Annotated in this window: 62 protein-coding genes and 1 riboswitch (2 of these 63 cut by a window edge); of the genes, 18 read left to right on the top strand and 44 right to left on the bottom strand. The window is 33.4% G+C overall.

Annotated elements, in window-relative coordinates; all coding sequences use genetic code 11:
- The 4 genes in view from QSV08_RS04925 to QSV08_RS04910 are tightly spaced (at most 12 nt apart) and all read left to right on the top strand, a layout consistent with a single transcriptional unit that may run on beyond the window.
- Positions 1–271, top strand: the 3' portion of a protein-coding gene (locus QSV08_RS04925; protein WP_324027103.1) for a nucleoside 2-deoxyribosyltransferase domain-containing protein. It extends 167 nt beyond the left edge of the window; 271 of the gene's 438 nt are visible here — the last part of the coding sequence; the start codon falls outside the window, past its left edge; the stop codon is at positions 269–271.
- 10 nt (positions 272–281) lie between these two features.
- Positions 282–1,736, top strand: coding sequence for a nicotinate phosphoribosyltransferase (locus tag QSV08_RS04920; protein WP_324027101.1), 1,455 nt, complete (start codon positions 282–284; stop codon positions 1,734–1,736).
- A 12-nt stretch (positions 1,737–1,748) separates the two neighbouring features.
- On the top strand, positions 1,749–2,747 hold the full coding sequence (locus QSV08_RS04915) for a hypothetical protein (RefSeq protein WP_324027099.1): 999 nt from the start codon (positions 1,749–1,751) through the stop codon (positions 2,745–2,747).
- Positions 2,748–2,750: 3 nt separating this feature from the next.
- Positions 2,751–3,515 (top strand): phosphoribosyltransferase family protein, encoded by a 765-nt coding sequence (locus tag QSV08_RS04910; protein WP_324027097.1) that lies wholly within the window; start codon positions 2,751–2,753, stop codon positions 3,513–3,515.
- Between the two features lie 419 nt (positions 3,516–3,934).
- Here the strand turns inward: QSV08_RS04910 and QSV08_RS04905 are convergent, their stop codons facing one another.
- On the bottom strand, positions 3,935–4,966 hold the full coding sequence (locus QSV08_RS04905; protein ID WP_324027095.1) for an AI-2E family transporter: 1,032 nt from the start codon (positions 4,964–4,966) through the stop codon (positions 3,935–3,937).
- Positions 4,967–5,365: 399 nt separating this feature from the next.
- A complete protein-coding gene (locus tag QSV08_RS04900) occupies positions 5,366–6,217 on the bottom strand; it encodes a formate/nitrite transporter family protein (protein ID WP_324027093.1) in 852 nt (283 codons plus the stop codon).
- Between the two features lie 786 nt (positions 6,218–7,003).
- Here QSV08_RS04900 and QSV08_RS04895 point away from each other — a divergent pair.
- Entirely contained in the window at positions 7,004–9,592 is a 2,589-nt protein-coding gene (locus tag QSV08_RS04895) for a hypothetical protein (RefSeq protein WP_324027091.1), read from the top strand.
- Positions 9,585–12,236, top strand: coding sequence for a hypothetical protein (locus tag QSV08_RS04890; RefSeq protein ID WP_324027089.1), 2,652 nt, complete (start codon positions 9,585–9,587; stop codon positions 12,234–12,236). The genes QSV08_RS04895 and QSV08_RS04890 overlap by 8 nt, the downstream gene beginning before the upstream one ends.
- Positions 12,237–12,396: 160 nt before the next feature.
- On the opposite strand, the gene QSV08_RS04885 is transcribed toward QSV08_RS04890, so the two are convergent.
- Genes QSV08_RS04885 through QSV08_RS04855 form a run of 7 tightly spaced genes read right to left on the bottom strand, consistent with a single transcriptional unit; the run spans position 12,397 to position 17,989 of the window.
- Entirely contained in the window at positions 12,397–13,203 is an 807-nt protein-coding gene (locus tag QSV08_RS04885) for a hypothetical protein (RefSeq protein WP_324027087.1), read from the bottom strand.
- Positions 13,203–13,811: a hypothetical protein gene (locus QSV08_RS04880; RefSeq protein ID WP_324027086.1), complete on the bottom strand. Its 609-nt coding sequence runs from the start codon at positions 13,809–13,811 to the stop codon at positions 13,203–13,205. The genes QSV08_RS04885 and QSV08_RS04880 overlap by 1 nt, the downstream gene beginning before the upstream one ends.
- Positions 13,808–14,911, bottom strand: coding sequence for a glycosyltransferase family 4 protein (locus tag QSV08_RS04875; protein WP_324027084.1), 1,104 nt, complete (start codon positions 14,909–14,911; stop codon positions 13,808–13,810). Before QSV08_RS04875 ends, QSV08_RS04880 begins: the two co-directional genes overlap by 4 nt.
- Positions 14,911–15,318, bottom strand: coding sequence for a hypothetical protein (locus QSV08_RS04870; RefSeq protein WP_324027082.1), 408 nt, complete (start codon positions 15,316–15,318; stop codon positions 14,911–14,913). Before QSV08_RS04870 ends, QSV08_RS04875 begins: the two co-directional genes overlap by 1 nt.
- A gap of 4 nt (positions 15,319–15,322) precedes the next feature.
- On the bottom strand, positions 15,323–16,276 hold the full coding sequence (locus tag QSV08_RS04865; RefSeq protein ID WP_324027080.1) for a hypothetical protein: 954 nt from the start codon (positions 16,274–16,276) through the stop codon (positions 15,323–15,325).
- A 1-nt stretch (position 16,277) separates the two neighbouring features.
- On the bottom strand, positions 16,278–17,429 hold the full coding sequence (locus tag QSV08_RS04860; protein ID WP_324027078.1) for a glycosyltransferase family 4 protein: 1,152 nt from the start codon (positions 17,427–17,429) through the stop codon (positions 16,278–16,280).
- A 5-nt stretch (positions 17,430–17,434) separates the two neighbouring features.
- Complete coding sequence (locus tag QSV08_RS04855; RefSeq protein ID WP_324027076.1) at positions 17,435–17,989, bottom strand: LemA family protein; 555 nt, start codon at positions 17,987–17,989, stop codon at positions 17,435–17,437.
- Between the two features lie 408 nt (positions 17,990–18,397).
- On the opposite strand from QSV08_RS04855, the gene QSV08_RS04850 reads away from it, so the two are divergent.
- Complete coding sequence (locus QSV08_RS04850) at positions 18,398–19,603, top strand: MalY/PatB family protein (RefSeq protein ID WP_324027074.1); 1,206 nt, start codon at positions 18,398–18,400, stop codon at positions 19,601–19,603.
- Positions 19,604–19,659: 56 nt separating this feature from the next.
- On the opposite strand, the gene QSV08_RS04845 is transcribed toward QSV08_RS04850, so the two are convergent.
- From QSV08_RS04845 to thiS, 3 genes are all read right to left on the bottom strand, one after another.
- On the bottom strand, positions 19,660–20,592 hold the full coding sequence (locus tag QSV08_RS04845) for a pyridoxamine 5'-phosphate oxidase family protein (RefSeq protein ID WP_324027072.1): 933 nt from the start codon (positions 20,590–20,592) through the stop codon (positions 19,660–19,662).
- Positions 20,593–20,749: 157 nt separating this feature from the next.
- The gene (locus QSV08_RS04840) at positions 20,750–21,388 is read right to left on the bottom strand and encodes a thiamine phosphate synthase (protein WP_324027070.1); all 639 of its coding nucleotides are present in this window, start codon (positions 21,386–21,388) and stop codon (positions 20,750–20,752) included.
- 73 nt (positions 21,389–21,461) lie between these two features.
- Positions 21,462–21,665 (bottom strand): sulfur carrier protein ThiS, encoded by a 204-nt coding sequence (thiS, locus tag QSV08_RS04835; protein WP_324027068.1) that lies wholly within the window; start codon positions 21,663–21,665, stop codon positions 21,462–21,464.
- A gap of 91 nt (positions 21,666–21,756) precedes the next feature.
- A riboswitch (TPP riboswitch) is annotated at positions 21,757–21,850 on the bottom strand.
- A 366-nt stretch (positions 21,851–22,216) separates the two neighbouring features.
- Here thiS and QSV08_RS04830 point away from each other — a divergent pair.
- The 3 genes from QSV08_RS04830 (at position 22,217) to QSV08_RS04820 (ending at position 24,465) form a co-directional block, all read left to right on the top strand.
- Positions 22,217–22,894: an alpha/beta hydrolase gene (locus QSV08_RS04830; protein WP_324027066.1), complete on the top strand. Its 678-nt coding sequence runs from the start codon at positions 22,217–22,219 to the stop codon at positions 22,892–22,894.
- Positions 22,895–22,912: 18 nt separating this feature from the next.
- Complete coding sequence (locus QSV08_RS04825) at positions 22,913–23,710, top strand: hypothetical protein (protein WP_324027064.1); 798 nt, start codon at positions 22,913–22,915, stop codon at positions 23,708–23,710.
- A 155-nt stretch (positions 23,711–23,865) separates the two neighbouring features.
- Positions 23,866–24,465, top strand: coding sequence for a DUF6642 family protein (locus tag QSV08_RS04820; RefSeq protein ID WP_324027061.1), 600 nt, complete (start codon positions 23,866–23,868; stop codon positions 24,463–24,465).
- A gap of 18 nt (positions 24,466–24,483) precedes the next feature.
- Here QSV08_RS04820 and QSV08_RS04815 read toward each other — a convergent pair whose 3' ends face one another.
- On the bottom strand, positions 24,484–25,782 hold the full coding sequence (locus QSV08_RS04815; protein ID WP_324027059.1) for a Kelch repeat-containing protein: 1,299 nt from the start codon (positions 25,780–25,782) through the stop codon (positions 24,484–24,486).
- 204 nt (positions 25,783–25,986) lie between these two features.
- Between QSV08_RS04815 and QSV08_RS04810 the strand changes: the two genes are divergently transcribed.
- Together QSV08_RS04810 and QSV08_RS04805 are read left to right on the top strand one after the other, a co-directional pair.
- A complete protein-coding gene (locus QSV08_RS04810) occupies positions 25,987–26,214 on the top strand; it encodes a CDGSH iron-sulfur domain-containing protein (protein WP_073244533.1) in 228 nt (75 codons plus the stop codon).
- 496 nt (positions 26,215–26,710) lie between these two features.
- Entirely contained in the window at positions 26,711–28,135 is a 1,425-nt protein-coding gene (locus QSV08_RS04805; RefSeq protein WP_324027057.1) for a hypothetical protein, read from the top strand.
- 169 nt (positions 28,136–28,304) lie between these two features.
- Here the strand turns inward: QSV08_RS04805 and QSV08_RS04800 are convergent, their stop codons facing one another.
- The 10 genes from QSV08_RS04800 to QSV08_RS04755 form a co-directional block, all read right to left on the bottom strand.
- Positions 28,305–28,487, bottom strand: a complete 183-nt coding sequence (locus QSV08_RS04800; protein ID WP_324027055.1) for a helix-turn-helix domain-containing protein — start codon at positions 28,485–28,487, stop codon at positions 28,305–28,307.
- Between the two features lie 366 nt (positions 28,488–28,853).
- The gene (locus tag QSV08_RS04795; protein ID WP_324027053.1) at positions 28,854–29,255 is read right to left on the bottom strand and encodes a DoxX family protein; all 402 of its coding nucleotides are present in this window, start codon (positions 29,253–29,255) and stop codon (positions 28,854–28,856) included.
- Between the two features lie 31 nt (positions 29,256–29,286).
- A complete protein-coding gene (locus QSV08_RS04790; RefSeq protein WP_324027051.1) occupies positions 29,287–29,739 on the bottom strand; it encodes a nuclear transport factor 2 family protein in 453 nt (150 codons plus the stop codon).
- 75 nt (positions 29,740–29,814) lie between these two features.
- A complete protein-coding gene (locus QSV08_RS04785) occupies positions 29,815–30,903 on the bottom strand; it encodes an L-dopachrome tautomerase-related protein (RefSeq protein ID WP_324027049.1) in 1,089 nt (362 codons plus the stop codon).
- A 50-nt stretch (positions 30,904–30,953) separates the two neighbouring features.
- Complete coding sequence (locus QSV08_RS04780; protein WP_324027047.1) at positions 30,954–31,433, bottom strand: YybH family protein; 480 nt, start codon at positions 31,431–31,433, stop codon at positions 30,954–30,956.
- Positions 31,434–31,472: 39 nt separating this feature from the next.
- Entirely contained in the window at positions 31,473–32,573 is a 1,101-nt protein-coding gene (locus QSV08_RS04775; protein ID WP_324027045.1) for an alkene reductase, read from the bottom strand.
- 44 nt (positions 32,574–32,617) lie between these two features.
- Positions 32,618–33,694, bottom strand: coding sequence for an alkene reductase (locus QSV08_RS04770; RefSeq protein WP_324027043.1), 1,077 nt, complete (start codon positions 33,692–33,694; stop codon positions 32,618–32,620).
- An 85-nt stretch (positions 33,695–33,779) separates the two neighbouring features.
- Complete coding sequence (locus QSV08_RS04765) at positions 33,780–34,649, bottom strand: YybH family protein (RefSeq protein ID WP_324027041.1); 870 nt, start codon at positions 34,647–34,649, stop codon at positions 33,780–33,782.
- 130 nt (positions 34,650–34,779) lie between these two features.
- Positions 34,780–35,724, bottom strand: a complete 945-nt coding sequence (locus QSV08_RS04760) for a YybH family protein (protein ID WP_324027039.1) — start codon at positions 35,722–35,724, stop codon at positions 34,780–34,782.
- 112 nt (positions 35,725–35,836) lie between these two features.
- A complete protein-coding gene (locus tag QSV08_RS04755) occupies positions 35,837–36,418 on the bottom strand; it encodes a TetR/AcrR family transcriptional regulator (RefSeq protein WP_324027037.1) in 582 nt (193 codons plus the stop codon).
- A 484-nt stretch (positions 36,419–36,902) separates the two neighbouring features.
- On the opposite strand from QSV08_RS04755, the gene QSV08_RS04750 reads away from it, so the two are divergent.
- From QSV08_RS04750 to QSV08_RS04740, 3 genes are all read left to right on the top strand, one after another.
- Positions 36,903–38,065 (top strand): IS3 family transposase gene (locus QSV08_RS04750; protein WP_324027035.1). Its coding sequence is split into 2 segments (ribosomal slippage): positions 36,903–37,140 and positions 37,140–38,065, totalling 1,164 coding nucleotides; the frame shifts between segments, so codons are not numbered across the junction.
- A 4-nt stretch (positions 38,066–38,069) separates the two neighbouring features.
- Complete coding sequence (locus tag QSV08_RS04745; RefSeq protein WP_324028351.1) at positions 38,070–38,462, top strand: pyridoxamine 5'-phosphate oxidase family protein; 393 nt, start codon at positions 38,070–38,072, stop codon at positions 38,460–38,462.
- A 4-nt stretch (positions 38,463–38,466) separates the two neighbouring features.
- Entirely contained in the window at positions 38,467–39,510 is a 1,044-nt protein-coding gene (locus QSV08_RS04740) for a 2Fe-2S iron-sulfur cluster-binding protein (protein ID WP_324027033.1), read from the top strand.
- A gap of 1,059 nt (positions 39,511–40,569) precedes the next feature.
- Here QSV08_RS04740 and QSV08_RS04735 read toward each other — a convergent pair.
- The 4 genes from QSV08_RS04735 to QSV08_RS04720 form a co-directional block, all read right to left on the bottom strand.
- Positions 40,570–41,745 (bottom strand): hypothetical protein, encoded by a 1,176-nt coding sequence (locus QSV08_RS04735; protein WP_324027031.1) that lies wholly within the window; start codon positions 41,743–41,745, stop codon positions 40,570–40,572.
- Between the two features lie 188 nt (positions 41,746–41,933).
- Positions 41,934–42,230, bottom strand: coding sequence for a hypothetical protein (locus QSV08_RS04730; RefSeq protein WP_324027029.1), 297 nt, complete (start codon positions 42,228–42,230; stop codon positions 41,934–41,936).
- A 181-nt stretch (positions 42,231–42,411) separates the two neighbouring features.
- The gene (locus tag QSV08_RS04725) at positions 42,412–42,849 is read right to left on the bottom strand and encodes a hypothetical protein (protein ID WP_324027027.1); all 438 of its coding nucleotides are present in this window, start codon (positions 42,847–42,849) and stop codon (positions 42,412–42,414) included.
- Positions 42,850–43,031: 182 nt separating this feature from the next.
- Entirely contained in the window at positions 43,032–43,226 is a 195-nt protein-coding gene (locus tag QSV08_RS04720; protein WP_282075299.1) for a cold-shock protein, read from the bottom strand.
- 598 nt (positions 43,227–43,824) lie between these two features.
- Between QSV08_RS04720 and QSV08_RS04715 the strand changes: the two genes are divergently transcribed.
- Complete coding sequence (locus QSV08_RS04715) at positions 43,825–44,295, top strand: FKBP-type peptidyl-prolyl cis-trans isomerase (protein WP_324027025.1); 471 nt, start codon at positions 43,825–43,827, stop codon at positions 44,293–44,295.
- Here QSV08_RS04715 and QSV08_RS04710 read toward each other — a convergent pair.
- The 6 genes from QSV08_RS04710 to QSV08_RS04685 form a co-directional block, all read right to left on the bottom strand.
- A complete protein-coding gene (locus QSV08_RS04710; protein WP_324027024.1) occupies positions 44,288–45,529 on the bottom strand; it encodes a hypothetical protein in 1,242 nt (413 codons plus the stop codon). The two genes, QSV08_RS04715 and QSV08_RS04710, sit on opposite strands and share 8 nt — an antisense overlap.
- Positions 45,529–46,035 (bottom strand): TlpA family protein disulfide reductase, encoded by a 507-nt coding sequence (locus tag QSV08_RS04705; RefSeq protein ID WP_324027022.1) that lies wholly within the window; start codon positions 46,033–46,035, stop codon positions 45,529–45,531. The genes QSV08_RS04710 and QSV08_RS04705 overlap by 1 nt, the downstream gene beginning before the upstream one ends.
- A gap of 93 nt (positions 46,036–46,128) precedes the next feature.
- Entirely contained in the window at positions 46,129–46,557 is a 429-nt protein-coding gene (locus tag QSV08_RS04700; protein WP_324027020.1) for an FKBP-type peptidyl-prolyl cis-trans isomerase, read from the bottom strand.
- 150 nt (positions 46,558–46,707) lie between these two features.
- Positions 46,708–47,250, bottom strand: a complete 543-nt coding sequence (locus QSV08_RS04695; RefSeq protein WP_324027018.1) for a DUF4251 domain-containing protein — start codon at positions 47,248–47,250, stop codon at positions 46,708–46,710.
- 55 nt (positions 47,251–47,305) lie between these two features.
- The gene (locus tag QSV08_RS04690; protein ID WP_324027016.1) at positions 47,306–47,620 is read right to left on the bottom strand and encodes a hypothetical protein; all 315 of its coding nucleotides are present in this window, start codon (positions 47,618–47,620) and stop codon (positions 47,306–47,308) included.
- A 129-nt stretch (positions 47,621–47,749) separates the two neighbouring features.
- Positions 47,750–48,064 (bottom strand): hypothetical protein, encoded by a 315-nt coding sequence (locus QSV08_RS04685; RefSeq protein WP_324027014.1) that lies wholly within the window; start codon positions 48,062–48,064, stop codon positions 47,750–47,752.
- A gap of 232 nt (positions 48,065–48,296) precedes the next feature.
- On the opposite strand from QSV08_RS04685, the gene hpf reads away from it, so the two are divergent.
- Complete coding sequence (hpf, locus tag QSV08_RS04680; protein ID WP_073244581.1) at positions 48,297–48,599, top strand: ribosome hibernation-promoting factor, HPF/YfiA family; 303 nt, start codon at positions 48,297–48,299, stop codon at positions 48,597–48,599.
- 12 nt (positions 48,600–48,611) lie between these two features.
- Here the strand turns inward: hpf and QSV08_RS04675 are convergent, their stop codons facing one another.
- Positions 48,612–48,953: a hypothetical protein gene (locus tag QSV08_RS04675; RefSeq protein ID WP_324027011.1), complete on the bottom strand. Its 342-nt coding sequence runs from the start codon at positions 48,951–48,953 to the stop codon at positions 48,612–48,614.
- A gap of 424 nt (positions 48,954–49,377) precedes the next feature.
- Here QSV08_RS04675 and QSV08_RS04670 point away from each other — a divergent pair, with 424 nt between their 5' ends.
- Positions 49,378–50,316, top strand: a complete 939-nt coding sequence (locus QSV08_RS04670; RefSeq protein ID WP_324027010.1) for a TerC family protein — start codon at positions 49,378–49,380, stop codon at positions 50,314–50,316.
- Between the two features lie 24 nt (positions 50,317–50,340).
- On the opposite strand, the gene QSV08_RS04665 is transcribed toward QSV08_RS04670, so the two are convergent.
- The 10 genes from QSV08_RS04665 to QSV08_RS04620 form a co-directional block, all read right to left on the bottom strand.
- Positions 50,341–50,595 carry an acyl carrier protein gene (locus tag QSV08_RS04665; protein ID WP_324028350.1) on the bottom strand — a complete coding sequence of 85 codons (255 nt, stop codon included), beginning with the start codon at positions 50,593–50,595 and terminating at the stop codon, positions 50,341–50,343.
- Between the two features lie 45 nt (positions 50,596–50,640).
- Entirely contained in the window at positions 50,641–51,918 is a 1,278-nt protein-coding gene (locus QSV08_RS04660) for a beta-ketoacyl-[acyl-carrier-protein] synthase family protein (RefSeq protein WP_324027009.1), read from the bottom strand.
- The gene (locus QSV08_RS04655) at positions 51,911–52,363 is read right to left on the bottom strand and encodes a FabA/FabZ family ACP-dehydratase (protein WP_324027007.1); all 453 of its coding nucleotides are present in this window, start codon (positions 52,361–52,363) and stop codon (positions 51,911–51,913) included. The genes QSV08_RS04660 and QSV08_RS04655 overlap by 8 nt, the downstream gene beginning before the upstream one ends.
- Before the next feature lie 8 nt (positions 52,364–52,371).
- Positions 52,372–53,154, bottom strand: coding sequence for an enoyl-ACP reductase FabI (locus QSV08_RS04650; protein WP_324027005.1), 783 nt, complete (start codon positions 53,152–53,154; stop codon positions 52,372–52,374).
- Positions 53,155–53,172: 18 nt separating this feature from the next.
- Entirely contained in the window at positions 53,173–54,228 is a 1,056-nt protein-coding gene (locus QSV08_RS04645; protein ID WP_324027003.1) for a type III polyketide synthase, read from the bottom strand.
- A gap of 24 nt (positions 54,229–54,252) precedes the next feature.
- Positions 54,253–54,960 (bottom strand): methyltransferase domain-containing protein, encoded by a 708-nt coding sequence (locus QSV08_RS04640; protein WP_324027001.1) that lies wholly within the window; start codon positions 54,958–54,960, stop codon positions 54,253–54,255.
- Positions 54,960–56,081 (bottom strand): NAD(P)/FAD-dependent oxidoreductase, encoded by a 1,122-nt coding sequence (locus QSV08_RS04635; protein WP_324027000.1) that lies wholly within the window; start codon positions 56,079–56,081, stop codon positions 54,960–54,962. Before QSV08_RS04635 ends, QSV08_RS04640 begins: the two co-directional genes overlap by 1 nt.
- Before the next feature lie 81 nt (positions 56,082–56,162).
- The gene (locus QSV08_RS04630; protein WP_324026999.1) at positions 56,163–56,855 is read right to left on the bottom strand and encodes an OmpA family protein; all 693 of its coding nucleotides are present in this window, start codon (positions 56,853–56,855) and stop codon (positions 56,163–56,165) included.
- 26 nt (positions 56,856–56,881) lie between these two features.
- Positions 56,882–57,361: a hypothetical protein gene (locus tag QSV08_RS04625; RefSeq protein ID WP_324026997.1), complete on the bottom strand. Its 480-nt coding sequence runs from the start codon at positions 57,359–57,361 to the stop codon at positions 56,882–56,884.
- A 147-nt stretch (positions 57,362–57,508) separates the two neighbouring features.
- Positions 57,509–57,671 carry the final stretch of an alpha-ketoacid dehydrogenase subunit alpha/beta gene (locus QSV08_RS04620; RefSeq protein WP_324026995.1) on the bottom strand. 1,814 nt of this gene lie beyond the right edge of the window, so the window shows 163 of its 1,977 coding nt (coding positions 1,815–1,977); its start codon lies beyond the right edge, outside the window — the gene reads right to left on this strand; it ends in the stop codon at positions 57,509–57,511.

The following is a 57,671-nucleotide window of genomic DNA, read 5'->3' as shown; positions in this document are numbered from 1 at the left end:
CCTTAATACGGAAGAAATGAAGCGTCATATCGAGTGGGAATTAGATGCGTTACAATTATCAGATATGATTTTGCTTAATTTTCTACCCAATGCACTTTCTCCAATTTCTTTAGTAGAATTAGGATTATATGTGAACTCAAAAAAGCTCATCGTAATTTGTCCGAAAGAATTTTACAAAAGCAGTTATGTACATACGTTATGCGAAAAGTATAACACACCTATTTTTAACAACATCAAAGAAGCTAAAACACTGTTGAAAAACAGCCTTTAAATATAACATTATGAACGGATTATTTCTAACAGACGGATACAAAACAGGACACCACCAACAATACCCTAAAGGAACAGAAGAGGTATATTCTAACTGGACCCCAAGAAGCAATAAATATGCTCCGAAAGGGTGCGATAAAGTGGTATCATTTGGGCAACAATATGTTTTTCAATGGTTGCATGATTATTTTCAAGACAACTTCTTTTCTAAGCCAAAAGCTCAGGTTTGTAATGAATTGAAAGAAGAGTTATCCCTGTATTTAGGTACCGATTATGATGTAACACATTACGAAGAATTACATGATCTGCAGTATTTACCTATTAAAGTTAAATCGATTGTAGAAGGGGTAGAGGTTCCTATTAGAGTGCCTATGGTTACTGTAGTTAATACAGATAAAAAATTCTACTGGATTACAAATTTTCTAGAAACCATACTATCTACCATGCTATGGCAACCGATGACTTCGGCTTCTATCGCTTTATGTTACAAACGTATTTTCAAAAAATGGACAATAGAAACCGATAAAGACAATATGGCTTTCATCGATTTTCAAGGTCACGATTTCTCTATGAGAGGTATGGGCGGTTTGCAAAGTGCAATCTCTTCGGGTATGGGTCATGCATCTGTATTCTTAGGGTCAGATACCTTACCGGTAATCAGCAGTTTGCGTCACTATTATAAAGCTAAAGGTTTTGTGATCGGTTCTGTAAATGCTACCGAACATTCCGTAATGTGCGCTGGTACTAAAGATGATGAAATAGGTACGTTTAGAGCTTTGATGGATACATATCCTTCGGGAATTTTATCTGTAGTTAGTGATACGTGGGATCTATGGAAAGTACTTACCGATTATCTTCCAAAGCTTAAAGAGGAGGTTCTTTCTAGAGATGGTAAATTAGTAATTAGACCAGATAGCGGTGATCCTGTTGATATTATCTGTGGCGAAACGCAAACTCTTGGTAGTAACACACCGAAAGATAAAGGGGTTGTAGAGCTTCTTTGGGATATTTTTGGCGGAACTGTCAACGACCAAGGTTTTAAAGTCTTAGATAGCCACATTGGTGCTATTTATGGTGATAGTATTACTACGGAAAGAGCTGAAGCTATTTGTCAACGTTTAAGCGATAAAGGCTTTGCAACGACCAACGTAGTGTTGGGTATTGGTTCTTTCACCTACCAATTTAATACTAGAGATACCTTTGGTTTTGCCATGAAAGCTACTTCTGTAGTGGTGAATGGTGAACGTAGAGAAATCTTCAAAGATCCTATTACCGATGACGGAATTAAAAAATCTGCAAAGGGATTGGTAAAAGTAGCATTACAAGACGGCGAATATGTATTGGTAGATCAGGTAACGCCTGAACAAGAAAATACGGGCGAGCTAAAAGTGATCTATGAAGACGGACAGTTTGTAAACCAAACGAACATACAAGAAATAAGAGATCGTATTAATACCAATCTTTAATAATAACTAAATATGTGGTTTAAAGAATTGACAGGATTTGATGAAGTATCACCCGAAAATGTGCGTGATCATATCACTATTGATGGCCAGCATTTGATTTCTAAAATCAATAACAAATCCTATCAATTTGGATCCCTAGAAGTTGTTTCCTTAGAGCAATTAAGAGGTCAGCAAACTCATAATGACAGCTCTAGTAAAATAAAGGTTTCTGAAGTGGTTGCCGATATTCAAGACTTACATGCCGACCATAAAAATGAGAACGCGCTATTTCAAGCTGCATCGCAGTTTAATTTACTGGAAATGGTTGGTCCTGAGGTTTCTCCTAGTGCGGGAGTTGGTATTTATGAAAATGACTTCACCCAAGGTCCCGCTTGTGCTATAGCTTGCGGTGCAGGTACTATTTACAGAAACTATTTTGCTCCGGTTCATGATCAAATTGGGCAAACAGGTTCATATCAGATCGATTGTTTAGATGGGATTGGTAAAGAGCTTAATAATGAGGAGCTCCAATTATGGAAAATGACTAATGGCTATGCTGTTTTAAGTCAAGAAGGCTTGCTCAGTATTAATAAGCAATTAGGAAGCTTTACAGATGCCCAAAGAGCGTTTCTAAAGGGTAAACTAAAAGTTGGTACGCAATGGAATACAGAAGTTACCCTAACGGATAAAAAACAAATTGTATCTCAAATATATTGTTCTGCTTTGCCTGTAGCATATTCTTATATTGAATCTTTTTATTGGGAGAATTTCGCCCGAATAATTTTAGAAGCAACCTATGAAGCTACGTTATACACGGCACTAATAAATCTTAAAAATAACAAGTCAAATAAAGTATTTTTGACCTTAGTTGGGGGTGGGGCATTTGGTAATGATTTAGACTGGATATTAGAATCACTATTCAAGGCACTAGAGAAATTTAAGCTTACGCCTTTAGAGGTGAACATTGTAAGTTATGGTAACTCAAATCATATATTGAAACAAGAAATAGAGAATTTCAACAATAAGAATTAGGATATGAAATACGAAATAAAAAAATTCCATGACGGACAGGTTACTGCTAAAATCGCTGAAACCGGAGATATTCATATAAAAATTAGAGGAAACAGTTATGAAGATTTATTTAGAGCTGCTGCCATAAAAGACGCCTGGGATGCTGAAAATGCGACCAACAAAACAGCGATAGCTAAACTGACCATATTTTGCCTAATTGGGCAACGTTCAGATAGGCGTTTTAATAAAGGGGAGTCGTTCGATTTAAAAGTCATTTGTAAGTTCATCAATGATATGAAGTTTGACTCCGTTGCAATATTACACCCGCATAGTCCTATATCATTGGCGTTAATTGATAATGCAGAGAAAATTTCTCATTTCGATTTTGTTGAAAAAGCATTTAATAAAATCGGAAATCCGGTATTGGTGAGTCCAGATGCTGGTGCGTATAAAACCACCCATGAAATTGCCGAAAAGCTAAATGCAGATTTGGTACCCTCTAATAAAGTGAGAATAGATGGTGCTCCTGTAATTAGTATTCAAGGTGATGTAAAAGGCAAAGAATGCTTAATTGTAGACGATTTAGCCGATGGTGGTAGAACATTCAAGTTTTTGGCGGAAGCTTTAAAACAACAAGGTGCCTCTAAAGTATACTTGTATGTTACCCATGCACAGTTTAATTATGGTTTTGATGAACTAAAAGAAACCATTGACCATATCTACTGCACCAATAGTTATAAAGATATTGATGATGATTTCGTTACCCAGTATAAGTTAGCGGGATTGTAAAATTCTAAATATTAGTAAAATGAAAAATAGCGCTTTTTGGCGCTATTTCTGAAGTTGATATGAGTGCCATATCTCTACTGATGTATATATTGTTCTCCGTTAGTAACTTAGCCAGAAGCCTAATATATAACCAACAGATTATTAAGGCAGATTAAAATTAATATACTTTAAGGCATAGTCACTACTCCCTCTGGATAAATGGGTATTCTATTTGGTTTTTAATGTAGTTACCAATTTGTTATTTGCCAGACCCTCTTCTCGTATTAAAAACACACTATTTCATCAACAGAACATATAGGAGGGTTAACAAATTATATACATTCTAGAGCTCGCTTATATTGCTTTTATACTTATGTGTAATGAAGGTGTAAGTACATTAGAGCAATCTATTGCTTTATAATATAAAGATGTACCCTATTTTATAGGTCTACTTCATTCTTAGAAGACATACTACCATATTCCTTTGTATATACCCTAACCATCATAAAAAATAGGCTAATTAGCAACGGACCGAAAATTAAACCTATAAAACCAAATATGGGTACTCCGATAATTACTCCTATTAACGTAATCAAAGGGTGTACATCATCTAACTTGTTTAAAACGTAAACACGTATTACATTGTCTGTGGTACCTACAATGATAATACCATACAGTAAAATACCCCAAGCTTGAAAATTGTTGTCATTTGACAATGCAATTAAAAAAACAGGAATAATACCGATAATAGCTCCTATTACGGGCACCATAGATCCAACAGTTACTATTACCGCCCAAAAGAAAGGTTGTTCAATACCAAAGATTAAAAAGCCAATTAAAGCAACTATTCCCTGGGCAATCGCCACTACTGGTATCCCTATCGCATTAGAGCTTACTTTTTGCCGTATTTCATCAGATATTAATCCACTATACTTCTTTTTAAAGGGAGAATACGTAGCAAAAGCTGTATTTAAGGCCTCATTTTTCGTCAACATAAAATATAGCAAAAAGTACATCATTGCAATAGCAATGATCATATTGACCGAGCCACCCAATACACTCTGCAGTCCTTCAGATAATGAAGACGACATTTTCGAGGTGTCCATACTAGATGTTAAATCGATACCGAAGTGTTCTTCCCAAACAGCTATTTTTTGTTTGATCAAGTCTATATATTGTTCAAAATTATTAAGTCCCTTTCCCACCTTTTTACCTAGCATTAAACCCACACCGGCAAAAGGGAGTAAAATGCAAAAAAAAGATATGACCAATAAAAATAATGCTGCTAAACCAGGGCGCCATTTCCTAAGAATTAATTTCTTCATAGGTTTCAATAGCAAGATGTATAAAGTCAACGCTCCAAGAAAACCAGAGAGATAAGGAAGCAATGATTTAAATAATACTCCCCCCATTAAAACAATGAACAATATCATAAATAATTGGCGGATAATATCTGCAGGTATATTTTTCATATGAATAGCATTTTTAAACAGTAATAAGGTGTAGTTAATAAACCTTACAACCATGAAATTAAGTTCGGTAAACATATGGATTCCCAACCATATTTATTATTATATTTTACGTATTACAAGTACTATTTCTTTCAGCCACTTTTCATAGACTAAGCACATACCATCTGATGATTTTGTTTCCCAGTATAAGTTAGCGGGATTGTAAAATTTCAAATAATAGTAAAATGAAAAATAGCGCTTTTTAGCGCTATTTTTTATATCTAAGTTTTAATTGAAAGTCACTTATACAAGTTGATTTTAGTAGCCATTACCAAGAGAAAGTTATTACGAATTTAAATTAATATTTTCTACTACAAATAATTATAATCTACTAATTTATTGTGATTTATATTAAAATAGCTAAACCTCTTCTTTATAGTTCGATTCAAAAATTCGGTATTTAAAAAGACCCACAACTACAGCACCACCAATACTATTACCTAATAAAGCCAGTAACAGAAACCAAAGGTAATCTAGAAAGCTAATTTCACTAGAATGTAAAAAGGCGCCGAATACCTCTATATTACCCACTATACTATGGTGAAACCCTCCAAAGCCAATAACACCCGTTATCATAATTATAAGTACAACACGAGTTAGCGAATTCATGGTACTGTTCAATAACCACGTTAATAGTCCCATTAACCACCCGGCAACAATAGCACTCCCTAACAATACCCAAGAAGCCTCTTTTACGACATGAGCACCAATTTCTATCATGGTCTCTTCCGTAAAAAGATGAAGATGCGGAGCCAGTAGCCCTATAAAAACAGCAAAAATATTACCTCCTATAATATTCCCTAATATAACTACGCCCCATACCCTAAATAATTCCCATATGCTGCGCTGCCCATTTAACATGGGCAAAGCCAATACAGAGGTTTGCTCAGTAAATAGGGCAGATTTTCCAAGGATAACAAGTATAAACCCTACTGGGTATACTACGGCAAAAAGTTTAAAAATAATAGCAGTATCTACAGTACCGTTCAATAGATAATAAAGCGCACAAATCATAAAATAACTAAACCCAATTTCTAAGCCGGCAATTACCGCACTTAAAAACATGGCTTTGTTTTTTATCTTGAAAATTTCTTCTCCTTCATGAATAACCCTACTAAGAATAACACTGTATTCATTGCCATCTTTAATTTCTGCAGATTTCTTTTCCAGTTCTTTCTGATGGTCTTCCTGTTCTATTTCTTTATTTTCCATAAGATAGTGGTTGGTTTTATAAAGGGCAGGCAGTGATGAATAAATCTTTATACCTCTTTAAGATATTAATAAATAGCTAATTATAAGAATCTACTAAAACTATGATGCTACTTAAAATTTAGTCCTGGCAATTTTTCAAAAATACAGAGCGGACCTAAGTATGGTAACTCTGAATACATTTTTAGATAGCTGTAAAGAAATTGATGTTGATTTTGTTGGGCTGTAAAGGTTAGCGGGATTGTAAAATTCTAAAAATTTTTTATTGAATACGGAAACCCGTAATAAAGAACCATTATAACTCTCTATTTTTAGTACTTAGATTTTAAAATTAGTCATATGATTAAAGTTAAAACAAAGAAACCTAAGACGAAATCTAAAAATAAATTAGATAATAAAAGAAGATGTTTAAAACCTAATAATTTTGAAGCTTATACAACTAAAAGAATTATTAATTTATAGCATCCTCTTTTAAACAAATAATTAATGTTTTAGGCAGAAAACATTTGCCATAAGAGCTTTGTTTATATCACGAATCTATGTACTCGAAATACTTATAATTATTTATTAAATTTAAACTCAACTTATACTCGATATTTAAACCCAAAATTTATAAAAGTATCATTTGACATTTATAAGTAAAAAAAATAGAATACTTGAATGAGGTTGGGTGAAATATTTATTAAATCAATAATTATACAATTTCTAGCTTGTTAATTAGCAAAGAAACACACAATAATGATTTTTAATAAAATTTAAAAGATTAGGAATAAATAAGCAAATTAAATTATGGCATTAGAAATTAATATAGGAGAAGAGTATAAAATTAAAATTGAAAAAGAAAAAGAATTTGCTGACTCCATTTTTATTGATATATATACCCAAGCTGCAAAAAATATAGATAAAATTATATATCAAGCTAGTTTAATAAATAAAGAGAATCAAAGTACTGTAAATAATGATTATAATAATGTAATAGCATTTACAGGAGAAAGGGGAACAGGTAAAAGTTCTTCTATGATATCTTTAGCCGATGCATTAAAAAACAAAAGTATAGATGATACTTTTTGGGATAATACAAAAAACCTTAAAAACTCTAAAATAGTTTCTATTGATACAATAGATCCTTCTTTGTTTAGAAATGATGACAAGCTTTTTGAAATTATTATTTCTAAAATGTTTTCTAAGTTTCAATTAAAATTGAAAAAAAAAGAAAATAGAATAAATGATGGAAATAAAAGAAGCTTAATAAAAAAATTTCAAGAAGTTTTTAATAATCTTAAAGTTGTACATAATGGTAAATCTGATGTTTATGATAAAGAGGCAATAGAAGCTTTAAGTGATTTAGCTTTTGGGACCAACTTAAAAAGTAATTTCAAAGAACTCGTAGATGAATTTTTATCCTGTATATATAATATAGATAATTCTAACGATAAAGGGTTTCTTTTAATAACAATAGATGATTTTGACTTGAATATTTCTGGAGCTTATGAAATGTTAGAAGATATTCGTCAGTTTCTTATTCAAAGTAATGTGATTATCTTAATTGCTTTTAAAATGCAACAACTTCAAGATTCTATTAATAATGAAATTATTAAAGAATACGAAATGATTTTTAAACATGGAGAAAAAGCTAAAGTTTATTTATCCGAAAACATTTCAAATAAGTCAAATAAGTATTTAGATAAATTATTTCCTTTGGAAAGACGTTTTAATACACCACGCCTCATAGAAAATAATATTTCTTCTAAAAAAATGAATCTGTATGATGCTGATTATGAACTTAAAAACAAATCCATAAATGGCACTAAAATATACTTTATAAAAAATCAAACTATTGAAGACACTTTTCTGGGTTTGGTTTATAGAAAAACAGATTTATTAATCCCCAAAAATAGATTTGAGAAAAATGTGATTATTCCTAATACTCTTAGAGATTTAGCAAATACTATAACTTTAATTTATCGAAATTCAGATATTAATTCTTTCAAGACGTATCTAAATAAAGAAATAACTAGTAATTTAATTGAAAATGAAGTTTCCTTTTTCAACGAATTAGATGAAACCTCTAATGCTACTCTAAATCAATTTATATTAAATTGGATTGGTGAAAATAAAGGAGATATACTTCCGAATGAGAAGAGAATTGAAGTTATTGAAAGTAGGACTAGAAAGGGTAGGCTGGAAAGAGTAGAATTTGAATCTGAAACATCTATTTTAACAAAAATAAAAAGATATTACAATTCCTCGTTTGGTGATGTCTTATCTGTGTTTAGAGAATTAAAAACCAACGTATTAGTTACTGATATAAAAAATTTGCAATTCATAAGCTATTTGAATATTTATTATTCAATTAGATACACCGAGTTCTTCAAAGAAGATAATAATTTTGAAAACTTACAAATTTTAACCAATGATAGATTAACAAATCATTCAATAAAATACTTACCTACAATAAGAGATAGGCCTTCAGGTTTCGACCGAAGAGATTATTTTGAAATTACAAAAAAGCCTTTAGAAATACATGACTATATAAAAAACAGTTTAAAAAAAGATAAACTTCAAAAATCATATACTATTGAAATGTATTTTTGGGTAATTCATTTTTTTAACTTTATTGGTAAAGGAAGTTTACAAAACAAAAATTATATAAATATAACTGACGATATAAAAAACCGTAGTGGAAATAAATATGAAACAGTAACTTTTAACGCAATTTCTTTTCTTAGTAATATAAATAATTCGGAAAAAATAATAGGACAATATGCTAATTCCAATTTAGTAGAGGAAATAGTGGATTCTAAATTATATAAAGAATTAAAAAAATGGAATATTACATTATCAAAAAATTACTATTTGATATATAATATTAATCTTTTTGATGAAATACTTAACAAGCTATATGACTACGCAAGTAACAAAGATAGTTTAGGCGATAATTATGGAAAGAGATTACATACCTATTTGTACGATGGCTTAAACGATATCTGCAGTAGATTATCAGAGAAGTACACTATCGATTTATCCGAAATAACGAATAATCCGTTTTTAAATTATTGGAATAATAATGAAATGATGTTAAATGAAATTTTACATCTATTATTTGATAGTTCTTCAAATAACAATTTTGAATATAATTATATACTGGACAAAGAGAACTTTAATTTGATAAATAGATTTATATCCAACTCTTTACCTAGTTTAACAAAAATGAAATTATCAATTTTTATAAATAAACTGACAAATTCTAATAATCCACCAAATCAAAATATTATAGATAGTTTATGGAAAATACGTCAAAATATTAATTTAAATAATATTCAAAATAAGAAAATAGAGTTACGAGATTTATTAAATAAACTAAAATCAAATGGATAATTTAAGAAAATCCATTGAAGCTATATTTAATCTATCATGTCCAGATTATATTATAAATAGTATTTACGATGTTAGTTTGAAATCGAATACTTCTTCTAAAGATTCTTTTATAGAACATGGATTAGCTCTTTTTAAAAATTACAGTTTTGATGAAATTCAGAACCTTTATTTAAAGTTAGATTCTGATTGGTTATTAGATGTTTACCAAAATAAAAAAAGTACCAAGACAATCTTCAACCTACTTATTCATTTCAATAAGCAAGTATTAAAAGAACGTAATAAGGAACCATTTGTAAGTTATGAGCATTTATTGAGATGGAGAGACTTATCTTTCTGTTTGGGAGAAGATCTATTTACTTGCTCATATTTTGCTTATATGGATAATCGCTCTAAACGAAATAGGGACTTTTTCTCTTGGCGTACAGTAGCTTTTTCAACTAATAATAGATTAAAAAAAATATTAGACAAAGGTGTGGCTGAAAATCATTTTCACTTAAAGGGGTCTGCACCAATTTTTGATTTGTCTTGGTTATCTCTAATGAATAATATTAATGGTCATCATAAAAAATTAAAAAAATTAAAAGAAGGATTAAAATTAAATGGAACAGTATCATATTCATTTAATGACCAACATAAAGAAATTGACATACTTGTTTTCAAAGCATCAAAAATTAGAATCATATTATTTGAATATTTATTTGAGAATATTGAGATTGATTTGATAAAGATAAAATCATTACTATCACCGAAATCAAATCATGATGATTCTTTTGAAATAGTAATGGAATTAACTGGAATTCAAAATGAAATAAATGAAAAGAAAGAATTTCACGGTTATGAGTTTTATCATAAAGGAAAACCTGCAGTAGCAGACTATGCTATACCTAAACATATGCACTCTGATAATTTCAAAGGGTCGTTTATACATTACGGAGAACGCATGTTACTTTATAAAGCATTAAAGGTTATATATTCCCAACAAGATTCATGGAATAAAGTAGAGCAATTACTACATTGTTATATTTCTATTAAAAATCAATTTCGTTCTGAGTTAATACAAGTAAATAAAAGGGTTGGTTTTGCTAACTTCTCTACCTATCAAGATAGAAAAGAATACTTTATTCCAGATGGCAGTATTTATGAAACTGCTTTATTGCAAATGGCAATAAATGATAGTAATAAGTTCCAAAATATTAAATCTTTTGAAACAAGAATAGCACCAAAAAATTCTGGATTAGCTTTAAATAATAGTCTTAAGAAATATCAAGTCAATAGTGATATAAATGCCTTAAACCAATCAAGCTATTTCATTCCTATTAAAAAAGCTTTAGGTAAATATAAAGCGAGAAAAGAAAAACACTTTTACACTGTTCATTTTATTAAGCTTGAAGAAAAAAACACAAATTATAATTTAGCTCAGGAGATTCTGCCTAGGCATCATCAATTAAGAAAGAGTGTAAAAAAGCAGGCAAGAGCTATAGTTCAATTACGAGAGTCTTATTCTAAAAAAGCTAAATTAATTCAAGGTATAGATGCTGCCTCATCAGAGTTTAATGCTAGACCAGAAGTTTTTGCACAAGGGTTTAGATATTTAAAAGACCATAAGTTAAATGGTAAATACAACCATTTAAAGAAAAAAATCATAGAAAATAAACTGTATGCAACTTACCATGCAGGGGAAGATTTTTACGATATAGTAGATGGGTTAAGATGCATTGATGAGACTATTAAATTCTTAAAATTCTGCCAAGGAGATAGAATTGGTCATGCATTAGCATTAGGTATTAATGTTAAAGAGTATTTTGATTTTAAAGGACTAAAACTTTTAATACCAAAAGAAATGCTGTTAGATAATATAGCATGGTTATTGGCTAAGGTTCGAAAATATAATATTAATGATTTTGGTAGTGAAGTTTATAAATTAGAAAAACTTTTTGATTCATTATTTAGAGAGATTTATCATAGTTCATTTGATGAGAAATCAGAGTTTTATAATGCTAATTTTAAACACGAATTATATTTTGACGCATGGAAACTACGTGGAGATGACCCTTATTTGTATTTAGAAGATGTGAGTTGCACAATTGAAGATATTCCAAACATTACCTATTGGGAACGTTGCAGGATCAATCACTTTTATCCAAAAAGAGGAAGTATACGTAAAGACGAAAAAACTAAGTTTTTATACCAGCAATATCATTTCAATTCTGAAGTAAAAAAGAAAGGAAAAGATATAAAGCAATTTGAAATTACGGAGGGCTATATAAAATTGGTTACTCTTGTTCAAAAGGAGTATCAAAAACACATACAGCAATTAAACATTGGGATAGAATGTAACCCAACATCTAATTATTTAATTGGAACAATAGATAAATATAGTAAACATCCTATTAAGAATTTTTTCAATTTACACTTAGAAACAGATTTTGAAAAAATAAAAGATTGCCCACAATTATTTGTTTCCATAAATACAGATGATCAAGGTGTTTTTGGAACTTCATTAGAAAACGAATATGCTTTATTAGCAATAGCAATGGAAAAAGAATTGGATGATAATGGAAAACCAAAATACAACCAAAAAATGATTTATGATTGGTTAAATGAAATTAGAAAAATGGGTTTAGAACAAAGTTTCAAGGTTTAATTTATTTTATATCAAGTAGTTATCTATAATTTGCTCTTATGATTATAACAAACTATCAATTCATCAATAAACAATTGCATTCATATATAATTTTTACACTTTTATCTAAGAGAAGTTTTAGCAGTATTTTATCACAACCTTATTTTTAAACCCAACCATTTTAAAGCAACCGCTTTCTTAAAAACTGATCATCATACTTCCTTTTAAATGGCAATACATGCTGCTTTTCTCTATATTTTTGAGTCTCTAGTATGCTATTGAATCCGCAGCCTGTAAAAATTTTAGAGGCGTTTTCTAATACGTGGTCTTCAATGCTACTTCCATGAATACTTCTAGTATTTTCAGGGATTAGCTGCTTTGGAACTTCAGAAAATGAATAAATATAAATGTGTTCATCGGTGCGGTACAATAGCGCTTGTTTGTACAATAGCAAAACCTCATCTAAAGGGGAGGAGTGCATCACCAAAAAATAAGGTTTTTTGAGTATTACTTCTTGTGAATGCTCTCGCGATTTTATTTGCAAGGTAAACGGCATCACTTTTTTGTATTGATAATTGGCTAGTGCAATTCCGTCTTCAAGTGTGTAGATAACATCATAAACCGGACTCCCATATTTTTCAAAGTAGTCTTTGTTTAATATGCGAGCCAGTAATATGGTCTGTATGGTAGTAAGTTTTGTGATGCTTTTTTCGAGTTCGCCGTAAAACCCGGCAGGGAAAACATCAACAATCAAAGTATCAATTTGATACTCCGTCATGCAATTTTGAATAAAGAGGTCAAAACCATCTTTATCCTTAAAGAATGCATCTTCTTTATGCAGTGTTTTTATATCTTTTGGTACTCGGCCATGATAAATAGAATTCGTTAACAACACACAATTCGTCAACGGAATATTTTGTGTGTGTATAAAATTTAGAATCCTATTTATATGCCCAAAACCAGCACCATAGACATAAAATAAATACACTATATCTTATTTAATAATTCTGCGATAATGAACATTTTATGCTCATTAGGTATCTCATCTATTGCCAAAATAGCATACACATAACTTTCTTGGTTTGAAGAAAGCGTAAAAGCTTCGGTATCGTTAACCTTTACAATGTTACCTTCTAGATTTACCCTATATAATTCTTCTTCATTACGTTTCACCTTAATTTTATCATCATACGGGCGTACTTCAAAAGCATTTTCATTCTCTTCATTATCAGAGATTTTTACTTTGTCTGGGTATATCTTCACTTTCCATAACAGATCAGAATCTTCATCACGTAATTTGAAACTTCCTTCTTTGAATTTTACCTCATACTTCATTTTTCCGTTGGCATAGAACTTATGCTTCTCTGGCTTACTTTTAAAAGTATAGGTCGTATTGTTCGCAACAATTTTTATAGGCGATAGATCAAAACCACCAATTAATGCTCCGTCAGCATTTGCTATGGTAACATCGAGGCTATTTGTAGTTGCACTAGCTTCTGTAGTGGTTTCTGTAGGGCTAGAAGAATTCTTGTTTTCTGTTTTACAGCTTCCTAAAAGAAGCAATGATAGTACAAAAAGTAGGTGTAATTTTCTCATGGTTTTAAAATATTTAGGTAATTTGATATTTCTATTTCTTCGGTATAATTCGTTTTAATTTTCTGATACAATGCCTCACCCATAGCTTCCTTTTCTACTGGTGTCATTTTATGTATTTGTAGCAGAATATCTAACAGTTCATTCGCTTGTAAGGGGTGGTATAAAAATCCATCCGCTTTATCATTAATTACATCTTTTATTCCGCCCACATTCGCGCCGATTACTATGTTTTTAGTTGCTGCTGCCTCTAACAGTACATTCGGCATACCGTCATAAAAAGAAGGTATGGCAACGATACTAATCGCATTATAGAACGAAACAAGTTCATTCTGGTTCGCAAAATCAAAAAACTGAACATTGATATCTAAATTTAGAATGTATGTTTTTGTTTCTTCGGCTACGTCACCTATTAAACACAAAACAAAATCGTTCTTATGCGAAAATTTTGCAAAGGTTTCTACAAAGTTTACAACCCCTTTTTTGGCTTTTAATTGCCCTACAAAGGCAATCGGTATTTTAGAATTGAACGACTTTTGTAAAGCATCTATACTTCTAAGATGACTTTTAGCCGGTTTCCATAACGCTGTATTAATTCCGTTTTGGGTAAAATGAGTATTGTTATGTGTTACTAGTCTTTCTATTTTTTCTCTTTTCTCACTCGTAACGGTAAATACATAGCTAGAGTTCTCTAATGCATATAATAATTGATGTCGCTTCTTTGAAAAGATACCTTCGTCAAAATCATTTCCTCTTATAAAGGTAATAAGCGGTTTCTGTATCCATTTAGCTAAAATAGGTCCGATATTAAGCGGCAGGTTGCCACCAAACACACCAACATGGGTCAATGTATCTAAATAGGGGAGTTGCTGTATAAATTCTGACGCTAGCGATAATGTGAACTCTTCTGATGTCTCAATAGGCACTGCAGAGTAGGTTCCTTTTACAACGGTATCTGTTTTGAACTTTTTCTTTCTATTCGTAAAATGAATGATATGTACCGTTATACCATTTCTCTTAAAATTACGCACCAAGCGATCACAAGATACTGCCATACCACCTTTATTAGGTGGGTAATTTTGAGTGATTAATAGTATGTTCATTAACTATCAAAATAAGATCCATCATCAGAATCGTCATGCATAAAAATAGTAGAACTGCTATCGAATAAACTACCATAGTCATCTGCCATAAATACCATGTACGGGTATTCTGCATGGAATCTATTGATCATTTTTCTTCTCCAAACTGATCTATCTTTAGAATAGAGTTCAATATCATTGGTCAATCTTGCATCGAATTCTACAAAGCAACTAATACACAATATGGCGTTCTTTTTTCTATAAACCTCAGGACCACTATTTTGACTTATAATTTTGTTGGCTTTAAACGCATGTATATTACACACATTTTTCTTGCATTTCTCGCAAACTACGGTCGGGTCATTTTCGCAATTGCGAATTACAAACAATCCTGTAAATTCTTCGCAACGTATTTTATTTTCTTCCATAAGATTAAGCGCTAGGTGTTACACAACTGTAGCAAGTGTTGATCAGGTTAATAACTTCTAAAGAGAAATAATCTACAGCAAATGAAGAAATGCTACTTTCTTCATACGGACTGTATTGATCCGGATTTTCTTTTTTGACATCGAATTTTCGATATACCTTAAATACGTAATACTCATCATCTTCAGCAAAGCTTATTTGAGAAGTATCTATCGTTGGGTTTAACTGGTATTTGTGTTTCGGTATTTTCATTTTAATGGTAAAAGGGTATGCAGCCCTATACTTATGTTTTGTTTTTCTTTTACCAGAGCTACCTCTTTTTTCGATGATACGTTTTCTGGTTCTTTCGCTAAACTGAAAGAAGATTAAAGATTCATCATTAAAGAAACAAGACCCCTTACTAATGACCCGCTCATAGTTTTTTTCTACGCCAGATATAAATCCGCTAGATTCACTAGTAAACGATTCATTTTTAATTAGATTTTCATCTGTAATCGTATCTTTTACATTCGCCTCTAATGCTATTTTAGAATCTAACTGCAAGTCTTCTTCTATCAAGGTAAACAAGGCAGAAAAGTAATCTGCAAAAAAGTCAAAACCGTCTGTAAAATTCTTTTTAAACTTCTTGTTCGTTAAATAGGTCATGATACCCGCAACGATCAACCCAGGACAAGTGAGCATACCTATTACTGTAAAAATTGCCCCTAAAGTCTCGGATATAAAGTTCAACGGAATTGCTATAAAATTACATAAGAAAACGCCTAGAAGAATAAACCAAATTTGCTTTATTCTTTTACTCTTTTGTTCTCGGGCTATTTCTCGTTGCAATACACAGGCCCTGAAAAAACGAATCCATTTTACAGGTGTCTTTTTAGAACTAAAACCACGGTGTAAGTGGGCTCTTTCTATAGGGGCTCCTATATATTGTTCTTTATTTAATACATTGCCTTGTTTATCCATATTAGAGCGTTAAATCTTGATATATGTTCTTTAGTTTCTCTTTTTGATCCTCCCATAGAAAAGTACTTTTCACCTTTTCAAAAGCATTTGAGATATAGGTTTTCTTTAGTTCTGGTTCATCTAATACAAACCGAATACAGCGTGCTAGGTCTTGTTCTCTATCGGGTTCAAAAAGTAAAGCTTCTTGTTCGGTAACTAACTCGGTAACCACTGGTAATTCAGATGCGACTACCATAGTCTCACAAGCCATGCTCTCTAATATCTTAAGCGGACAGCACCCTTGTGTAATATTTCTGTCGCATGCCTTTAAAGGGGCTATAGAAGCTTCTGCGTAATGTATGTAGTTGTATAAATCTTTCTTAGATAATCTCGACTTTAGAATAATACGATCTTCTAAGCCTAATTTCTCTACTAGTTTTTTATACGGTTTAAAAGCTTTTTCTTTTACCGCTAAACAAATGACCAGTTTTAGATCTTCAAAATCTTCTAAATACGTCATTGCTTTAAGCAACATATCTACACCTTGCCACGGTTGTATGGCACCAAAATAGATAATGTACTGTTCAGGTGAATCAATGGGTCTTTCGTAAGATTCTGGTATATGTGCCCCGTTCGGTATCACTTTTATCTTCGCTGTATCAATAGCATAATTGGTCTCTAAATATGCTTTGGTTACTTCGGACGGAGTAATAATTACGGTCGCTTTTTGTAAACATTGCGACTCAATTTCTCTTAGTTTATCTAGAAAAGAAGGTGTTAAATTGGGATATCTATATGGTAGTTCTATCGATGTTAGGGCATTTACCTCAAAGATGGTTTTTATACTAGGTTCGGCAGTTAAGCCCATGCCGCTCCAAACATCTCTAAAATGACCTATTTGAATAGATTCTTTATTTTTTTGGATATCGACAAATAGTTGTTGAGAGAAAAGAGATGCTTTTTCTAAATAATTCATCTCTTCTTCGTTGTAATAACGCTTTATAACAATATTACCTTCCGTTTGTACGGCAGGGTAGGTGCTATTACCTCGTAAGCAGAATAATTGTAATTCATCGCACTGCTGCGACGATACGTTAATCATCTCTCTAATATGCGTAGAAGCACCCTTTGCGCTTGGGAACACATCATATGTAGCGTAAACATTTCTTTTCATCGAAATTAGAAAGAGAATTTAACCGGTTCTTTCTCTTGCGCATTTTGAATTTCAAAAAACTCTCCTTTATTGAAATTGAACATATTGGCAAAAATATTAGAAGGAAAGCTTTCAATAGCGATATTGTTCTCTTTTACGGTAGCGTTGTAATACCTACGTGTCATTTCAATATCATCTTCTAATGAAGAAAGCTCATTTTGCAACTCACTAAAATTACGATTCGCTTTTAAATCGGGATAATTCTCGGCAACGGCAAAAAGGTTGACCATAGAATTTTTCAAAGCACTCTCTGCTTTTCCTTGTTCATCAACAGATGAAGCGTTTTGCGCTAAATTTCTTGCTTTAGTTATATTTTCAAAAGTTTCTTTTTCGTGCGTCGCATAGCCTTTTACGGTTTCTATTAAACCAGGAATTAAATCGTATCGCTTTTTCAAGAAGACATCAATACTGCTCCACCCTTCTGCCATTTCTGTTTTCTTTCTAACCAAGCCGTTGTACACTGAAATAGCATAGAAAAACAGAATAAGGACAATAGTAATTAATACAATAGATATAAGCATAGGGATAGTTTTATGCTAAAATAACAGAATTAGTCGAGTATTATTATATAATCGTAATGATATTACAAAGTAAACTCCTACACTGAAAATAGATGTAATTGATAAGTAGGAAGAGAAAGGTATGTAAAGAATTTAACAACTTCGGTATCACCTGTTAATCGGTAAGGTGAATACTTTTCGATAATATGTCTTTATAAATTCAATACCTGTTTATTCAAAAAGACCAATAAGAGGCATACCTTAAAGTTCAACTCCTGTACAAGCCTCAAAAATAGTTGACGAAATTCTAAGCAATGATCTTATAAAATCGATTTTAGATCTTTAAGTTTGTTATTTAGATGATGCTTTTACCAAAGCATGGTTCTAAGTCTTTCAAATCAATTGTTACCTATCTAATTTAAAATACCAATGGCTACTACAACTTACTCATTTGATGAAATCATAAACAGAGATGGTACCAACGCAATGTCTCTTACTGGCTATAGAGGCTACCTCTTTGATCCAAATGAAGATTTAAGCGGCAAGTATGCCGAAGAAGATTTTATACCTATGTGGGTGGCAGATATGGAATTTGCCATAGCTCCGGTGATTATCGATGCCTTAAAAGCGCGACTAGAACACCCATTATTGGGCTATTCTATGGTTGCAGATCCTGCCTATCATTTGGCTTTTCAAAAATGGTGTCAAGATCGGTATGATTGGACCTTTAATGAACAGCACCTCGTGCACGCAAAAGGTGTAATACCTGCATTGTACAGTCTTATTGGTCAAATTTGCAAACCAGATGAGCAGGTACTTATTGTTACCCCATCATATGCCTTTTTTAAACATGCTGCCGATTATAATGGTATTGAATTGGTATGTTCTGAATTGAAAGAGGAGCAAGGCAAATTCGTTATGGATATGGACGATATTAGAACAAAAGCCGCCAATGAGAAATGCGTATTGGGTATCTTCTGTAACCCACATAACCCAACGGGTCGGGTTTGGTCTAGCAATGAGTTACAAGAACTGGGCGAGATTTGCTTAGCGAACGGACTAACGATTATATCTGATGAAATTCATTGCGATTTGGTTAGAGACGACCAGTCGTTTACGCCTATGGCAAAATTGTTTCCAGATACTGACCGTATTATTACCTGTATGGCGCCCAGCAAAACATTTAATCTAGCCGGTAATCTATTTGCCAATATCATTATACCGAATGATGCTATTCGAGAGCAATATAAAGAAACCTATTTGCCCGTAGAAAACCCCTTGAGTATTGTTGCCGCAGAAACAGCCTATACAAAAGGTCATGTCTGGTTGGCAGATTTAACCACTTACCTAGATGCTAATTTTCAGTATCTAAAAGAACAGCTAGACCTGCACTTGCCAGAAACAGATTTTATAATACCCGAAGCTACCTATTTGGCTTGGGTAAATGTGGGTCATTATTTTAAATCTGATGAAAATCTAACTCTATTCTTTGCGCGTAATGCTGGTGTGTTATTGGAAGGCGGAAATATGTTCGTTGCCAATGCCGACGGATATATACGCTTAAACCTTGCTTGCCCCAGAGCACGATTAGAAGAAGGTCTCCGTCGTGTAATCGTTGCTATACGAGAACAATAGGCTAGGGCACCGTTATGATCAAATGAAGCACTTTAGATATTTTCAGGAAGCGTTATTTATTTTTTACTCAAGATATTAAAAGGGGAGAAGTCAATAAATTCGGTATTGACTTTATGGTGGTTTACCGTTCTTACCCATTGCTTGGTTTCAAAAGTCCAGAATCTACCGGTTTCGCCAGATTTGTAGAAATCATCGGCAGAATTTTGATCAAATTGTAATGCCGCAGTACCAGAAAGTTGCAAGGTTTCTCCCTTCTCATAATTTACGAAAAGCAACGCTGCTTTTGGGTTTTCATAGATGTTGCCTAAAGTGCTGAACATACTATTGCCCAAGTAATCGGGTACGCGTAACTGACCATTTTCTAGAATCTCTATAAACCCAGGATCACCACCTCGGTGCGATGCTTCTATATCTCCTTTTTTAGTCTGTGTACTTATAAAAAATGTATGTGTCGTGCTGATCCATTTCTTTTCAGATGCGCCTAAGCTACTGCCTTTTTCAAAGGTTGTATTTAATGTATCTTTAATTTTGGCAGGTACTTCAATTTCTTCTCGTTGTATGTGTTTTGGACAACTGGGGTAACCCATTTTTATAGCAACACTAATTTCATTGTCCGTTTTTGTAGCTTCTCCCCAGGCTCTATAACGTGCCCTTCTCGCTGCTTCATGAAATAGCAGCCCAACCGTTGGTTTTGTTACAATATTGGTAAAGAAAATATCATCTGTAGTACTGGTAACCTTGGTAAGGTCGAATTTTATTTCTTCTACGGATGGGATAACAATAAAACCACGTTCACCCACCAATAACGATAACCAAATAGCTTCATTGGCATCTTCACTACCGGCAAACGCCAATACCTGATGTTCTATAAAAGCGATAGATCTTGGATGAAGCGATGCTGCAAGCATTGGTATTCTTTGTATGGCAATGTCTTCTTCTCCGGCTTTTTTTTGTACCGCTAATTGCCCATCATGGAAAATAGAATTCATAGGTTTCGTCTAATTAAGGTTGTGATAATTACCTGGGGTTTAGACGTGCTTTGGGTTGTAAACTTTCTTGTAATCAGTCTTAATATCTAATTTAATTATAAAGAGGTTGCTTTAGGCGGGTCTACATTTATGGGACTGTAATAATTCTTTTAAAAAATCAGTTATTCATGCTATTTCTACTAGCTGTTTTCTTCTCTTCAATCCATGCTGCTTCATAGTGCTTTTTTAAGGCTACAAAGCTTTCAACAGGGTTTTCCATATTCCAGACTCCGCCTAAAACGCTAATTCCCTTAAAACCGAGTTTTAATGTTTGTTGGACTGTTTTATCGGTGATACCGCCCATGCCCACAATCAACTTTTCACTTTGGTTGACGTCGAAACCTTTGCCTTCGTAGCCTTGTTTAGAGATAGAAGAAAACACGGGACTCAGTAAATGATAATCAAATTCAAATTCACAATCTTCTAATACCTCTGGATCGTGAAAAGAAGAACTTATAGTCTTACCGTACATATCTAAGCTTTTAAAATACTGCCCAGGATTGTCAATATGGTCTATTCTTTTTTGCTCTTGAAAATGAATCCCTTTTAAGTCATATTCATTGACCAATTCATGAAAAAAATGTACTACAATTCTATTATGATACTTGGTATCGATCGCATTTAAATAATCGCAATGTTCTTGATAGTCCTTCAAAGGTTTTCTTAAATGGTAATAGGCTAAACCTTCTTGAAACAACTGATGTAGCAATTCAATTTCATTCGGGATATCTTTTTCTGGAGCTATTAATATGATCATTTTTGTAATTTAAGTATTGTAATGGAAATTCTCTTGCTTTATGTGGGCAACATAGAAATGGAAAGCGTGATTTTCAACCCCCTTGGGTAGCTCTAATGACCAATACTTCATCGTTCTCGTTGAGTGTTTTGGTATGCCACTCTGTTTTGGTAATAATGTTCTCATTTACCGCCACGGCTATTCCTTTAACAGAAATATTCAAACCTTTAATGATTTCATCTAGTGTAACGTTCGGCTTGCATAGGTGAGTGGTGTTGTTTACTTTAATATCTATCATCTGTTTCACTAGTTGACTGAAGCGTATTCGCTACTATATTTTTTAGTGTAAACAGTAAGAATAGAAAATGATAAAAGGAAAGTACAGGTTGTTGATCCTGATAACTTTTCCCTACGTTGATATTAATCAAATCAGGTTCTAAGGATATTTCTCAAACTATGAAATAGCTACTCCTAAAGTTTACATGTCTAATTTAAGGATTTGAAGACGAACATGTGCTTTTAAACATCAGAATGTTGATTAATTTATAGCTACAAGCTTTTTATGAAAAGATCGGCAACTATACTATACCTAGCATATAAGTCTAATCATTAGCCCTAGCACTTTCATTGATAATTTTATACTAAAACGCTAAAAAGAATAAATGAGTTACAGCAATTTTGTATTTCACACACCCCAGAATCAATACGCTATATCTGGGCGTTGCAAAAAGATTTATTCTCCACTTTTTGTAAGCAAATGCAGTAATGCTAGACTCATGCATGTATAACCTAACAACGCTATTTATGAAAACGATTCTCTCCTTTGTTTTAAGCTTAAGCTGCTTATGTATGTTTGCACAAAAAACCATAGACTTTCCCGCTAAAGATGGGCTGCTGATTACCGCAGATTATTATGAAGCCAAAGGGAGCGAAACCTTTATACTCCTTTTTCATCAAGCAGGGTGGAGCCGTGGAGAATATAAAGAAATAGCACCTAAATTAAACGCATTGGGTTATAGCAGCCTTGCCATTGACCAACGATCTGGTGGAGCGGTGAATTCTGTTGTAAACCAGACCAACCAAAGAGCGGTAGCCGCAGGGAAGGAAACCGAATATGTAAATGCTTTTCAAGATATTGAGGCAACCGTGGCTTATGTAAAAAAGACATATTCCCCTAAGAAAATAATTATCTGGGGTAGTTCTTACTCCTCTTCCTTAGTTCTTAAATATGCCGGTGACTATCCTGATAATATAAATGCCGCCATGGCTTTTTCACCTGGCGAATATTTTGGTAAAGACGATTTTATAAAAAATAGTGCCGCAAATATTAAAGTACCCACGTTAATTACTTCTGCGCAAAACGAACAAGATAATTGGGCTGCCATAAACGAAGCAATACCTACCACTACAAAAGTGTCGTATGTACCAGCAACCAAAGGAAATCATGGTTCGCGGGCGTTATGGGAAAAGTTTGACGATAATGATGGCTATTGGAGTGCCGTAAAAGACTTTTTAAAGAATATATAGATATATCATCAACGTATTATGAGACAGCTACTAATCCATTTTACCATACTATGTGTTTTACTATTATCCATAACGGGCTGCAAGCAAGTAGACGAAAAAAAACACACTGATAAAAGACTAAAAAATGAAGTTCTTGTCTTAGGTACTATTCACGGCGGGCATCTTACGGATAGCGTTTATACTACTGACTATCTAAAAAGATTAATCAAGAATATTAATCCAGATTACATATTAACCGAAATTCCTCCAAATCGTTTTAAAACGGCCTATGAAGGCTTCAAAAGAGACGATAGTATTTCAGAACCACGTACCATGCGTTTTCCTGAATATGTAGCTGTTGTATTTCCATTATCCAAAACCATGGATTTTGAAATTATACCTACCGCTGGTTGGACAAAGACCATGGCAGACGAACGAGGAGAGAAACTAAGGGCTATACAGAAAGACACTTCTAGAACGGCAGATTGGACCGCATACATTTCAGCAAATAAGCGTACAGATTCTTTATACAAAGCTAGTGGCAAGGTTAATGATCCTTATTTTATTCATACCAATGAATATGATAGCATTCAAGATATTGGGTTACAAAAATATAATGAGCTATTTAACGAAGAACTGGGTCTTGGTGGTTGGGAAAATATAAATATTGCTCATTATTGGAATATTGAAAAGGCGCTGGAAAAACACCGCTATCAAGGTAAAAGAATTTTAATTACCTATGGCGCCGGACACAAAGGGTGGTTTTTAAGAGAACTACGTAAGCGCGATGATATTGAGCTATTAGAAATGCATCCATTTTTAGACGCTATTAAATAATCACCGAACGTTTTAGTATCGTTTTGTATTTATACTACTCGAAAGTAGCAGGGAAGCACTATGTATTACAACTCATATTTAACTTGAAAACGCTAAAAAAAGTAAAACAGTTGCAGTAATTTTGTACTTCACATACGCTACAAAAATTTAGAAACTTGCTAGAGAAAAGAAGACAATTACCGCAAGAACACGTAACTGACACAGAAAACTTCATCTATTGTTTAGAAGGCGTCGATGATATTGAAAACGAGAAAGTTACCGAAGCACAACAAAGCTTAGAGCAACTAGCCATGAAATATGGTATTGCCAGTATCTATAAAACATGCGATACTATTGAAGGGCTAGAAGACAGTTTAAATGCTCTGGTGTTAGATGATCATAATTTTAAAGATTATGAAATTATTTACTTGGTGATGCATGGCGAAGCAAATAGCATTTGCTTAAACGACTACTACTATAGCTTACAAGAGATTGCGGAAATTTTCGAGGGACGATTAAAAGGGAAGATCCTGCATTTTTCAAATGCAAAAATTCTAGACCTTGACGAAGAAGAATCTCAATACTTTTTAGACATCACCAATGCTAAAGCAATTTCTGGCTATGGCAATGCATTCGACGGAGTAAGCAGTGCAAATCTCGATAAGGCATTCTTTAACTTATTTAAAGAAGATGATGATATGTTCGATGTGGTAGAAGAACTACACCAAAGACATTACAATGTATGTAAACTACTTGATTTTAGATTGTATTACTAAGCTACTGCCCAAAACAAATCACTTACTCTTCAATTTGATCTCAAGCACTTGATCGCCGTTGTAGACAATTTTTAAACTTGTCTGTTGATTCGTTGAATTACCTATGTGTTTAATAACAATAGGCATTTCTTCGCCTGTTGGCACTAAAACATGTTCAACTTTTGACTCAATTTGATACTCACTTCTAGCATCACCAGTAAGTGTTATAGTACTGATAAAGCAGCCCGTATTACCTTCGATATTTTTAAGATTTATAGTCGTTTCGGTGCACATTGGTATGTCAACTTCTGACTTAGCACTTAGCTTTGAACCTACAAGTGCTTTCCCTTTTGGGTTGTCTTCGCCATACACCTCCATATTCCTTTGATTTCCACCGGCACGTACCGGTGATCCCGCTGCTATATGAATTCCATTTCCTGAAAGTATTGCCTGAGTACCATGCCTAGCATAGTTCATATCTTGCATTTTAGACCACAAACCTGATTTAGGATTATAGGCTTCAACAAGTTTATAAGCCGGACCAGCTTCTTCGCCTTCACCACCCATTACAAAAAGTTCTCCGTTATAAACTACAATACCAGGTGCGGCTCTTGGGGTCGGTAAATTTTTAGATAATACAGACCAGCGCTTTAAGTCAAAATCATAAGTATCAACTATTGCTGGTAACGGGGCAAATACTCCGCCTTCGCCACCAGATTGTCTTCCGCCAGCGGCATATAATTTATTTTCGATTACAGCGGCACTAAAATGATCCCTTTGTTGAGAGGCATTTTCTAATATAGTCCAAGTATTGGCCTTAGGGTCATATACATCAAACCAGTTGACATAACCGCCATCATGACCAATAGTATTACCACCGACGACATAGAACTTATCTTTATATATAACCAAACCTGCACCACCTCTTCTTCTGTTTTCAGGAATCTCAGGGCCTTGAATCCAATTGTCTGTAGGTGGGTGATATAACCATACATGTTCTTCGGGAATTTCTCTCGGAAAATTATTGGTCTTAAAAGCTGCTACAACCCAAATAAAGCCTTCATAAGCCGTTGCCTGAAAATGATTAAACTCTTTGGGCGCCATTCTACCGGTACTCCAAGTGTTATTCTTATAATCGTAGATATCTAATTTTTGAGCCGATTCGCGACCGCCAAACAATATAAATTTATCACCAATTTGCACAAATGAACATTCGTGTCGCGCCGTATAATCTTCACTTTCATTCTTGTCAATCCATTTATCCGTATGCTTTTTATTCATTTGGCATAATCCTAAAAAAGGTATTAGAATCAATAAATAGCTTAATAGATTTTTCATATTTGATGTGTTTTTTTGATGTATTGATATTGTCATCTGGACTATAATAGTACACTATTTAATTGGTTTGAGAACAATTTGGGGGGAGTACTTTAGATGTACCAAATTCTAGCTTTTTTAAAATTCATAACTCTTACTTATTCACGATAAAAATTAAATCTATATTCCTATTTTTACCAAAATCAATTAAAAGAATTTAATAGTATGAGCAAAACAAAACTAACCATAAATAGTAATGGGTCTGTAAAAGTAGAAGGAGATTTTGAAGTTGTAGATAGCCAAGGTAATTCATATAACTTACAAGGTAGAACAGTGTTAGGTATATGTCGTTGCGGACTTTCTAATAACAAACCTTTTTGCGATGGTTCACATAGAAATCATTTTGAGCACGAAGCAACAGCTTTCGATTTACCACCAATGAAAAAGAAATAAAACATATGAATTATTGCTTTTTAATGGACTTCTCTCATAAAAAAGCAATAATCTGTTTTTGTTCTATAATGTCTTGCGATATGTAACTTGAGCTTTGGAATGGCATAAAAATAAAGACGATAATTTTTGATTTTTTTCTTCTGAAAAATTTCTTTACTAAAATAATAAAACCGGTGCAAGAGGCTCATGAATTCCTTTTAAAGGAAAAAACTAACTATGCATATTTGTGCGGGATAGTTTTAAGCAATTATATCTATGAGAATTAAACCAAAACTTTAATTTCATTCATTGTAGCTCTGGTCATTACTAAATCTTAAATGCAAGTGCCCTATAATTTTACACGTTACGAAATATAGTACGGGATTATGAGAGAAGGAATCTGGAGTTGATAGTGAACAATAAACAATTAGAATCATTTATATTCGTTAATTTACTACTATAAGATAATTGCTGTATAATCGATTATATTTTATACTTTATAAATTAATACAACACTATGATTTCTAGGTCAACCTTTCAATTCAACAGTATTAAATTATCCTATTTTTTTTTATTATCATTCTTTGTTTTTATTGTCTCGTGTTCAAAGGATTCCGATGGAAATAGTGATAAAGAAGTTGTAGCATGTTTTAATATTGTTAAAGATACCTTGTACTTTAATGAAACACTCCAAATAGAAAATTGTTCGCAGAATGCGGTATCGTACACTTATCGGGTAGCTGGTTTTGATGTCACTTTAGAAGAATTAGCAACAATGCAATTCTCTCCTGGCAATAAAATGATTACAATGGGTGCTTATGGTGAAAATGGTGAAACTGACCTTCTTCAAGCGGATTTTCAACAAAAAGAATTTTATGTAAAGGAAGAAGCCGACTCCTATTTTTTTCCAGATGAATTTTTAGGCAGCAGGCGTCTTTTAAAGTTTGATAGACATCCATTTACGAATGAAATGTATGCTATTTATGTCGATTTTAATGACTTAAAGTATTATTACGCTGCTATATCCGAAGATTTAGAATTTACATTAATCGAAATTAATACAGGGTATTCTGATTATGGATATAGAGCACTTTGCGATTTTCAAGATGATGGCACTATTTATATTGACATGCCATTTAGATATACCAATGCAATAATTAGGCAACGTCATATTGTTAATATTGAAACTGGATTATCTCCACTCACAAACTTAGATTTATTGAGTTATGACTTCGATGTAGGTTATACCACGCTGAATAACAAAGCCTATGCTTTTGGTGCCAATTTCACCTCAGAACCACGAAAATACGTTCCAGCAATAAACACCTTGGTATCAGGAGAAACAGAAACCATAAAAGAATTTGATTTTGGAGATAAAAGTGGGGTGATTGGTAATCTGACACCTTTTAGAGACGGGTTTTTAGCATTCGCAGGTGCATTTGATTTTGCTTCGGATGGGTTGGTCAGTAATGCTACTACCAGGTTATTAGAATTGGATGCCGAATTCAACCTTGTTAATTCCCAAGAATTGGATGCCCTTGGTGAGGCAACAATTGGTTCTTTAGGCACTATGAGTGCGCCTTATCATATGGTAAAATTACCTAATGATAACATACTATTATACGGCTTGAATACCTTGCGTATTCTTGATTCTAACCTAGCGATCATACATGCGGAGGCCTTACCTGGTTTCACTGATCAGTCTCATTTGATTTTAGATGATCATATCTACTTGTCTGCAACGAATTACCTTTATAAATACAGCTTTGATGGTACTAGACTAGCTGAGCTTAAGGTTCGTCAAAATGGAATGAGAGGTATAGTGCCTTATAAAAACGGACTTATTTTTATGGCTGAATTGAATGACTTGTTTGCTGGAGGAAATAAAGAAGTCTTGACAGGAATTGTTGATAAGGATCTTAAGTTATTACCTCTTAAATAAAATAATTGTTTACATAAATTCTAAAAGCAGAATACTATAAAACAGTTAGCAACACTTTCAAATTGTGAGGTAAAATATGACGTGTTTTCAAAGAATATCATATTGTAAAAAAGAAAGCATATTGCCCCTAATTTCTATATGATTTGAATACTTTGTAGGATTGGTCTATTTAGTTTAATAACCGAAAATCACTTGGGTTTAATTGTGTTTTCTTTTTAAAAAGAGTGCTAAAGTATTGAGGGTATTCAAAGCCTAAATCATAAGCTATTTCGCTAACGCTTTTATTTGAGTTTAGAAGTATGGTTTTAGCTTTTGATATTATAACTTCATGTCTATGTATGATAGTCAGCAAATACGCGATTCTCAGAATACATATAAATGTTCTATAATGTTCTGCGTTATGTAACTTTGCTTTGGTAAAAGCTAAGTTACATTTCTACATTTTCTTTATTTTTTTCTTCTAAAAACTTTCTCTACAATGTTAATGTAACACTCTTTTTACGAAACGACGATAGGAGAAGAGTGGAATGTGTGTGAAGTGGAATTAAAGAAGATTTGGTACTAATTTTCTCTATACAGAGATTAGTTTTTATTTATGTAAATTTGCGTGATATAAAAAAGCCATAGATGTTTAACTAAATATCTATGGCTTTTACTTAGCTACAAATAATATTGATTTTCTTATGAAATTAAATATTTGTTATTGCTGTTTTTTACTTTAATCCCATTCGTTAGTATTTGATACTGCTATTTTTCCACCACCAGTAAAGAAAAGTGTTATAGATCCAAATAAGTACAATCCTAATAATTCTACTGCCCAACCTCCGTATTGATTTAGTGAAAATATATCTCCTGAATGGGCTATTAGCACAGCCATTAATGCTCCAAAGGCATAGACTAAAGCTGCAATACGCGTTCTATAACCAATTATTATTAATAGAGGTGCTATAACTTCTGTAATAAAAATACCGTATGCAATAAAAGTAGGTAATCCTTTTTCTGCTAACATACCTTCTATAAAAGAGATGCCTTTAAATTTAGCAATACCATGTAATAGCATTAAAAATCCGATTGAAATACGAAGGATTAAAAGCCCTAAATCATTATTTTTTGTTTTCATTTATTAATATTTTAAATATTTTTAATTGTTATTATTTCATTGCGTCGACTACTTTTTTAGTATCAACAAACTGTTCAAAATGCGTAATTTTATTATTTTTTAAATGATATAAGTGTAATGCTCTAATATTAATAGTAAAACCGCTTTTAATATTAGTACCTCTGTAGTGTCCGATTGCTACTACTTTATCATCTTCTAGCATAAACTCATCAGGAGTAAATTTAAAATCAATCCATTCTATAGCTAGTTTAGAAAATACATTTTCAACTATATCATCATAACCAATATATGTTCCTGCATAGGGAAAACCATCGGCTTCTTTCCATATAACATTAGGAGCTAAATGGTTTTTCAAATTATTGAAATCGTGATATGTACTTTTAATAATCTCAATATTTTGTTCTTCTTGAGACGAATGGTTACATCCTAAAAATGAAGATAATATCGCTAGTGTTAGTACTTTATAAAAGCTAACTTTTATCATTTAAAAATTCATTTTAGTTAAGGTTATATTCTTTTAAAATCAATGACTTATAGCATATAATTCGTTAAACCTTTTCTATTTAAATTTTAATTTTAAAATTCGGTATGGTTTTATAGCTAAATCTTCTGTACCAGTAAATTCAACTGTTTTATTTATTTGATTACTTGTTATATACAGCCAATCTTTGTAAATTCTTATATTATCTGGCCAATCAAAATAAGCGTGTTGTTTTAGTGTGCTTAAGGTTCCGTTTTTTGATAATTTAGAAATACTATATTCTTGCACGTTGGTGAAGTAGTGGTTTCCTTCATCATCTGTAGCAGCTCCATCACAAATTGGTTTTTCACCAACTAGCGCTATTTGTTTAATAATCTCTTCGTCACTAGCATCTTCTCTAATAATTTTTGTAGGTAATTTGTACCACTTTGTGCTATTCATTGCTCCATAGTATAAAGTTTCTCTGTCTTTAGAAATAGTAATGGGATCTACAGAAATTCGAATAGGATTTCCTAAATAATGTTGAACTTTATTATCTATTACCATATCAATATCTTCGTACTGCATACTTGGTAAATCAACAATTTTTCTAAAGGATTGTTTTTTAATATCTATAACAATGATTCCTGTATTTACAGCATCTGCTAGATAAACAAAATCGTTTATTTCATCAATGGCTAAGTCTTGAACAAAACCTGTGTTAGGTGCTAACGCTTCGGGAACATCAAAACGATATAATTCTTCTTTTGTATTAATATCATAAGCAAAAACTCTGGTTTTCCCTATGTTTAAACCTACATCTACCAACCATAATCTATCTTTATTATCAAAAACAATTCCTAGAGGTGTGTCAAATTTTTCATTTGAAGTGGTCGTTGCTGTAGATTGCATTTCTTTATTCGGAAAAGGAATAAATTTGTCACCAACTATTTCTAGAAGCTGAACATTCCCTTTTCTTGTAGGATGAATACTTGTAAATAATCTACCTTGATTAGAAACAGCTAAATTTCCTGGACTCAGTTGCATTTCAACTACAACATCTAGTGTTCCAACAGGAACTTTAGATACCACAGATTTAGCTAAATCTTGAGGTTGTTTTTTTGAGGCTGAAGAATTACAAGAAATTAAGGTAACTAGTAGTACTATTAAAATACTATATTTTTTCATTTGTTTAAAATTGATTAATAAATAACTTGTTTTATGCGTTTTTTTGAAATTTACCATGTTGATGGAACTACGTCTGGTGGATGGTTGTCCATATCAAATATCACTCGCCATTTATTATCTTTAAATTTCTTGTACACGACTAGAAATCGACCATTTTGGCGTATATCTATATTGTCTGATGGATTAATCCCATGAAAATCAAACTCACCTAACACCGTACCAATATTTCCTTCTACAGTTATTTTTATGATATTAAAATCTATCGATGGTTTTAGAGAAAATGTATTTATAAAACCCTCTTTTATTGTTTTTTTTCCTTTTTGTAAAGGAAAATCATGACTTGCAAAAAGTGCAGAATCATCATAAAGTTCAATTAATTTATCTGCATCATTATTATTAAAGTTCTCAAACCAAGAATCAACAACAATACTTAATTCATTTTCTAAATCTTGTGTAGTTGTTTTTTGATTAGTGCAAGACATAATCCCAAATAACAAAAGCATTAAAGGGAGGTATTTATTTTTTTTCATAATTATTATTTTAGTTAAATACGCGTTTCGTTTTACTATTTAAAGTTTAAATAAAATGCTTTTTTTTTCTGAGATTGGATAATCTGTATACCCTTCTTTACCAATAGAATAATGAGTATCAGAATCAGATTTAGCAAATTCATCTCCATTTTTTATTCTGTCAACAAGATCTGGGTTAGAAATAAATGGTTTTCCAAATGCTACTAAATCTCCTTTATGACTGTCTACTTCCCATTGTGCTTTTTCGCTATCAAACCCGCCACTTGATATATAAGTTCCTTGATATAAAGTAGTTTTTATCTTTTCCTTTAATGTTACAGACACTTCTGGAGCTCCTATAGAAGAATGGTCTACCATATGAATATAGATAACACCTATTTTATTAAGAGCTGATACCAAATATTCAAATGCTTCATCTGTTTTATCATATAAACCCATATCATTGAATACTCCGTAAGGTGAAATTCGAATACTTGTCTTTTCTTTACCTATAGCGTCGGCTACTTTTTTTGTTACTTCTAAGGTAAATTTCATTCTACCTTCTAAAGTTTCGCCATATTCATCTGTCCGTAGGTTGGTATGAGGATTAATAAATGTGTCTAATAAAAAACCGGTGCCTGCATGAATTTCTACACCATCAAAACCTGAGGCAATTGCATTTTTAGCAGACTGTACGAATTCCTCAATAGTATTATGAATGTCTTTTATAGTCATCTCTTTTGCCATTGGGTAGGACTGTGCTCCATTTTTATCTGTCCACATTGTTCCTGCTGATTTTAAAGTAGATGCTGCTAATATAACGGCATCTTTGGGCATATTATCTGGATGAGATATCCTGCCAGTATGCATTAGTTGCGCAAATATTTTTGAGCCTTTACGATGTACTGCCTCAGTAATTTTTTTCCAACCCTCTATTTGCTTTTGGTTATAGAGTCCTGGTATTCTGGCATAACCCAAAGCATTTGGAGATGGTGCGATGCCTTCAGAAATAATTAATCCAGCACCTGCTCTTTGAGAATAATACGTTATCATTAAATCATTTGGAACGTTATTAATTGCTCTAGATCTGGTCATTGGCGCCATTACTACTCTGTTTTTAAGTGTAATATTACCTAGTTGATATGGTTCTAATAATTTCATATATTATTTAATTTTGTTATGATGTCAATCATTCTTTTTTTAATCTATTTGTTCAAAAAAGGATAATCTGTATACCCTTCTTTTCCACCAGTATAAAATGTGTTTTGATCTGGAACATTTAATGCTGTATTCAGTTCAAATCGTTTTGGCAAATCAGGGTTTGAAATAAATAAGCTACCGTAAGAAACAAGGTCTGCAAGATTTTTTTCTAAAAGTTCATTTCCAGAATCTTTGGTATAATGTCCGTTCATCATAAGGGTTCCCTTATATTTTGAGCCATAAAAACCAGCAACATCAGGCTCTAGTTCAGGACGTTGATCTATTGGCATCATCGGATTCATTAAATGTAAGTAGGCTAGGGAGTAGGTGTTTAGTTTTTCTATGATAGTACTATATGTTTCTCGTGCATTAGCATCACCAACAGAGTGAAAAATACCAGAAGGCGATAATCTTAATCCTACTCGTTTACTATCCCAAACCTCTAGTACGGCATCAAGTACTTCAAAAAGAAATCTACTTCTATTCTCTATAGACCCGCCATAGATGTCTGTACGATTATTGCTAATATCATCAATAAATTGATTAATTAAATATCCGTTTGCACCGTGAATTTCAATACCATCAAATCCTGCATCCTTGGCATTTTGAGCAGCTATTTTAAACTCTTGAACAACAGAAGGAATTTCATTTAACTCTAATGCTCTAGGAGTTTCAAAATTCTTTTTACCTTGTGGAGTATAGACTTCTCCATCTGCCTTAATACTTGATGGGGCAATAGGTAACTCGCCGTCAAAAAAATCTGAATGTGTAACTCTACCTACATGAAACATTTGTAAAAAGATTATACCACCTTCTTTATGAACACCGTCAGTTATTTTTTTCCAGCCTTTTATATGTTCTTGACTATAAATGCTAGGCGCATTTATATAACCAAGGCTGTTTTTAGAAATTGCTGTGGCTTCGGCTATAATTAAACCAGCACTTGCTCTTTGTTTATAATATTCAACATTTAGATCTGATGGTATTCCATCACTATTAGATCTGCTTCTTGTTAAAGGAGCCATAACTATTTTGTTTTTTAGGGTAAGGCTTCCTATTTTATATATTTCTAATAATTTCATAATTAATTATCTTTATTTTAGTGAACGTTAACTTTTCTCTTGTAATGAGCGTTATTTTATTACTCAAAAAAAATAGATTCTTTTATTAGTTTGCACGAGCAATACCAAAGGCGTTATCAATTCTATACAGCCAATTACCGTCCTCTCCTTGTTGTAAGACATCAGTTCCTGTTGCTCCAAATTCGAATGAATTACCATCTGAATCAATTCCTGTATAAGTCCAATCAACTATTACTAGTGCAATGTTACCGCTTTGTATCACATTTCTAACTTGAATATCACTTTGTCCTCCTAAATCAAAGAAACCTTGGTACCCTTCACGAATAGCATCAAAACCAACTTTAGGTTCACCTTCTGGTTGATCAACGAAAACCGCCTCTTCATTATAGAGAGAAAGAATACCGTCCATATTTCGGGTATTTATATACATTTCAAGATTTTCAACAAGTACCTCTAGTTCAGCAGTTGAAGCGGCTGAGTTTTCAGCTTGTGTAAAACCAGTATTGCTATCTGGACGAGCAACACCAAACGCGTTGTCAATACTATAAAGCCAGTAGTTGCCACCTTCATCCTGTTGCAACACGTCGGTTCCCGTTGCTCCAAATTCAAATGAATTGCCGTCTGAATCGATTCCTGAAAAGGTCCAATCAACGATCACTAGTGCAAGGTTACCGCTTTGTATTACATTGCGTATTTGAATATCGCTTTGTCCTCCTAAATCGAAAAAACCTTGATATCCCTCACGAATAGCGCTAAAACCAACTTTAGGTGCACCCTCAGGTTGGTCAACAAAAACCGCTGCCCCGTTATAAAGGGACAGGACACCGTTCATATTCTGTGCGTTTATATACATTTCAAGTTTTTCAACAACCTCTTCAGGTGTAGTAGCAAAATCATTTATGTCCTCTGAATTGTTCCCATTATCGTTGTCATCACAACTAATAACTACCAGCATAATTGTCATAATAGTTAACAGTCTTACTATATTATTTTTTAATGTATTCATAATCATTTTATTTTTTAATATCAATATTGATAACCAACTTATAATAAAACAGGTGTCGTTATCCTAAATTCACTTATTATTAGTTTGCACGTTTAACACCAAAAGCATTATCAATTCTATACTGCCAGATGCCAGCTTCGTTTCGTTTTAATACATCGGTTGCTGTTGCCCCGAATTTAAATGCATTACCCTCTGAATCGGTTCCTTTAAATGTCCAATCAACAATCACTAGCGCAACGTTTCCGCTTTGTATCAGATTACGAACTTTAATGTCGCTCTGCCCCCCCAAATTAAGGTACCCCTGAAAACCTTCACGAATAGATTCAAGACCCGCCTTTGGTTCACCTTCAGGTTTATTTACGAAAACAGACTCCTCATTATAGAGTGATAGAATGCCATTCATATTCTTGGTATTCATATATAATTCAAGTTTTGCTGCAATGTCTATGTTTTGTACTTTCTTAGCTAGACTCTTTTGATCTATTGGGCTATCTGCATGAGCAACACCAAATGCATTATCAATTTTATAAAGCCAGTGCCCAGCTTCGTTTTGTTGTACAACATCTGTTGCTGTTGCTTTAAACTCAAACGCCTTACCCTTAGCATCAATTCCTGTAGTAACCCAATCAACTATTAATAATGCTAGATTACCGCTTTGTATCACATTACGCACTTGAATATCGCTCTGTCCGCCCATATCTAAGACACTTTGAAAACCATTGCGAATAGCATCAAGACCAATTAGAGGTATACCTTCAGGTTGATTCACAAAAACGGACTCTTCGTTATATAAAGAGAGTACACCTTTTATATCTTTAGTGTTTAAATACGTTTCAAGGTTTTTAGCAACCTCTTTTGGAGTTGTAGCAGGGGCGTAGTTAATTACTTGTCCGGCCTCTATATTATGAGCTTGCTTACCAACATTTTTTGTGTTTTTAGTAATTTTTGTGCCACAACTAATAGCGATTAACATAATTGTTATTATAGCGAGTAGTTTTCTTAAATTGTTTTTTATTGTATTCATAATTACCTTATTTAATTTATTATTGATGTTAACTGTATATATTCTTAGATTAACATAAAAGAACGAACGTTCTTTTATTGGGTAAAAAAAATGAAGGAAATAAACATTTGTTTTATTCCAAACATTTTAATGAGAGACTAGTTAATTCTTCTAATTCTTTTCTGTTTTGATGAGACTTCCCAGTTAATCTCAAACCATGAATAGCAGTTATTAAATATAAGGCATAGCTTTCTGCGTTACTATTTGAGTTAATAGTTTTCTCTTTTTGTCCTAATTCGACAAGGTTAACAAAGAGATTAAGAAAATCTTTTTGACTTTTTTTTAATACTTCTGTCATATATTTATCTGTATTCCATAATTCTGCTTTGGTGTTAACCCACAAACATCCGCTATGTGTTTTATCGTTTACAATAACATTAATATGAACACCAAAAATATTATGGATAGCTTCAAAAGCGTTTGATGAACAGTCAATTGCTTTTGTTATCAATTTATTATATCTGGCACCATAAGATTTAAGAACTTCTTCAAATAAACCTTGTTTAGAGTCAAAAGAATTGTAAATACTTGATCTACCTAGTTTAGTGGTTTCTACAATATCTTGCATAGAAGTACCATTATATCCTTTCTTTTGAAATAGATTAATAACAGTATCTACCACTTGAGCTTTATCGTATGTTTTTTCTTTAGGCATAGTTTAATTATAATAGAACGAACGTTACAAATGTAGTAAATACTATTAGATATTTATCCATTTAACTAAATTTTATGATTTTTAATTGAGTCGCCCAAAATGGTTAAAACTACTATTTTATTCTTTTTTAGAAAATATCACAGAAAATTTTGATGAAAAAATAGGTGAATAAGGTGTTCATATTTTATATATATAAACCTTCAATTATTTGGTAGACTATTGATCAACCAAATTTTTAAAAATTATAAACATTAGTTTTTTTGGTATTGGTAAGTGTAGTAAAATTAGGTTTTAAAATAACAATTAGTGATCATAATTATTTGAAAGAAGTAAATGAGCACATTGGAGTAAGGAGATATTATAGCTATCTTTCTTCTATAGATAGAATCTTTAACAAAAATCAGGAAGTGTTTTTATGCCAATGTTCGAGTGTCTACCTTTAATGTGACGATTTTTATGAGGTTATAAACTTTATATTAGACTTATGGTAAAAAAGTATGACAATGAATTTAAAGTTATGATAGTAGAACTATTAAATTCAGGTATTAAGACAAAACAAGTTAGTGAAGACTATGACTTAAGCCTTAGTATGGTTGGCCGCTGGAAACGGGAATACAAGTTGAAATCTGGGGATTTCTCAAAAAAGAAGGAACTATCTATTGAAGCTCAAGAACTCAAAGCATTAAAAAAGGAATTAAGAAATGTAACGATGGAACGTGACATCTTAAAAAAGGCGGTGAGCATCTTTTCCAAGAGCGACTTATAAGATATCAATTCATTTTAGAAAATGTTGATATGTATCCAGTTGAAAAGATGTGTAAATCTTTGAAAGTTAGTAAAAATGCCTATTATCATTGGTTTAAAACCAAAGGCGTGCTGTTTCTTAAAACGCCAAGAATGCATCTTAAAGAAAGGATTAAAGTTATTTTTGAGCAAAGTAGAGAGATTTATGGTAGCTATAGAATCCAAAAAAAACTGGAAAGAGAAGGTTTGATTTACGCACGTTCTTATATCGGATTACTGATGAAAGAGCTAGGACTGAGAAGTGTATTAAAAAGAAAATTTGTGGTTACAACAGACTCAAATCATCCATATTTAATTGCTGAGAATAAATTAAATAGAGATTTCCATAGTATTAAATTAGGAGAGAAATGGGTATCTGATATCACTTATATTCGTGTTAATGAGGATTGGAACTATTTAACAACAATTATAGATCTTGCTGACAGAAAGGTTGTTGGCTGGTCTTTAAGTGAAGATATGACAACACAAAATACAGTAATGAAAGCTTGGACTAACGCTAAAAAAACAAGAAATATTAGCAATGAGTTTATTTTTCACTCAGATAGAGGTGTACAGTATGCATCAAACAAAATAACAAACATCTGTAATTTTAACCTCAAAATAAATCAAAGTATGAGTAGGAAGGGCAACTGTTGGGATAATGCTGTAGCTGAAAGTTTTTTTAAAACAATCAAATACGAATGGCTATACCGATTTAGGTTTACATCATATAATCAATTAAACGCGTCTATTCAAGACTATATTCATTGGTATAATACGGAAAGATTACATCCTAGCTTAGGATATCTCTCACCTATAGAAATGGAAATAAAATTGAGAGGAATTATTAAAATAGTCGCTTAAAAAAATAGTCGCAAATTTACTAGTTACTCCAGGTAGTCAAGGTAATGACGGCAAACTTGACGCATCACACAGAGGTGGTAATCCTGGATTTGTTGAAATTTTAGAGGATAACACCCTAAGAATTCCTGATTATGTTGGTAATAGTTTGTATAATACGTTAGGTAATTTTATTCAAAATTCGAATGCAGGATTATTATTTGTTGATTTTGAAAATAAGAAGACACTTCAACTTACAGGAGAAGTTACAATTATTCATGACCAAAACTCAACAGAAGATTTAAAGAAAACGACAGATACCGGACGTTTCTGGACGTTTAAAATTAAAGAATGGGTTTTAACAGAAAATCAACATAATGTAGATTGGGAATTCACAGGCTCTTCACCATTTAATCCATAGAAAAATGATGTTTCAAACATTTTACATATATAAAATAATTACGGAAAGTTGTACCATTAAATCGTTTTATCTAAAACCGAAAGACGAACAAAAACTGGAAGACGAACAAAAACTGGAAGCATATTTTCCAGGGCAGTTTATAAGCTTAAAATTAGAATTAGATAATAACGAAACCATAACACGTAATTACACGGTTTCTAATAGTCCAAATCCAGAATATTATAGACTTACCATAAAACGAGAAGATTTAGGAAAATCATCACGCCACTTACATGATACTCTTAAAGAAGGTAGCGAAATTGAACTGAGCGAACCAATGGGCGATTTTCATTTAGATGTAAACTCTAATAAACCCGTAGTGCTTTTATCTGGTGGTGTAGGCATTACACCCATGATGAGTATTTTAGAATATATTAATAAAAATCAACCAGACCGAAAGGCGAATTTTATTCATTCTAGTTTAAATAAAAATGTACAACCTTTTTTAAATCAACTTAAAGAAATTGAAGTTTCTAATGCGAATTTGACTTTAAATATATTTCATTCGCATCCTGTTGAAAATGAAGCCATAGGAAAAGATTGTGATTATACAGGTTTTGTAACTAAAAATAAACTGGCAGAAACATTAACAGATAAACCAACTTATTTTTTATGTGGTCCTGTTCCTTTTATGGAAGCCATGTATAATTATTTAGAAGATTTAGGAGTTGCTCCAGAAGACATTAAATATGAATTCTTTGGCGAAGGAACAACTCTTGGAAGTAAACCCGTATTTACTGATTCTTCTAGTGATGCGTTTGAAATAAAATTCACAAATTCTGATAAAACTGCAAATTGGAAAGCAGACACTTTAAGTCTTTTAGATTTGGCTGAAGCTAATGGTTTAATACCCCCAAACAGTTGTAGAATGGGAACCTGTTCTACTTGCGAAACTGCGTTATTAAGCGGTACAATTGAATACGACCCAGAACCATTTATGGAAGCATCAGAAGGTAAAATATTTATCTGTTGTGCAAAACCTACATCTAATGTTTCATTAGAGATTTAAACCAAAGCATAAAAATTAAAGAATTAATTATTGAGTATATATCTATTCTTGAAAAATTTATGCCACAATTTATAAAGCTTCCAGAAGAAGCATTATAAATAGAAAACTATTATGTTAAATAGAAGTTAGGATTAAAAAGAACGGCCTTAGCAAGTTTTGGTTAAAACAATAGGTGAAATGAGCGTCCATATTTTAGATGATTAGTACTAAAGACTATTAATTGTACTAAGTATAAAAGAAACTTAACAAGTAACAATGTATTCTAAAATATAGTGAATGAACCGTGATTTGTTTCCAAAGCATTCTGAAGCCTTGAATTTTTGTTTCTTTTGTTTCAAGAAAAAAAGATAAGAATTATTTAAAAAGGATGAATCATTACTAAATGGTTAGCAAGTGCACATGGCTATTGTAACAGTAAAGTCCAACGCTACATCTCGCTCAAAATTCAAAAGATTATTAATCTTCCAAATTTCTGCCGTGTGCTGTTGCGACAAGCTGTCGAGAATGTTGTAGAAAATAATCTTGCACACATTTCCTCGAATACGAGAATTTTGAAAGAATCTAAAAGGTTAGCTTTTAAATGGCGTTGGCCAAGCGATGGCAAATTGTGTTTTAAAATGAACGCCATTTAGCGTTTATTTTAAAAAAGCAATCGAGCGATTGGCTAGCGGCAATTTTACATAACGACTAATTATGGTACAAATGAAAACATGCGCCGCAGGCACCGCTTAAAAAGATTGATGACCCTGTTCTACGGTTTAATCAAATATATACACTTGAGGGATATTTTACATAATATAGAATTATAGCTTACAAACGTGAATTCCCCTATAATCTAGAATGTGTTAAAATTGTACTATAATTTATATTATGTAAAATAGACTTTCTGACAACCCACTATCACGGACACATTTCATCCCCATTAGAAACCTTAGATATTCTAACATATAAGTCCACATGAATCGCCTCGCCGACTTTTTAAATCATCCACAGGATAATCTAAAAGCTCGTGTATGTAAAATAGACTTTCATTCATTAAGATCATTTATAAAACTCGCGTTATTTCGGCATAAACTTATTATGGTCCGATTTATCAAAATCTTTCTGTGTACTAGATTTTAGCTCGTCTAGTTTTGCTTTTTCTTCTGCAGCTTTAATCATTTCTGGAGAGTCTTGTTCTTCGCTTGCCCAAAATTTCCACCATGGTTTAGACTTCTTAGTAATTCCCAGTTTCTGTTTCTTATCAGCAACCGTTTTTATTTTCTCACTCGTATCTGCAATGACTTTTTTAGTTTCCTGCTCTAATTTAGGTGCTGCTGGTTTAGATTCCTGTATAGACTCCGATTGCGCTATTTTAGATGCTGTCGTTGGCGCTATTAGATTGCCATCATGCAGAAACTTAAATTGTACTTTACTCGATGCCAATGCCTGAGAAATGGTTTGTAGCATTTCGTTCTTCTCGATCTGCTCAATAATAGAATTACATTTATTTATTAGCGCTTGATCTAAAGGAATAGCACTACTCAATTTAAAAGTGATTTCACCACCAAACGATTTACGTTGTAAAATCATGAGCATTACCTGCTTAAACGACGTATTTACATCTGCTACCAGTTCTTCTACATTTTTACTTTTTAGTTCAATACCATAGTTTTGCGCCTTATTCTCAGAAATGACAAAATTATCGTCAGATTCATTTTCTGGTAATTTCTCGCCTCCCATAGCAACCACTTCCCCATTTTGAACCAAAAATACCTTATCTGAAATAGGATCTTGCTGCGGATTTTCAAAATACTGCTTTACAATAACAGGTAGCTTTAAACGCATGTCTGAATTAGAATCGATCGCCATCAATACACCTTTAAAAGGAATACCGACCATAAGGGTATCGCATTTCAAATCAGCCGCAATTTTAATCATATAAGCTTTATCTAAAATCTTTTCACTGGCATATTCATGACCTTCGGCAAACAGCACATTCGTACCTTCTGCCTCGGTAATTTGATACGGTACATCAATCGCCTTAAGGTTCGCAAGGGCTTCTTTTTTAATATCTGGAAACCTAGCGTACAGATCTGATTCATCGGCTGCACCTTCATAAACCATAGCATTACCGCTATCTTTACCATAAGCGACTACTGGTGCTATAGCATCATTGAATAAGAACTCTTTGAACTGTAGTTTTTCGTCTTTACGGTAATCTGAAGTTTTTAATATTGGCAACAATGTATCCATCAGTGGTTTATTTAAAGTTTACGGTTATATATACAACAATGGTATTCGCGTTTTAGTGTACCAACTCCCCTATTTCAAATGCTAAACCACTACCCTATTTATATTTTAAGCATCTAAATACATCACTAATAGACACAAAAAAAACCGCTTATTGCTAAGCGGTTTCTAATATTAAATAAAGGTTTTATTTATCTGTTTAACATGTACGATGCTACTTCTAATTCTAATTCGTAGCATTCTTCCATTTGGCGCTCTACATCATCCATACTTTCCATAATAGAAATATCGTTCATTTTTAGAATAGTCATCAATGAATCGGTGCTATTTGCAGTACGGTTAATAGTTGTTTTCAAGCTTTCTTTTTTCTCGAAGCAACTATGCGTCTGAGGTTCATATAAATAAGATTCCAATTTCAATAATAATTGCTCGACCGATTTACGTTTTCGTTCTAATTCGGTCAACACAGCTATTTTTTTGGAACTCATTATAATTTTCATAAACCAATTTATTTTATATAACTAACGAGACATTATTGATTTGATTGTGTTAAAAAACAAAGTTTCTTTCTCCATATCGAATAATAGCAGAACCGATTACCTGGTTTTTTAAAACAAAAAAACCGCTCATTTCTGAGCGGTTCTACATTTAATATGCTAAGTTAATCTCTTAGAAAAGACCTTTTGCCTTGTCAAGTAAGCTGCCGGCATCGCCACCAACTAATCCACTAAGACTCTCTAGGCTGAAAGCAGAATCTGAAGCTTCGTTCGATACGAACTTTTCTTTAAGGCTGTCTACTAAACCTGGTGCAACATTGCTAGCTTCTGCCTGAGCATCTGCAGCATTCATACCTTTGCTCTCTAGTATTTCAGCTAGTTTGCCTTTTAGGTTTTCAACAATACCACTGTCTTCAGTTGCATTACCGTCATTTGAAAATAAGCTTGTTACTGCGCTTAAATCTCCTGCACCTACTTTCTCCATAAGGCTATTAATAAGTGAAGATGCTCCTTCTTCTGCAGCTCCGCTAGTTGCGTCAGCATTTAAAGAATTTGCGCTCATTGTTTCTTGCAATTTTTGAATTGCCATTTGCTTTAATTGATCTAACATTTGTGTTTAAAATTTATAGTTAATAATGGTATAATTCGTTTTTGAACTAAGTGTTACAAGATTGTAAAGACCTTGAATACGCTAAGTTGAACATAAACATTTAATAGGCTCGGCTGTCTACACACCGCATTTGGATAATGTTCCAAAAAAAAGTCCGTCATTGCTGACGGACTTTCTGAAGTTTAATCTATAACTTTTACGTTAACTGCGTTTAATCCTTTTTTTCCTTGGCTTAGTTCGAATTCAACTTCATCGCCTTCGCGAATCTCATCAACTAATCCTGAAATGTGAACAAAATGCTCTTCGTTTGAACCTTCTTCTGTAATAAATCCGAAGCCTTTAGCATCGTTGAAGAATTTTACTGTTCCTGTACTCATAATGGTAATATAATTTAATATTAATAATTACTAGATGAATTGCAACTATGATGCCAAGAATTGCAAAAAGGAATAATTTTTATTTCCCTTTAGACATTGGCAGTCTAAAGTTAATAAACTTAAAATGGTAATTATATAAACTCCTCCCCCATATTTCAATCATTTTCACAATAATCTAAAAAGCTTATGTTTTTAAAATAGGGTAGCTAAAAAACCCTACTAGAACAACCATTTAACAAGGAAACTCGAAAAAATTAGGATCACATAAATAAATGCTTTATTTTAGTATCGTAAAATAAATAGTGTGACAACAAAGCCAAATTTTGTTCTTCTTTCTGAAAACAACACCTACTACGTAGAATACCTTATTGGGCATCTCGTTCTAGCGAACAGCATTACCGAAGCCGTTATTTTTGATTCGCAATCTCATGCCATAAAGTTTCAAAAATACCTCTACAAAAATTGCAGCGTCCGTTTTTCGGTGAACACCTTTATTGCATAACTGCTTTACCCTACTATTCTCTTTAATGGTTAAGACCATTACAATTCAACACCTCTTACTTAAGTAACAACTATATTCCAAAAAAATAAATATAAAATGAAATACTTTGCTATACTTCTACTCGTAACTACTATGATTTCTTGTGGATCTTCTGATGATAATGGTCCAACTCCGCTTGAACCTATTGATTATACAGATATCAATGAGAAGGAAATAAACGTGTATTTAAGCGCTAATGATTTAGTATCGGAAACTACCGCTTCTGGTTTACACTATATTATAGAAAACCCTGGTGATGGCGCAAAACCATCTGCGTCTTCTAATGTAACCGTTGCTTATAAAGGATATTTTCTTGATGGTGAAGTTTTTGACCAAAATAATTCGGGCTTTACTACAGGACTTGACAAAGTAATCGCTGGTTGGACAGAAGGTATTCAGTTATTTAATGAAGGTGGCAACGGCATGCTATTAGTACCTGCGCATTTAGGTTATGGTAGTTTTGACTTTCGCTCTATACCTGGTGGTTCTGTTTTAATTTTTGATATTGAATTGGTTTCGGTTAATTAATCGAAAATGTATCAACAGACATCTTTGAAGTGCGTACTTGCGTAACTGCACCAACTTGCTCGGTCCAAGCAAAGTATAGGGTTTCTTCTACTATTTCCATTTGAGGAAATCCCGATTTACGAGAATCGGCCATTTTAGCAATCAATTGTATTCTGGAAGTTGTTCCGTCTTTACTTACTATCATGGCTTTAAACAATGCGGTTTTGTGATCGGCTTCCATCCAACTTACTACGGCTTGATCTTCATCCATCCAAAGTACATCTACCCTACCCATTATTGCACCTTCTGCAACGGAAACCGGTTCTGAAAATTCCGCCCCTCCATCTGAAGAAAAAGCGATTTGAACTTTTTGTTTATTTGAAGCTCCAGTAAACCATGCTACTACCAAATTATTACCCAAGGCATCTACTTTTGGTCCGTTTACCGGACACCCTTTGATCTGCCAATCATCTTCATGTATTACTTTAGGTGCCGTCCACTCCCCTTTCACCTGACGCACAATACTAATATCGCGAATTTCATCGTCTGAGCGATCTCGATAGATCACAACCGGACCGTTATCTGTTATCGTAGCAGTCGTTTGGCAACAATCGCATGTGCTATTATCTAATTCATATTCTTCTAACATTTCACCTGTAGTAGAAACTACACCGCCACGTAAGGTCATCGCCCCGCGTTCTCCTACTTCATTTTCTACGGTATTTCTACCATCTAGCCAATTGACAAAGAAATTGTTATTATAAGGTACTATACTTACAAAGCCATGTTCGGTCGGTGTACCATCGGTATGCAAGTCTAAATCGGTCTTCCAATCTGTTGCTCCCTTTGGCTTCACATTCATTTTTATATCATATGAATATGTACCTTCTGTGGATTTCTTTAAAACGTGAGACCATAAATTACCATGGTTTTCGGTAATCATAGGGTAATCTGCCCAGTTGACAAACCAATCTGTACCACTCCATATTTTTTGCGCTTCTTGCCACTCGCCATCAATCAATTCTGAATACCGCATTGTCGCCACAGTATCATTAGAAATTTCTACCCATGAAAGTAAGGCAACGTCTTTATTCGACATTAAGTGTGGCAAAGCACTAGCATCACCAGCAGGAGAAATCATTTCTAAAATCGCGCTTACCGGAGCTTCTGGCTTTACATTTTTAGGTTCTTCTTTGCAACCAAGTATCAAACTAATGGCTGAGAAAATAAAAAAGGTTTTCGTTATGTTACGCATTACTTTACTGCTCTAAGTTTTTCGATTATTTCAGGGCTATCCCACTTCAATCCGCCATCAAAACGCAATACCTGCTCCCCTTCTTCATTATAAATGAAAGTTGCGGGCAATGCACTTATATTTTCTTCTGCATAGACTCCGTTGAATTTTATAAAATCTAATTGAAATCCGCGTACTTCTTTAAACTTATTTATCTTATCTACAGACTGATCAGATGCAAATAGAAACACATAATTTTCTTTTTCTAGAATCGTCTGTGCTTTCTCCATATCTGGCATTTCTTCGATACAAGGTCTGCACCAGGTTGCCCAATAGTTTAATAACACACGTTCACCCTTGTAATCGCTTAATTCTATAGGGTTACCTTCTAAATCTTCATAGGTTGAAGTAGCGACCTTTTCGACTACAGCCTCTATTACTTCGGGTTCAACGGTCTTGGTTTTTTCTTCTTTACAGCTAACCAATACAACCCCTAAAATCAAAAAACATACTATTCTTAAATGCATATTCAAATATAATATTTAGCGCTATCAAACCGACACGCATAGAAACAAAAAAACCGCCTATTAGGCGGTTTTTCATATAATAACTATTACTTATTATTTAACTTCAACCAATTCTAATTCGAAGGTTAAATCTTCACCAGCTAAAGGATGGTTTGCATCTACAACGATATCATTTTCGTTTACTTCTGCAACACGTAATTGTCTTTCACTACCATCTGCATTGGTTGCCATAAGTGCCATATCTACTTTTGGCTCCATTTCTTGTGGCAATTCTGATTTTGGTACAGTTTGAAAAAGCTCTTTTTGCTTTTCACCGTATGCATCTTCTTTGGCGATAACGATAGTCTTTTTATCATTTGCCACCATATCCAATAAACCTTTTTCGAAACCAGGTATTAAACTACCTTGTCCTAATTTTACTTCTAAAGGCTCTCTATCTACTGAACTATCAAATATTTGACCATTACTTAGTTTACCTGTGTAATGTACTTTTACCTGACTATCTGCTTTTACTTTACTCATACTATTAAATTCTACTATTTAACTTAAATGAGGTGCAAAGATATTATTCTCAATAGGGAATAACGAAGATTATGACAAAACCTTCTCTTTTTAGCCTCTTCTTAACATAAAAAGTTAAAAAATACGGTCAAATACCTCTTATTGAATACCTTATTCATCTTCTTTGATAGCATTTACGTTCCCATTATATTGAATAGCATTTCTATTTGCCATGTTTACAGAAACAACACTTGACTTGCTCGGATAGATATCAATGTAAATAGTATACCGATCAGATGTGTCGGTTACTTGAAAGCTTATAGTGTACTTTTGCTTATCGCTATTAAACTCTTGGGTATAATTCTCTGGTAGCCCGTTAAATTCAACCCCTGTAGTAGAACCATAACCACCACCAAATTGACGCTCTCCATAATAAGGTAAGTTTGCCGATACACTATCGCCAAAAATCTTTAGGTAATTACCATTACCCATTAAATCGATACGTGAAACGGTACTACCGGGCGGAATGAGTCCGCTATTTGCAACGGCATTTAAACTTTGCGTGACTGTTGGGTTAGCAGATGTTGCCGTAAATTCTATTTGCTTTGACACTACCAAACCATGTATAGCATGTGTATCGCTAATTGCAGTTTTTGAAGAGGAACAGCCAAATAGTATACTTAAAGTGAATAGAAATATAAATGAGTTTCTCATAAGTGTTATTTTAAATCACCTAATAACTTACGAAATCTATGCCAGAAGATGAAGTTTAATCTTCAAACTCCTCTTCTTCAAATTCGGTATTTACTAAAACCGATTTCTTGAAATTAAAGTTTCGAGATTCTTTATATAATGCCTTGATTAATCGTTGACGTTTACGATCAGAAATATCTAAGGTATCCAATCCTCTAATTTTTTCTTGTAGTGCAGCTCTATGAAGCATTACCGCTGTTTCATAATTAGGTTCAAATTGAAACATAACCGGACCTTCGTCTTCTTCTTTCGAGTTTACTTTTGTAGAATCATTCGCTTGTGAGTACGAAATACCTGTACAGAAAAATGTGCAGCATATAGCTAGCCGCATAAAAATTTTCATATCAATTTCATTAGTGTTCTACGTCTAAATTAGTAACATTTTCTTTAAATCGCTCTAAAACAGAAAACTTAACAGGAAATTAAATTAATAATGACCAATAAACTAAAATATAGGTATTTAAACGGGTTGTCTAAATCGCATGGTATACTCTAAAAAATCAAATTCGAGCTCAAAAGTTTCCCTAATATGATGGTTGACCAGTTTGTATTGTTCTGGTACTAATTCTTTAGAAGACCTCATATAATTCAATAGCTTTTCATTAGCATCAGAAAGCTTTAAAATCTTATTCTTTAAATATGTTTTCGTCTCAAAAAGAGCTACAGTTTTTGGTTCATATAAATAAGAATCTACTCTTACCTTAAATTGCTGTATGGTATTGTAACAACGTTCTAATTTACCTAAACACATAGATTTATTCTGTACATTCTCCATAGCCGTAGATTTAAAAACACAATTGTGGGAAAACTACTTCAATTTAAGATAAAGACTGCATATTTAAATTATGTTTGTGTAAGTTTAACTTAATTTTAAATTGGTACCGATTTTGCTAACTTTATAGAAACAAAAGGATTAGATATTCTTAACTTACTTAATGAAAAATATTAAGAATTTTTTAATTGCAATGCATCATTGAAATGAGTACCTTAAACTAAACTTTTAGCTTATGAATATCAATTTTGAATACGACGATGTAAAAGCAAGCAACCGATTAGAGATAATGGCTGCTGAGAAATTAGAGAAATTATTGGATAAATTCGATTTTATTGTAAGATCCGATGTTTTCTTTAAAAAGGAGAATACCTCTTCCCCCGATTCAGGTATGGTATGTAATATACGCTTGAGTGCACCAGGTCCTCGCCTGTTCGCACAGTCGTCTTCTGCTAGTTTTGAAGCAGCAATTGCTTCATCTATAGAAGATTTACAACGACAATTGGAAAAAAGAAAAGCAAAAATGCAGTCTCATTAGACTGCATTTTTTTTATTGTTTTATAGTATCATCAGAAACGGTGTGATTGGCGATCACGGTTTGAACCCGTTCAGAAAATGGGTTTTTCTTCAATTCTTGTATTAAGCGTTTTCTTCTTGAATCAGATATATTAATAGTATCTAATATTTCTTTCATACGCAATTGATATGCAATACGACTCTGCTTTAATGCCACACGCTCAGAAGCGGTTAATACATAATCAGATTCAAATTGATTTAAAAGCATACGTTGTTTTACTCTAACATCTGACCGCAAAGAGTCTTGTGCTTCGGCAGTTTGCATGCTCAAAATACAGCATAGCAAAAAACCACAAAAAATGGTTAGTTTTTTCATTTTAATAGCTTGTTCTACTTTAAAATTAAGCTAAAAAATCGGATTTTCCTTTGAATATGAAATAAAATGGCAGTTAATCGGATAAACAAGTTCGTTTATCCAATTTATACAATAAACCAAAATCGCTCACTTAAACCATCTGATTTTCAGTATTTTAAAAAATTAACTCGCAAATACACCGTAACCTTGTTAATTTGAATAAAGCTGCTGACCTCTGTTTTTTAACAGGGATACGCTCTAATTTTAGATTCTGCTTTTTCAGATTACTATTTTGAATGAAAACATCAATCTATGAAGAGATATTAATTCAAATTTGTAATATAATAGGATGTACTTGTAAATTGATTGCCTATTCACCAACATTTCAAAGAATTGAAATAGGTAATGTCAATTTTTAATACCTTTGCATCTTGAAAAATTCTATATGATAGTCTGGATTATTTTTATTGCCTTCGTACTTATATTTCTTGCATTAGATTTAGGTGTTTTTCATAAAGATGAACATGTAATCAAATCTAAAGAAGCAGGAATCTGGACGGCTATCTTTGTAACCGTTGCATTTGCCTTTAGCGGCGTTATCTATTGGTTATTCAGTGCAGAAATAATTGCCAACCCAACTGGTCTAACACCCAATGATGCCGTATTAAAATATATTACCGGCTATCTTATTGAACTTTCATTAAGTGTAGACAACGTTTTTGTAATTGCCGTTATATTCTCATCATTTAAGATTCCGCCTTTATATCAACATCGTGTATTGTTTTGGGGTATTCTTGGTGCAATTGTATTTAGAGCATTGATGATATTTTTCGGAGTTGCCCTAATCACCAAATTTGAATGGATCATTTATGTGTTTGGCGTATTCTTACTATACACTGCATTTAACATGTTAAAAGGTGATGACGATGACTTTGATCCTAAGAACTCTTTCGTATTTAAACAAATCAAAAAAATATACCCGGTAACTTCTACCATGCACGGTCATGATTTTTTTGTAAAGAGAATGGGTCTCAATGCTGCTACTCCCCTATTTGTAGCACTTATTGTTATCGAACTTACCGATATTCTTTTCGCTTTAGATAGTATACCAGCAATCCTGGCAATTACAGCTGATCCGTTTATTGTCTTTACTTCGAATATCTTGGCTATTTTAGGTTTGCGTTCTATGTACTTTTTAATCTCTAGAATGCTAGAGAAATTTAAGTACATCAATTACAGCTTGGTCGTTATTCTTGCTTTTGTAGGACTAAAGATGTTATTCTCCCATTACATACATTTACCTGAATGGGTATCGCTGACTGTTATTTCAGTGGCATTGGTATCGGGAATTTTAGCGTCAATGCTAATTAAGGATAAAGAATAGTTCTTTTTAAAGCTATTTAAAATATTACTTTTCTGCTAGCTTGGCGTCGATAATCGCCATGGCATCATTGACTGTTTGCATCTGATCCATATCATCATTTTCTAAGCGAATGTCGAAAGCGTCTTCTACGTCTAATACAATATCTACAAGATTTGCAGAATTTATATTTAGATTATTCATGAAGTGACTATCTTGCTTAATATCAGTAACCGCTACGTCTTCGGGAAGATAGATTTTAATGATATCTTTTAATTTTTCGTATTTTTCTTCTTTAAGCATATATAAGTTCAATTAAAATACTCTTTGGTATTATTATAGTTTTGATTATTCTTTTGAAAACGCTTTAAATATAACACAAGCATTTACATCTCCGAATCCGAAACTTGCTTTTGCGATTACTTTCGGAGCATGATTTTTTGTTTCTCTCGGAATACAGGTGTCAGATATCAGCTTTGAGATCTCAGGATGTATATCGTCACAGTTAACATTCTTAAAAACTACCTGCTCTTTAAACTGTAATACCGTGGCGACACTTTCAATACTACCTGCCGCTGCCAAGCAATGACCTACCGAACCTTTAAAGGAATTGATATACGGAAAATCGTCATGTCCTCTCCCCAGCGCTTTACTCCAATTTTCTATTTCTAGTCCGTCTTTAGTAGTTGCAGTCAAATGTCCGTTAATGACATCAATATCCGAAGCTTCAATACCTGCATTAGTCACTGCATTTCGTATGCAACGTTGTACCGCAATACTATTTGGTGCAGTCATGGATCCTTCTCCTAATTGTCCGCCGCTATTAATTTCACCTCCCAATACTTCTGCATAAATATGGGCACCTCGTTTTTGAGCACTTTCTAAAGACTCCAATACCAATGCTCCTGCTCCACTACCAGGAATGAATCCTGCTGCAGTGGCACTCATGGGTCTACTTGCTTTCGTCGGATTGTCATTATAGCCTCTTGGTAAAATACGCATAGCATCAAAGCCACCCCATACATACGGACCACTATCACTACAACTACCGGTCAACATGATTTCTGCCTTACCTTGACTAATACGATCATACGCCATTAGTATACCTTCTGTACCTGTTGTACATGCTGCAGAGTTTGTAGTTACTTGATTTCCGCAACCTAATAATCCGCCTAAATAGGCACTTATGCCGCTTGCCATAGTCTGAATAACTGAAGTACTACCAAGTCTACGTACATTTCCTTCATCTATTAAATGAATAGCTTCCCTAAACTTATCGACTCCTAAAATTCCGGTACCAAAAATGATTCCGCGATCCCAACTAGGTTCATCGGTCATGTTTTCTTCTAGTCCGGCATCTTTCCAAGCATCTATTCCTGCAATTACTCCATATACAATTCCTGTAGCATTTAATCCTCTACGTTCTAATGGAGTAAAATAATTATCTATGAGATTGTCTTTCACCAACGGCTCACCAGCAACCTGACATCCAAAACCTAGCTTCTCTAGATTTGGTTGATGCCGAATTCCGCTTTTACCCTCTAACAACGCATTTGTAAAATCGGTGAAACCTACACCATTTGGTGCACATACTCCTAAGCCTGTAATAACTACGCGTCTATTCATTTGCTACACCTATCATGCCTGCCAAAACTCCCTTACAGACCAGTTTATCATTTTCGTTATACATTTTTACCTCACATTTTAGCTTCTGAAATCGAAAATATACCAATTCAGAAACTACCTTGACCCGTTCTCCAGGAAATACGGGTTGCAGAAACTCCATTTGAGAGCTACTCATACCGATACCTACATTTTCTAGTCCGGAGTTTTGACCTAATAAATAAATACCCAAACAGACCAAGCCAATTTGTGCGCAACATTCTGTTAAAATTACTCCCGGTGTTACGGGATTATTCTTGAAGTGTCCTTTATAAAAATCCGCATCTGATGAAAACGTATAATTCCCCTCAGCGCCTTTATCATTAATATTCAATATCTCTTCCACAAATAGAAAAGGCTCTGAATACGGTAGTTGGTTCAATATCCAATTATAAGATTCCTTCATCATCTTTCTTATTACATCAAACTTTCTCCGCCATCAACTTTTATGACGGTTCCCGTAATCCAACTTGCTTCATCCATTGTTAGTAAGTACACCGCATTTGCAACGTCTTCAGGAGTGGTTAAGCGGTTCTGCGGATTTCTCTTTAATGCATTTTCTTTAATCTGCTCGTAACCGGGAATCATAGATAACGATTTGGTCATCGTAATGCCTGCCTGTATGCAGTTTGCTTTTATACCGATTGGTGCAAATTCTAACGCAATACTTCTGGTCAGCGCTTCTAAAGCTACTTTAGCCACTGAAACGGCACTATAATTTGGTAATGCTTTGGTATTACCTTCACTTGTAAATGAAACTATACGCGTATCGTCTGCAAATAAATTTGCCGTAACCAGTGCTTTTGTCCAATCGTACAAGCTCAACGCCATGGCATCGAAAGTGATTCTAAAATCGGTGTCGACCAAGGTTGGTCTACTTTCTGAATACATGGGCTTAAGTGTTCCTTTTGCTACACTATGTACCATTACCTTAATCTGATGACCTTCTGGTAACTGTTGCTGGATATTAGAAATGATATCTGCTCGTTTTTCAGCATTTAAAACATCTACATTCATTGCTATCAATTGATTACCAAAGGCACGAATTTCATCGAATCCTTTTTCAATCTCATCCATGGCTGCACGTCGATCTCGGTGCATAATTAAAATATGGTAGCCATGGCTAGCCAATTTCTTAGCGGTGGCGAGTCCGAGTCCGCTACTTCCTCCCAATATTAAAGCCCAATAGGTATTTTTCATAGTTGTCGTTTACTTAAGCTACCATTCTATCAATACGCGTTGTGCCGAGAAACCGGGACCAAAACTCAGTATCAACCCTTGCTCTCCTGTTGCTATATCTTTTTCTAAAAAACGTTCTAACACGTATAAAACAGTAGCACTACTCATGTTTCCATAAAGTCGTAACACCTCTCTGGTATCATCTATATTTTTACCTAGTGCACCAAATAGCGATTCTACGGTTTGTACTATTTTCTTTCCTCCGGGATGAAATATTAAATGGTTTACATTCTGAATGTCACTACCATACTTTTCTAAAAACGGATGTACAATTTCTGCAAAATGATTAGATATCGTTTCTGGTACAGCCGGATCAAGAATCATTTTTAATCCGTGATTGGTTAAATCAAAACCCATCATTTCGGTAGCATCTTTAAAGTGATACATTTCTTCCCCTATTATCTTCGGACCAACAGCATCTTCTTCTGACGATAGTAGCACACAAGCTGCACCGTCTCCAAAAATTGCAGCACTTACCATATTTGCCATCGAATAATCTTCTAACTGAAAAGTTGCCGTGGGACTCTCAACAGCAACCAAAGCTATACGTTTACCAGGATTTGATTTTAAAAAGTTATGCGCATATATGAGCCCAGATACTCCTGCAGCGCAACCCATTTCAGTGACCGGAAGTCTTACCACATCTTGACGCATACCCAATTCATTAATCAAATACGCATCTAAAGACGGAATCATAATACCCGTACAGCTAACTGTAATAATATAATCGATTGAAGATGCATTCCAATTACTTTTTTGCAGCGCGTTTCTAAGCACGTTCGTACCCATACGTTTGGCTTCTTTACTATAAATCTTGTTCTTATCCTCGAAAGAAGTAGTCACAAACACATCTTCGGGCGGCATGATGGAATACCGCTTGTCTACCGCAGCACCTTCAAATATCTTAACGACCTTTCTAGAGAAACGCTCTTCTTGACCGCTCAACCAAAATTCAACAAGGGGAATGATATCCTTGGTATCTTTTGAATACGGTGGTAATTCTTTCGTAACACTAACAATTCTTGTATGATTCATAGTTGCTCTTAATCTTCAATCTACTTAATTCTTTTGTAAAACCCATGCATATCTAAAGGCCCATTTCCATTTAATATAATGAGAGGCATTAGTAACTTGATCAGCAAAACGCAATAATTCTTTCTTTATAAATGCCCTGCGGATAGATAATAATCCGTCTTTCTTGGCAATTTCAGTTTTGATAAAAAACAAACTAAATGCTTTGAACAAATAATATGCAATAGGGCTCCGTTCCAAATCATTAATTACTACCCCCAACTTTGCTATTTCTACAAAACGATTTACAAACTCCACTACACCTTCATCTGTAAAATGATGCAAGGTTAATGTCGTCATAACCACATCAACATTCCATTCAGAAAAATCGGTTCTTAAAATATCAGTATTCAGGTAACTAATCTCAGGGTAATCAGATGAATATTGTTTTGCTAATTGCAATCCTTGTTCATTAAAGTCCACTCCAATCAATTTGAGTTTTATATTCTTCTTTCTAGCCGCTAGCGCCAGCTTTCTAAGCATGGTTCCTTCAGCGCAACCCATATCTAAAATCGTATACGATTCTTGTTTATTTTTTTCAAGTAACTCAAATACAGCATCTAATGTAATACCATAACCCCCAAGTAACCTATTTACCCTATTGATGTCTTGCAGAATGGTTTCTAGCTCATTAGTGGTACCCGAAAAGGTATCCATGATCTCCACTTCACTACTTCTTTGTGTAAAATCTACCATTACGATATTAATTCTCCATGGGTTTTAGAAATAATAAACTTCAATATTGTTTTTGATTTTCCGACAGATTTAATTCCCATTGAAACTAATCTTTTATTCATTAATACGGACTGTAATTTTCTGCCAAACCATAAACGAGCACTAAAAGCTTTTGACCATGCCTTTTTATAGTCCCTTTCCAATTCATCTCGTTTGTAATCTGGTTCATTAAAAAATTGCAATACAAATTCAGATGCAATCTTAGCACTATGAATAGCCATTGCCATACCATTACCACAAAGTGGATGAATTAGACCTGCCGTATCGCCACACATAAGCATATGATCAACGACATTATCTTTTTCGTCAAAGGCAATTTGGGCTATGGTCATAGGTTGCTCAAAAATTGGCTTTGCATTTGATAAAAACTCTTTTAGATATGGGTTTTCGGCAACTACTTCTTTATTGAAACTTTGAATATCTTTATATTCTTTAAAACTTTCATAATTAACGAGATAACAAAAATTAACTACTCCGGTTTCCGTTTTTGAAAGTCCGCCATAACCGCCATTAAAATTGTGTAGCGCCACTAGGTCTTCCTGAAAATCTTCAAGTTCATAATGTGCCTTTACCGCCAGCCACGACTGTTTTTTCTTACTGAACGCTCTATCTAAATTTTTATCTAAGACCGATCGTTTACCGTAAGCTCCAATGGCAATTTTAGAAGAATAGCTATTAGACTTGGTAGTAATAGTAAAAACATCATTCTTGAATGCGGTTGCTATAACCTTCTCGAAGTAAAAAACGACTCCAAGCTCTTTTGCACGTTCAAAGAGTAAATTGTCAAGCGCATACCTACTTATGCCGAATCCGCCTAATGGCAAATCGGTCTCAACGATAAATCCGTCTTCCGTACTTATTTTAAATTGTGAAATATCTTTAGCCCCTTCAGCCTTTAGGTCTACCCCTAACCGTTTTAAATACGGATCAATTTCCTTAGATACATATTCGCCACAAACTTTATGATGCGGGTATTGCTGCATTTCAATCACAGCAACATCCAATCCTTCCGAAGCCAAATGAATAGCAGCAGTCAAACCAGCTAGTCCACCTCCAATAATAAGTATGCCGTGTTCTTTCACTGCATGGAAGTTACACCAAAAACAAAAAAGCCCTGCAAGTGCAGGGCTTTTATTTTAACTCAATACTAAAATTTGTATCTCTTAGTTCGTTTGTGTCTGTGCTTCTTGTTTTAAAGACTCACTAGCAACAATAGCTAACTCAACACGTCTGTTCTTAGCTTTACCAGCTGCTGTTGTATTGTCACCTACTGGTTGTGTCTCACCATACCATTTCGTATCAAAACGGCTAGCATCTATACCTTGACTTATTAAATAGCTCGTAACAGATTCTGCTCTTTGCTTAGATAGGTTCAAATTATACTCCTCTGCACCAGCACTATCGGTATGTCCTTCAACTAAAATATTAGATTTAGGATATTCTTTAAATATACCTACTAATTTATCTAAAGTAACTGCAGATGTGCCTTGGACATTAGATTTGTTGGTATCGAAATACACACCAGCTTCTTCATTAAAGGTTACGTTGATACCTTCACCAACACGCTTTACTTCTGCTCCAGGTATTTCTTCTTCAATACGTTCTGCTTGACGATCCATTTTATTTCCGATATAACCACCGGCAGCACCACCTATTGCAGCACCTAAAATGGCACCAAGAGCCGTATTATTACCGCTACCAACATTATTCCCTAAGATTCCACCAATTAAAGCGCCTCCTGAAGCACCTATTACGGCTCCTTTTTGTGTTTTATTTGCGTTTTTAACCGTACTACAGCTCATTACCAAGGCAAGAGCTAGAATGTAACTTGTTCTACGTAATATCATTGTTTTCATATGCTTATTTTAAAATTTAAGTAGGTTTATTTTTTACTGAATTGGTAAACAACATTTATTGGAGCACCTTCTACAATCACATTAGATTTTAATATCATAGCTGTTTCGGTAAGGTTTTCAATATTTAAACGATAACCCGCACCTCCAGAAATATCTTGATTTTTTTCGTTAATGAATTTGAATTGTAATTGGCTTGTGTAGTTTTCTTCACGTTCTACAACCGACCATCTTATATAACGGTCACCACCGGTACAAAATGTAGATTGGTCAATAGTGTATCTACCAGTACTATTGTTATCACGGAAGAACCACTCGCTGCCTTCTAGACATATATCTTCTACATCATTAAATAACACCGCCTTCACATTACCAGTATTACCTTCAAAGGAAACATCATTTAAAGTCCATGTACCACTTAGTAGATTTCTTTTTCCTCGAGCATCTTTAGACACGGAACATGAGGTTATAAAAAGTACAATACTAAAAAGTAAAATTATTTTTTTCATAAGTAAAAAATTTAGGTTTGATCTATATACGTTGCTTGTCATTTTTTGGATGGATAAATTCTATTTATTCGACCAAATAACATTGCAAAGATGCTGCTAAATATAAATACCTATTACCTCTTTTAACATATTTCTTAACGGATTTACTTAATATGCCATAAGTTCTTTTAAATCAGATTCAAACCTAGACTTTGCCAGGTATTGCTCTTCAAGCTTTGTGTTAAAAGGAATCGGTGTCTCTAAACTACCCACCCTTTTTATAGGACCGTCTAAATACTCAAAACAATTCTCCATCACCATTGCTGAAATA

The organism is Maribacter sp. BPC-D8 (genome assembly GCF_035207705.1).
Lineage (GTDB): Bacteria > Bacteroidota > Bacteroidia > Flavobacteriales > Flavobacteriaceae > Maribacter.
The sequence above is the reverse complement of the archived record's forward strand: the minus strand, read 5'-3'. Positions and strand labels throughout refer to the sequence as shown.

Coding starts and splice junctions, on each gene's coding strand:
- QSV08_RS04920 (WP_324027101.1), top strand. CDS start 282: ATGAACGGATTATTTCTAACAGACGGATACAAAACAGGACACCACCAA.
- QSV08_RS04915 (WP_324027099.1), top strand. CDS start 1,749: ATGTGGTTTAAAGAATTGACAGGATTTGATGAAGTATCACCCGAAAAT.
- QSV08_RS04910 (WP_324027097.1), top strand. CDS start 2,751: ATGAAATACGAAATAAAAAAATTCCATGACGGACAGGTTACTGCTAAA.
- QSV08_RS04905 (WP_324027095.1), bottom strand. CDS start 4,966: ATGAAAAATATACCTGCAGATATTATCCGCCAATTATTTATGATATTG.
- QSV08_RS04900 (WP_324027093.1), bottom strand. CDS start 6,217: ATGGAAAATAAAGAAATAGAACAGGAAGACCATCAGAAAGAACTGGAA.
- QSV08_RS04895 (WP_324027091.1), top strand. CDS start 7,004: ATGGCATTAGAAATTAATATAGGAGAAGAGTATAAAATTAAAATTGAA.
- QSV08_RS04890 (WP_324027089.1), top strand. CDS start 9,585: ATGGATAATTTAAGAAAATCCATTGAAGCTATATTTAATCTATCATGT.
- QSV08_RS04880 (WP_324027086.1), bottom strand. CDS start 13,811: ATGAGAAAATTACACCTACTTTTTGTACTATCATTGCTTCTTTTAGGA.
- QSV08_RS04875 (WP_324027084.1), bottom strand. CDS start 14,911: ATGAACATACTATTAATCACTCAAAATTACCCACCTAATAAAGGTGGT.
- QSV08_RS04870 (WP_324027082.1), bottom strand. CDS start 15,318: ATGGAAGAAAATAAAATACGTTGCGAAGAATTTACAGGATTGTTTGTA.
- QSV08_RS04865 (WP_324027080.1), bottom strand. CDS start 16,276: ATGGATAAACAAGGCAATGTATTAAATAAAGAACAATATATAGGAGCC.
- QSV08_RS04860 (WP_324027078.1), bottom strand. CDS start 17,429: ATGAAAAGAAATGTTTACGCTACATATGATGTGTTCCCAAGCGCAAAG.
- QSV08_RS04855 (WP_324027076.1), bottom strand. CDS start 17,989: ATGCTTATATCTATTGTATTAATTACTATTGTCCTTATTCTGTTTTTC.
- QSV08_RS04850 (WP_324027074.1), top strand. CDS start 18,398: ATGGCTACTACAACTTACTCATTTGATGAAATCATAAACAGAGATGGT.
- QSV08_RS04845 (WP_324027072.1), bottom strand. CDS start 20,592: ATGAATTCTATTTTCCATGATGGGCAATTAGCGGTACAAAAAAAAGCC.
- QSV08_RS04840 (WP_324027070.1), bottom strand. CDS start 21,388: ATGATCATATTAATAGCTCCAGAAAAAGATATCCCGAATGAAATTGAA.
- thiS (WP_324027068.1), bottom strand. CDS start 21,665: ATGATAGATATTAAAGTAAACAACACCACTCACCTATGCAAGCCGAAC.
- QSV08_RS04830 (WP_324027066.1), top strand. CDS start 22,217: ATGTTTGCACAAAAAACCATAGACTTTCCCGCTAAAGATGGGCTGCTG.
- QSV08_RS04825 (WP_324027064.1), top strand. CDS start 22,913: ATGAGACAGCTACTAATCCATTTTACCATACTATGTGTTTTACTATTA.
- QSV08_RS04815 (WP_324027059.1), bottom strand. CDS start 25,782: ATGAAAAATCTATTAAGCTATTTATTGATTCTAATACCTTTTTTAGGA.
- QSV08_RS04810 (WP_073244533.1), top strand. CDS start 25,987: ATGAGCAAAACAAAACTAACCATAAATAGTAATGGGTCTGTAAAAGTA.
- QSV08_RS04805 (WP_324027057.1), top strand. CDS start 26,711: ATGATTTCTAGGTCAACCTTTCAATTCAACAGTATTAAATTATCCTAT.
- QSV08_RS04795 (WP_324027053.1), bottom strand. CDS start 29,255: ATGAAAACAAAAAATAATGATTTAGGGCTTTTAATCCTTCGTATTTCA.
- QSV08_RS04790 (WP_324027051.1), bottom strand. CDS start 29,739: ATGATAAAAGTTAGCTTTTATAAAGTACTAACACTAGCGATATTATCT.
- QSV08_RS04785 (WP_324027049.1), bottom strand. CDS start 30,903: ATGAAAAAATATAGTATTTTAATAGTACTACTAGTTACCTTAATTTCT.
- QSV08_RS04780 (WP_324027047.1), bottom strand. CDS start 31,433: ATGAAAAAAAATAAATACCTCCCTTTAATGCTTTTGTTATTTGGGATT.
- QSV08_RS04775 (WP_324027045.1), bottom strand. CDS start 32,573: ATGAAATTATTAGAACCATATCAACTAGGTAATATTACACTTAAAAAC.
- QSV08_RS04770 (WP_324027043.1), bottom strand. CDS start 33,694: ATGAAATTATTAGAAATATATAAAATAGGAAGCCTTACCCTAAAAAAC.
- QSV08_RS04765 (WP_324027041.1), bottom strand. CDS start 34,649: ATGCTGGTAGTTATTAGTTGTGATGACAACGATAATGGGAACAATTCA.
- QSV08_RS04760 (WP_324027039.1), bottom strand. CDS start 35,724: ATGAATACAATAAAAAACAATTTAAGAAAACTACTCGCTATAATAACA.
- QSV08_RS04755 (WP_324027037.1), bottom strand. CDS start 36,418: ATGCCTAAAGAAAAAACATACGATAAAGCTCAAGTGGTAGATACTGTT.
- QSV08_RS04740 (WP_324027033.1), top strand. CDS start 38,467: ATGATGTTTCAAACATTTTACATATATAAAATAATTACGGAAAGTTGT.
- QSV08_RS04735 (WP_324027031.1), bottom strand. CDS start 41,745: ATGGATACATTGTTGCCAATATTAAAAACTTCAGATTACCGTAAAGAC.
- QSV08_RS04730 (WP_324027029.1), bottom strand. CDS start 42,230: ATGAGTTCCAAAAAAATAGCTGTGTTGACCGAATTAGAACGAAAACGT.
- QSV08_RS04725 (WP_324027027.1), bottom strand. CDS start 42,849: ATGTTAGATCAATTAAAGCAAATGGCAATTCAAAAATTGCAAGAAACA.
- QSV08_RS04720 (WP_282075299.1), bottom strand. CDS start 43,226: ATGAGTACAGGAACAGTAAAATTCTTCAACGATGCTAAAGGCTTCGGA.
- QSV08_RS04715 (WP_324027025.1), top strand. CDS start 43,825: ATGAAATACTTTGCTATACTTCTACTCGTAACTACTATGATTTCTTGT.
- QSV08_RS04710 (WP_324027024.1), bottom strand. CDS start 45,529: ATGCGTAACATAACGAAAACCTTTTTTATTTTCTCAGCCATTAGTTTG.
- QSV08_RS04705 (WP_324027022.1), bottom strand. CDS start 46,035: ATGCATTTAAGAATAGTATGTTTTTTGATTTTAGGGGTTGTATTGGTT.
- QSV08_RS04700 (WP_324027020.1), bottom strand. CDS start 46,557: ATGAGTAAAGTAAAAGCAGATAGTCAGGTAAAAGTACATTACACAGGT.
- QSV08_RS04695 (WP_324027018.1), bottom strand. CDS start 47,250: ATGAGAAACTCATTTATATTTCTATTCACTTTAAGTATACTATTTGGC.
- QSV08_RS04690 (WP_324027016.1), bottom strand. CDS start 47,620: ATGCGGCTAGCTATATGCTGCACATTTTTCTGTACAGGTATTTCGTAC.
- QSV08_RS04685 (WP_324027014.1), bottom strand. CDS start 48,064: ATGGAGAATGTACAGAATAAATCTATGTGTTTAGGTAAATTAGAACGT.
- hpf (WP_073244581.1), top strand. CDS start 48,297: ATGAATATCAATTTTGAATACGACGATGTAAAAGCAAGCAACCGATTA.
- QSV08_RS04675 (WP_324027011.1), bottom strand. CDS start 48,953: ATGAAAAAACTAACCATTTTTTGTGGTTTTTTGCTATGCTGTATTTTG.
- QSV08_RS04670 (WP_324027010.1), top strand. CDS start 49,378: ATGATAGTCTGGATTATTTTTATTGCCTTCGTACTTATATTTCTTGCA.
- QSV08_RS04665 (WP_324028350.1), bottom strand. CDS start 50,595: ATGCTTAAAGAAGAAAAATACGAAAAATTAAAAGATATCATTAAAATC.
- QSV08_RS04660 (WP_324027009.1), bottom strand. CDS start 51,918: ATGAATAGACGCGTAGTTATTACAGGCTTAGGAGTATGTGCACCAAAT.
- QSV08_RS04655 (WP_324027007.1), bottom strand. CDS start 52,363: ATGATGAAGGAATCTTATAATTGGATATTGAACCAACTACCGTATTCA.
- QSV08_RS04650 (WP_324027005.1), bottom strand. CDS start 53,154: ATGAAAAATACCTATTGGGCTTTAATATTGGGAGGAAGTAGCGGACTC.
- QSV08_RS04645 (WP_324027003.1), bottom strand. CDS start 54,228: ATGAATCATACAAGAATTGTTAGTGTTACGAAAGAATTACCACCGTAT.
- QSV08_RS04640 (WP_324027001.1), bottom strand. CDS start 54,960: ATGGTAGATTTTACACAAAGAAGTAGTGAAGTGGAGATCATGGATACC.
- QSV08_RS04630 (WP_324026999.1), bottom strand. CDS start 56,855: ATGAAAACAATGATATTACGTAGAACAAGTTACATTCTAGCTCTTGCC.
- QSV08_RS04625 (WP_324026997.1), bottom strand. CDS start 57,361: ATGAAAAAAATAATTTTACTTTTTAGTATTGTACTTTTTATAACCTCA.